The organism is Pseudacidovorax sp. 1753 (assembly GCF_040544975.1).
In the GTDB taxonomy this organism is placed as follows: domain Bacteria; phylum Pseudomonadota; class Gammaproteobacteria; order Burkholderiales; family Burkholderiaceae_C; genus Xenophilus.
Window position 1 is genome coordinate 1 of sequence record NZ_JBEPKY010000026.1, and the last position, 53,488, is coordinate 53,488.

64 protein-coding genes (1 of these 64 cut by a window edge) are annotated in these 53,488 nt (G+C 69.2%); 42 read left to right on the forward strand and 22 right to left on the reverse strand.

Annotated elements, in window-relative coordinates:
• From ABIC63_RS25480 to ABIC63_RS25550, 15 genes are all read left to right on the forward strand, one after another.
• Window positions 1-432, forward strand: a 432-nt coding sequence (locus tag ABIC63_RS25480) for an EF-Tu C-terminal domain-related protein (protein ID WP_354321836.1), incomplete at its 5' end; no start/stop codon positions are given.
• A gap of 14 nt (window positions 433-446) precedes the next feature.
• Window positions 447-764: a 30S ribosomal protein S10 gene (gene rpsJ, locus ABIC63_RS25485; RefSeq protein WP_017759508.1), complete on the forward strand. Its 318-nt coding sequence runs from the start codon at window positions 447-449 to the stop codon at window positions 762-764.
• 415 nt (window positions 765-1,179) lie between these two features.
• The gene (locus ABIC63_RS25490; RefSeq protein ID WP_354321837.1) at window positions 1,180-2,514 is read left to right on the forward strand and encodes a hypothetical protein; all 1,335 of its coding nucleotides are present in this window, start codon (window positions 1,180-1,182) and stop codon (window positions 2,512-2,514) included.
• 11 nt (window positions 2,515-2,525) lie between these two features.
• Window positions 2,526-3,029, forward strand: a complete 504-nt coding sequence (locus ABIC63_RS25495) for a hypothetical protein (protein WP_354321838.1) — start codon at window positions 2,526-2,528, stop codon at window positions 3,027-3,029.
• Between the two features lie 201 nt (window positions 3,030-3,230).
• A complete protein-coding gene (gene rplC / locus ABIC63_RS25500) occupies window positions 3,231-3,908 on the forward strand; it encodes a 50S ribosomal protein L3 (RefSeq protein WP_043118345.1) in 678 nt (225 codons plus the stop codon).
• Entirely contained in the window at window positions 3,908-4,528 is a 621-nt protein-coding gene (rplD, locus tag ABIC63_RS25505) for a 50S ribosomal protein L4 (RefSeq protein ID WP_017759512.1), read from the forward strand. Before rplC ends, rplD begins: the two co-directional genes overlap by 1 nt.
• Before the next feature lie 5 nt (window positions 4,529-4,533).
• Complete coding sequence (gene rplW / locus ABIC63_RS25510) at window positions 4,534-4,860, forward strand: 50S ribosomal protein L23 (protein ID WP_193758146.1); 327 nt, start codon at window positions 4,534-4,536, stop codon at window positions 4,858-4,860.
• Between the two features lie 2 nt (window positions 4,861-4,862).
• Window positions 4,863-5,687, forward strand: coding sequence for a 50S ribosomal protein L2 (gene rplB / locus ABIC63_RS25515; protein ID WP_017758380.1), 825 nt, complete (start codon window positions 4,863-4,865; stop codon window positions 5,685-5,687).
• A gap of 9 nt (window positions 5,688-5,696) precedes the next feature.
• Complete coding sequence (rpsS, locus tag ABIC63_RS25520) at window positions 5,697-5,972, forward strand: 30S ribosomal protein S19 (RefSeq protein WP_017758381.1); 276 nt, start codon at window positions 5,697-5,699, stop codon at window positions 5,970-5,972.
• Between the two features lie 12 nt (window positions 5,973-5,984).
• Window positions 5,985-6,317, forward strand: coding sequence for a 50S ribosomal protein L22 (rplV, locus tag ABIC63_RS25525; RefSeq protein WP_017758382.1), 333 nt, complete (start codon window positions 5,985-5,987; stop codon window positions 6,315-6,317).
• Window positions 6,318-6,331: 14 nt separating this feature from the next.
• Window positions 6,332-7,228: a 30S ribosomal protein S3 gene (gene rpsC, locus ABIC63_RS25530; protein WP_017758383.1), complete on the forward strand. Its 897-nt coding sequence runs from the start codon at window positions 6,332-6,334 to the stop codon at window positions 7,226-7,228.
• Between the two features lie 30 nt (window positions 7,229-7,258).
• Window positions 7,259-7,675 carry a 50S ribosomal protein L16 gene (gene rplP / locus ABIC63_RS25535; protein WP_017758384.1) on the forward strand — a complete coding sequence of 139 codons (417 nt, stop codon included), beginning with the start codon at window positions 7,259-7,261 and terminating at the stop codon, window positions 7,673-7,675.
• A gap of 40 nt (window positions 7,676-7,715) precedes the next feature.
• The gene (rpmC, locus tag ABIC63_RS25540) at window positions 7,716-7,931 is read left to right on the forward strand and encodes a 50S ribosomal protein L29 (RefSeq protein WP_234197589.1); all 216 of its coding nucleotides are present in this window, start codon (window positions 7,716-7,718) and stop codon (window positions 7,929-7,931) included.
• 11 nt (window positions 7,932-7,942) lie between these two features.
• A complete protein-coding gene (rpsQ, locus tag ABIC63_RS25545) occupies window positions 7,943-8,212 on the forward strand; it encodes a 30S ribosomal protein S17 (RefSeq protein WP_017758386.1) in 270 nt (89 codons plus the stop codon).
• Between the two features lie 82 nt (window positions 8,213-8,294).
• Complete coding sequence (locus ABIC63_RS25550; protein ID WP_294377080.1) at window positions 8,295-8,801, forward strand: peroxiredoxin; 507 nt, start codon at window positions 8,295-8,297, stop codon at window positions 8,799-8,801.
• A gap of 161 nt (window positions 8,802-8,962) precedes the next feature.
• On the opposite strand, the gene ABIC63_RS25555 is transcribed toward ABIC63_RS25550, so the two are convergent.
• Together ABIC63_RS25555 and ABIC63_RS25560 are read right to left on the reverse strand one after the other, a co-directional pair.
• Window positions 8,963-9,436, reverse strand: a complete 474-nt coding sequence (locus ABIC63_RS25555; protein WP_476349127.1) for a GNAT family N-acetyltransferase — start codon at window positions 9,434-9,436, stop codon at window positions 8,963-8,965.
• A 57-nt stretch (window positions 9,437-9,493) separates the two neighbouring features.
• Window positions 9,494-10,186 carry a cytochrome b/b6 domain-containing protein gene (locus tag ABIC63_RS25560; protein WP_354321839.1) on the reverse strand — a complete coding sequence of 231 codons (693 nt, stop codon included), beginning with the start codon at window positions 10,184-10,186 and terminating at the stop codon, window positions 9,494-9,496.
• Window positions 10,187-10,373: 187 nt separating this feature from the next.
• On the opposite strand from ABIC63_RS25560, the gene ABIC63_RS25565 reads away from it, so the two are divergent.
• Entirely contained in the window at window positions 10,374-10,817 is a 444-nt protein-coding gene (locus ABIC63_RS25565; RefSeq protein WP_294377088.1) for a c-type cytochrome, read from the forward strand.
• A 121-nt stretch (window positions 10,818-10,938) separates the two neighbouring features.
• Here ABIC63_RS25565 and ABIC63_RS25570 read toward each other — a convergent pair whose 3' ends face one another.
• Complete coding sequence (locus ABIC63_RS25570; protein ID WP_354321840.1) at window positions 10,939-11,436, reverse strand: TlpA family protein disulfide reductase; 498 nt, start codon at window positions 11,434-11,436, stop codon at window positions 10,939-10,941.
• 127 nt (window positions 11,437-11,563) lie between these two features.
• On the opposite strand from ABIC63_RS25570, the gene ABIC63_RS25575 reads away from it, so the two are divergent.
• The 13 genes from ABIC63_RS25575 to ABIC63_RS25635 all read left to right on the forward strand — a co-directional run bounded on the left by ABIC63_RS25575 (window position 11,564) and on the right by ABIC63_RS25635 (window position 21,986).
• On the forward strand, window positions 11,564-12,076 hold the full coding sequence (locus tag ABIC63_RS25575; RefSeq protein WP_354321841.1) for a hypothetical protein: 513 nt from the start codon (window positions 11,564-11,566) through the stop codon (window positions 12,074-12,076).
• A gap of 97 nt (window positions 12,077-12,173) precedes the next feature.
• On the forward strand, window positions 12,174-12,635 hold the full coding sequence (locus tag ABIC63_RS25580; RefSeq protein WP_114802199.1) for a PTS sugar transporter subunit IIA: 462 nt from the start codon (window positions 12,174-12,176) through the stop codon (window positions 12,633-12,635).
• A complete protein-coding gene (locus tag ABIC63_RS25585; RefSeq protein WP_043116522.1) occupies window positions 12,604-12,873 on the forward strand; it encodes an HPr family phosphocarrier protein in 270 nt (89 codons plus the stop codon). The genes ABIC63_RS25580 and ABIC63_RS25585 overlap by 32 nt, the downstream gene beginning before the upstream one ends.
• 94 nt (window positions 12,874-12,967) lie before the next feature.
• Entirely contained in the window at window positions 12,968-14,749 is a 1,782-nt protein-coding gene (gene ptsP, locus ABIC63_RS25590; RefSeq protein ID WP_354321842.1) for a phosphoenolpyruvate--protein phosphotransferase, read from the forward strand.
• A 101-nt stretch (window positions 14,750-14,850) separates the two neighbouring features.
• Complete coding sequence (locus ABIC63_RS25595) at window positions 14,851-15,213, forward strand: DUF4148 domain-containing protein (RefSeq protein ID WP_354321843.1); 363 nt, start codon at window positions 14,851-14,853, stop codon at window positions 15,211-15,213.
• Between the two features lie 43 nt (window positions 15,214-15,256).
• Window positions 15,257-15,727: a Spy/CpxP family protein refolding chaperone gene (locus ABIC63_RS25600; RefSeq protein WP_114801969.1), complete on the forward strand. Its 471-nt coding sequence runs from the start codon at window positions 15,257-15,259 to the stop codon at window positions 15,725-15,727.
• Entirely contained in the window at window positions 15,720-16,289 is a 570-nt protein-coding gene (locus tag ABIC63_RS25605; protein ID WP_354321844.1) for a DUF4260 domain-containing protein, read from the forward strand. Before ABIC63_RS25600 ends, ABIC63_RS25605 begins: the two co-directional genes overlap by 8 nt.
• Before the next feature lie 61 nt (window positions 16,290-16,350).
• Window positions 16,351-17,157 carry a response regulator transcription factor gene (locus ABIC63_RS25610; RefSeq protein ID WP_354321845.1) on the forward strand — a complete coding sequence of 269 codons (807 nt, stop codon included), beginning with the start codon at window positions 16,351-16,353 and terminating at the stop codon, window positions 17,155-17,157.
• Window positions 17,154-18,557: a sensor histidine kinase gene (locus ABIC63_RS25615; protein ID WP_294377121.1), complete on the forward strand. Its 1,404-nt coding sequence runs from the start codon at window positions 17,154-17,156 to the stop codon at window positions 18,555-18,557. The genes ABIC63_RS25610 and ABIC63_RS25615 overlap by 4 nt, the downstream gene beginning before the upstream one ends.
• A gap of 215 nt (window positions 18,558-18,772) precedes the next feature.
• The gene (locus ABIC63_RS25620) at window positions 18,773-19,822 is read left to right on the forward strand and encodes an NADP-dependent oxidoreductase (RefSeq protein WP_294377125.1); all 1,050 of its coding nucleotides are present in this window, start codon (window positions 18,773-18,775) and stop codon (window positions 19,820-19,822) included.
• Window positions 19,823-19,893: 71 nt separating this feature from the next.
• On the forward strand, window positions 19,894-20,319 hold the full coding sequence (locus ABIC63_RS25625) for a hypothetical protein (RefSeq protein ID WP_294377128.1): 426 nt from the start codon (window positions 19,894-19,896) through the stop codon (window positions 20,317-20,319).
• A gap of 230 nt (window positions 20,320-20,549) precedes the next feature.
• Window positions 20,550-20,927, forward strand: a complete 378-nt coding sequence (locus ABIC63_RS25630; RefSeq protein WP_354321846.1) for a DUF2628 domain-containing protein — start codon at window positions 20,550-20,552, stop codon at window positions 20,925-20,927.
• Between the two features lie 213 nt (window positions 20,928-21,140).
• A complete protein-coding gene (locus ABIC63_RS25635; RefSeq protein WP_354321847.1) occupies window positions 21,141-21,986 on the forward strand; it encodes an undecaprenyl-diphosphate phosphatase in 846 nt (281 codons plus the stop codon).
• A gap of 39 nt (window positions 21,987-22,025) precedes the next feature.
• On the opposite strand, the gene zwf is transcribed toward ABIC63_RS25635, so the two are convergent.
• The 14 genes from zwf to ABIC63_RS25705 all read right to left on the reverse strand — a co-directional run bounded on the left by zwf (window position 22,026) and on the right by ABIC63_RS25705 (window position 37,610).
• Window positions 22,026-23,489, reverse strand: coding sequence for a glucose-6-phosphate dehydrogenase (gene zwf, locus ABIC63_RS25640; RefSeq protein ID WP_354321848.1), 1,464 nt, complete (start codon window positions 23,487-23,489; stop codon window positions 22,026-22,028).
• A gap of 252 nt (window positions 23,490-23,741) precedes the next feature.
• A complete protein-coding gene (locus ABIC63_RS25645) occupies window positions 23,742-24,593 on the reverse strand; it encodes a DMT family transporter (RefSeq protein WP_354321849.1) in 852 nt (283 codons plus the stop codon).
• A gap of 132 nt (window positions 24,594-24,725) precedes the next feature.
• Window positions 24,726-25,277: a cytochrome b gene (locus ABIC63_RS25650; protein ID WP_354321850.1), complete on the reverse strand. Its 552-nt coding sequence runs from the start codon at window positions 25,275-25,277 to the stop codon at window positions 24,726-24,728.
• 201 nt (window positions 25,278-25,478) lie between these two features.
• Window positions 25,479-26,204: an AraC family transcriptional regulator gene (locus ABIC63_RS25655; RefSeq protein ID WP_354321851.1), complete on the reverse strand. Its 726-nt coding sequence runs from the start codon at window positions 26,202-26,204 to the stop codon at window positions 25,479-25,481.
• Between the two features lie 5 nt (window positions 26,205-26,209).
• Window positions 26,210-26,506 (reverse strand): helix-turn-helix domain-containing protein, encoded by a 297-nt coding sequence (locus tag ABIC63_RS25660; protein ID WP_294377149.1) that lies wholly within the window; start codon window positions 26,504-26,506, stop codon window positions 26,210-26,212.
• Window positions 26,487-26,813 (reverse strand): transcriptional regulator, encoded by a 327-nt coding sequence (locus tag ABIC63_RS25665; RefSeq protein WP_294377150.1) that lies wholly within the window; start codon window positions 26,811-26,813, stop codon window positions 26,487-26,489. The genes ABIC63_RS25660 and ABIC63_RS25665 overlap by 20 nt, the downstream gene beginning before the upstream one ends.
• Window positions 26,814-26,852: 39 nt before the next feature.
• Window positions 26,853-28,412: a class I adenylate-forming enzyme family protein gene (locus ABIC63_RS25670; protein WP_354321852.1), complete on the reverse strand. Its 1,560-nt coding sequence runs from the start codon at window positions 28,410-28,412 to the stop codon at window positions 26,853-26,855.
• A gap of 97 nt (window positions 28,413-28,509) precedes the next feature.
• Entirely contained in the window at window positions 28,510-31,875 is a 3,366-nt protein-coding gene (locus ABIC63_RS25675) for an SNF2-related protein (RefSeq protein WP_354321853.1), read from the reverse strand.
• Between the two features lie 39 nt (window positions 31,876-31,914).
• Entirely contained in the window at window positions 31,915-32,163 is a 249-nt protein-coding gene (locus ABIC63_RS25680; protein WP_304307837.1) for a hypothetical protein, read from the reverse strand.
• 154 nt (window positions 32,164-32,317) lie between these two features.
• Entirely contained in the window at window positions 32,318-33,016 is a 699-nt protein-coding gene (locus tag ABIC63_RS25685; RefSeq protein WP_294377160.1) for a response regulator, read from the reverse strand.
• Window positions 33,013-34,566 carry an ATP-binding protein gene (locus ABIC63_RS25690; protein ID WP_354321854.1) on the reverse strand — a complete coding sequence of 518 codons (1,554 nt, stop codon included), beginning with the start codon at window positions 34,564-34,566 and terminating at the stop codon, window positions 33,013-33,015. Before ABIC63_RS25690 ends, ABIC63_RS25685 begins: the two co-directional genes overlap by 4 nt.
• Before the next feature lie 223 nt (window positions 34,567-34,789).
• Complete coding sequence (locus tag ABIC63_RS25695; RefSeq protein WP_294377165.1) at window positions 34,790-35,332, reverse strand: ATP-binding protein; 543 nt, start codon at window positions 35,330-35,332, stop codon at window positions 34,790-34,792.
• Window positions 35,333-35,345: 13 nt separating this feature from the next.
• Window positions 35,346-36,494: a porin gene (locus tag ABIC63_RS25700; RefSeq protein WP_354321855.1), complete on the reverse strand. Its 1,149-nt coding sequence runs from the start codon at window positions 36,492-36,494 to the stop codon at window positions 35,346-35,348.
• A 159-nt stretch (window positions 36,495-36,653) separates the two neighbouring features.
• The gene (locus tag ABIC63_RS25705) at window positions 36,654-37,610 is read right to left on the reverse strand and encodes an AEC family transporter (RefSeq protein WP_294377170.1); all 957 of its coding nucleotides are present in this window, start codon (window positions 37,608-37,610) and stop codon (window positions 36,654-36,656) included.
• Window positions 37,611-37,793: 183 nt separating this feature from the next.
• Between ABIC63_RS25705 and ABIC63_RS25710 the strand changes: the two genes are divergently transcribed.
• Genes ABIC63_RS25710 through ABIC63_RS25730 form a run of 5 tightly spaced genes read left to right on the forward strand, consistent with a single transcriptional unit; the run spans window position 37,794 to window position 42,683 of the window.
• On the forward strand, window positions 37,794-38,915 hold the full coding sequence (locus ABIC63_RS25710; protein ID WP_354321856.1) for an ABC transporter substrate-binding protein: 1,122 nt from the start codon (window positions 37,794-37,796) through the stop codon (window positions 38,913-38,915).
• A 1-nt stretch (window position 38,916) separates the two neighbouring features.
• On the forward strand, window positions 38,917-39,939 hold the full coding sequence (locus ABIC63_RS25715) for an adenosine deaminase (RefSeq protein ID WP_354321857.1): 1,023 nt from the start codon (window positions 38,917-38,919) through the stop codon (window positions 39,937-39,939).
• Between the two features lie 21 nt (window positions 39,940-39,960).
• Window positions 39,961-40,758, forward strand: a complete 798-nt coding sequence (locus tag ABIC63_RS25720) for an ABC transporter ATP-binding protein (protein ID WP_354321858.1) — start codon at window positions 39,961-39,963, stop codon at window positions 40,756-40,758.
• Window positions 40,758-41,621, forward strand: coding sequence for an ABC transporter permease (locus ABIC63_RS25725; protein WP_354321859.1), 864 nt, complete (start codon window positions 40,758-40,760; stop codon window positions 41,619-41,621). Before ABIC63_RS25720 ends, ABIC63_RS25725 begins: the two co-directional genes overlap by 1 nt.
• A 42-nt stretch (window positions 41,622-41,663) precedes the next feature.
• Complete coding sequence (locus tag ABIC63_RS25730) at window positions 41,664-42,683, forward strand: isopenicillin N synthase family dioxygenase (RefSeq protein ID WP_354321860.1); 1,020 nt, start codon at window positions 41,664-41,666, stop codon at window positions 42,681-42,683.
• A 67-nt stretch (window positions 42,684-42,750) separates the two neighbouring features.
• Here the strand turns inward: ABIC63_RS25730 and ABIC63_RS25735 are convergent, their stop codons facing one another.
• From ABIC63_RS25735 to ABIC63_RS25755, 5 genes are all read right to left on the reverse strand, one after another.
• Window positions 42,751-43,668, reverse strand: a complete 918-nt coding sequence (locus tag ABIC63_RS25735) for a LysR family transcriptional regulator (protein WP_354321861.1) — start codon at window positions 43,666-43,668, stop codon at window positions 42,751-42,753.
• A 66-nt stretch (window positions 43,669-43,734) separates the two neighbouring features.
• On the reverse strand, window positions 43,735-44,745 hold the full coding sequence (gene lipA / locus ABIC63_RS25740) for a lipoyl synthase (RefSeq protein WP_354321862.1): 1,011 nt from the start codon (window positions 44,743-44,745) through the stop codon (window positions 43,735-43,737).
• A 31-nt stretch (window positions 44,746-44,776) separates the two neighbouring features.
• Window positions 44,777-45,394: a lipoyl(octanoyl) transferase LipB gene (lipB, locus tag ABIC63_RS25745; protein WP_502935914.1), complete on the reverse strand. Its 618-nt coding sequence runs from the start codon at window positions 45,392-45,394 to the stop codon at window positions 44,777-44,779.
• A gap of 104 nt (window positions 45,395-45,498) precedes the next feature.
• The gene (locus tag ABIC63_RS25750) at window positions 45,499-45,798 is read right to left on the reverse strand and encodes a YbeD family protein (RefSeq protein ID WP_294377191.1); all 300 of its coding nucleotides are present in this window, start codon (window positions 45,796-45,798) and stop codon (window positions 45,499-45,501) included.
• A complete protein-coding gene (locus tag ABIC63_RS25755; RefSeq protein WP_354321863.1) occupies window positions 45,795-46,670 on the reverse strand; it encodes an aminotransferase class IV in 876 nt (291 codons plus the stop codon). Before ABIC63_RS25755 ends, ABIC63_RS25750 begins: the two co-directional genes overlap by 4 nt.
• A 117-nt stretch (window positions 46,671-46,787) precedes the next feature.
• Here ABIC63_RS25755 and ABIC63_RS25760 point away from each other — a divergent pair, with 117 nt between their 5' ends.
• From ABIC63_RS25760 to atpD, 8 genes are all read left to right on the forward strand, one after another.
• The gene (locus ABIC63_RS25760) at window positions 46,788-47,276 is read left to right on the forward strand and encodes an ATP synthase subunit I (RefSeq protein WP_354321864.1); all 489 of its coding nucleotides are present in this window, start codon (window positions 46,788-46,790) and stop codon (window positions 47,274-47,276) included.
• A 26-nt stretch (window positions 47,277-47,302) separates the two neighbouring features.
• The gene (atpB, locus tag ABIC63_RS25765; RefSeq protein WP_017762126.1) at window positions 47,303-48,181 is read left to right on the forward strand and encodes a F0F1 ATP synthase subunit A; all 879 of its coding nucleotides are present in this window, start codon (window positions 47,303-47,305) and stop codon (window positions 48,179-48,181) included.
• A gap of 83 nt (window positions 48,182-48,264) precedes the next feature.
• Window positions 48,265-48,519 carry a F0F1 ATP synthase subunit C gene (gene atpE, locus ABIC63_RS25770; RefSeq protein WP_038200332.1) on the forward strand — a complete coding sequence of 85 codons (255 nt, stop codon included), beginning with the start codon at window positions 48,265-48,267 and terminating at the stop codon, window positions 48,517-48,519.
• 37 nt (window positions 48,520-48,556) lie between these two features.
• The gene (locus tag ABIC63_RS25775; protein ID WP_017762128.1) at window positions 48,557-49,027 is read left to right on the forward strand and encodes a F0F1 ATP synthase subunit B; all 471 of its coding nucleotides are present in this window, start codon (window positions 48,557-48,559) and stop codon (window positions 49,025-49,027) included.
• 10 nt (window positions 49,028-49,037) lie between these two features.
• Window positions 49,038-49,568 carry a F0F1 ATP synthase subunit delta gene (locus ABIC63_RS25780; RefSeq protein WP_294377211.1) on the forward strand — a complete coding sequence of 177 codons (531 nt, stop codon included), beginning with the start codon at window positions 49,038-49,040 and terminating at the stop codon, window positions 49,566-49,568.
• 50 nt (window positions 49,569-49,618) lie between these two features.
• Window positions 49,619-51,172 (forward strand): F0F1 ATP synthase subunit alpha, encoded by a 1,554-nt coding sequence (gene atpA, locus ABIC63_RS25785; protein WP_354321865.1) that lies wholly within the window; start codon window positions 49,619-49,621, stop codon window positions 51,170-51,172.
• A gap of 20 nt (window positions 51,173-51,192) precedes the next feature.
• Complete coding sequence (gene atpG / locus ABIC63_RS25790) at window positions 51,193-52,077, forward strand: F0F1 ATP synthase subunit gamma (RefSeq protein ID WP_294377217.1); 885 nt, start codon at window positions 51,193-51,195, stop codon at window positions 52,075-52,077.
• Between the two features lie 52 nt (window positions 52,078-52,129).
• Window positions 52,130-53,488: the 5' portion of a F0F1 ATP synthase subunit beta gene (atpD, locus tag ABIC63_RS25795; protein WP_043117619.1), read on the forward strand. The gene runs 48 nt beyond the window's last position; only the first 1,359 of its 1,407 coding nucleotides appear in the window; it begins with the start codon at window positions 52,130-52,132; the stop codon falls past the right edge of the window.

Below are 53,488 nucleotides of genomic sequence, written 5' to 3' on the forward strand. Positions count from 1 at the left end.
ATCAAGACCACCTGCACCGGCGTGGAAATGTTCCGCAAGCTGCTGGACCAGGGCCAGGCTGGCGACAACGTGGGCATTCTGCTGCGCGGCACGAAACGTGAAGAAGTCGAGCGCGGCCAGGTGCTGTGCAAGCCCGGCTCGATCAAGCCGCACACGCACTTCACCGCTGAGGTGTATGTGCTGTCCAAGGACGAAGGTGGCCGTCACACGCCGTTCTTCAACAACTATCGCCCGCAGTTCTACTTCCGCACGACGGACGTGACCGGCGCGATCGAGCTGCCGAAGGACAAGGAAATGGTGATGCCTGGCGACAACGTGTCGATCACGGTGAAGCTGATCGCCCCGATCGCCATGGAAGAAGGCCTGCGCTTCGCCATCCGCGAAGGCGGCCGTACCGTCGGCGCCGGCGTCGTGGCCAAGATCATCGAGTAAGGATTGGACCCATCATGGCTACCAACAAGCAGAAGATCCGCATCCGCCTCAAGGCCTTCGACTACAAGCTGATCGACCAGTCGGCTGCCGAGATCGTCGATACCGCCAAGCGCACCGGCGCCATCGTCAAGGGCCCGGTGCCCCTGCCGACCCGGTTCAAGCGCTTCGACATCCTGCGTTCGCCGCACGTCAACAAGTCGAGCCGTGACCAGTTCGAGATCCGCACGCACCAGCGCCTGATGGACATCGTCGATCCCACGGACAAGACGGTGGACGCGCTGATGAAGCTCGACCTGCCGGCCGGCGTGGACGTCGAGATCAAGCTGCAGTAAGTTTTTCGGCAGCTTCGTGAAAAGAGCCCGCGTGCCTTCAGGCCGCGGGCTTTTGTGTTCTTTGGCTTGACGCCCTCGGCCTCTAAGCTTCTCGCCCTTTGCTGTCAGGGAGAGAAGTCAAATGACTCGTCGATGGTGGTCGGGCCCAGCGTTGCTGGCCTGTGCGGTATTGCTGGCCTCGTGCGGAGGTGGAGGCGGTGGCGGAGGGGGGGGCGCTGTGCTGCCCGTCACGAGTGGAGGCGAAGGGTCGTCAGGCACCGCGGCCCCGGCGACGGCAACCCTTTCCGGGCGCATTACCTTTGACTCGGTGCCCAGTCTCAATGGCGCGTTGAACTATGCAGCCACCGTGGCCAAGCCTGTTCGGGGTGCGCCACTCGACGTCGTGGATGCCACAGGCACTGTCAAGGCGTCGACCGTGACCGATGCCGACGGGCGCTACTCGGTCGTGATTCCGGCCGCGACGTCGCTCGCGGTGCGTGTCATGGCCCGGCTGCAGCACAGTGGGGCCGATGGCAGTTGGGATGTCGCGGTTCGGGATAACACCCAATCTGGCGGCCTTTATGGCATGCAAAGTGGATACTTCGCCGCCACCGGTAGCAACCAGGCAAAAGACCTTCACGCCCCCTCGGGTTGGTCCGGCTCGTCGTATGGGAGCGAGCGGGTGGCGGCGCCCTTCGCGCTGCTCGATGCAATCTACACGGCGCAAGCCAAGATCCTCGGCGTTGCGCCGGGTGCATCGTTTCCTATCTTGAATGTCTATTGGAGCCCCAGCAACAGGCCTGCATCGGGCTCCGTGACCCTCGGGCAGATCGGCACCTCGCATTTCAGCGACTACACCGCCAGTGGCGGGACGCGCGCCATCTTCGTCCTGGGCAGCGAGAACGTGGACACGGACGAGTACGACAGTGCTGTGGTCGTCCATGAGTGGGGGCATTACTACCAATCGGCCTTCTCCAGGGACGACTCTCCTGGCGGTACGCACAGCTTCGGTGACCTGCTCGATCGGCGGCTCGCCTTTTCAGAGGGGTGGGGCAATGCCTGGTCTGGCATCGCGCTGGACCGGAGCACCTATTCCGATTCGGCGGGGCAGCGGCAAGCGCAGGGTTTTGCCTTTGCACTGGATGCCGGGGCGGCCAGCTCGCCCGGCTGGTTCAATGAAATGTCCGTGCAGTCCATTCTGTGGAAGTTGAATGCCGCGGTCGGTCTGGCGCCGATTCACCAGGCCATGACGCAGGGATTGAAAAGCACGGCGGCGGTGACGTCGGTCCATGCGTTCGCGACCGCGTTCTATGCGGTGGCTACGCCCGGTCAGACCGCGTCGCTGAACGGCCTGCTTACTGCGCAGGGTGTGGTCCCGCCCGTGGATGCCTTTGGTCCCAACGAAACCAATGATGGTGGGTTGGGTGCCTTTGCTTTGCCCCTGTACACCGCCGTCAGTTTGGCGACGCCTCAGCAGGCATGCGTCACCAACCGGGCCGACCCCGGGGCGGATGGCAACAAACTCGGAAGCTATGCCTTCCTGGTTCTTCCGGTGGCGCAGGCGCGCAGTTACACGATCAGCATCCAGGGGCCGGCGGCTTCGGACCCCGACTTCCTCGTCTACCAGCGCGGAAAAGTGGGAGAGGCCGTCAACGCGAATTCCGGTACGGAGTCGGGGGCGGTCGGTCTGGCCGCCGGGCAGGCTGTGCTGGCCATCAATGATTACAACAACGCCTCCTCAAACACCTGTTTCACGGTGACGATCAACTGAAAGGGAAGAGCATGCGCAACACATTCAAGGCCTGCTGCTGTGCGGCCACGCTTCTCGCTCTTGCGTGGGGTGTCCAAGCTGGCGGGACCTCCGCGCCCACGGCGCTTGGCCCTCGATTGGTCACGGCCCCTGTCAAGATGAACGGCTCTGGCGTGATCCTGCAGCACAGCGTGGCTGCGGCGTCTCGAGCCGGCGAGACGGTGTCGCTTCTCCTCGTGTTTTCCGGCGTCGGCAGCCAGGGGGCGATCGTGAAACTGCAGCCCGAGGCCGGGGTGACGGTGGATTCGCCGTCTCCCGAGTGGTCGCTGCCCGCCGGGCGTTCTTCGTGGACCGTTCACGTGACGCCTCAGGCGACTGGGACAGCCTATCTCAACGTATTCATCACCCAGGGTGGCGCCACCACGGCGGCCTCGATTCCCATCCAGGTTGGTGCCCCGTCGAAGAGTCTGCCGCCGTCGGGTCGGCTCAAGGAAACCCCGGGCGGCGAGAAGATGATCTTGATGCCGGTGAAGTAGCGTCCTGCCGTCGATGGATGGGCCCCGCATTGCGCGACCTCCTGCTTCGTGCTACAGTGCGCAGTTCGCTCCGTTCCGGTTCCTCAGGCGCCGAACGGCACGAAAATTCATCAACCCTTCTCTCGTATCCGCCTGCATTCCGCGGGCGTTCAACGTTGTCGCCAATTGCAGTGGCAGCGGCGGGAGTTTTGGAGAAAAACCATGAGTCAAAGCAACTCCCTCGGGTTGCTGGGCCGCAAGGTGGGCATGATGCGCCTCTTCACGGACGACGGCGATGCAGTGCCCGTCACCGTGGTGGACGTGTCCAACAACCGCGTGACCCAGGTCAAGACCCAAGAGAACGACGGCTACGTCGCTCTGCAGGTGACGTTCGGTGCCCGTCGTGCCTCGCGCGTGACGAAGCCCCAGGCTGGCCATCTGGCCAAGGCTGGCGTCGAAGCCGGCGAAATCATCCGCGAATTCCGCGTGACCGCCGAAGCTGCTGCGCAGCACCAGGCCGGTGGCGTGATCGCCGCCAACGCCGTGTTCGCCGCAGGCCAGAAGGTCGATGTGCAGGGCACCTCGATCGGCAAGGGCTTCGCCGGCACCATCAAGCGCCACAACTTCGCGTCGCAGCGTGCGTCGCACGGTAACAGCCGTTCCCACAACGTCCCGGGCTCCATCTCGATGGCCCAGGATCCGGGTCGCGTGTTCCCGGGCAAGAAGATGACCGGCCACATGGGCGACGAGACCGTCACCACCCAGAACCTGGACATCGTGCGCATCGACGAAGCCCGGCAGCTGCTGCTGATCAAGGGTGCCATCCCCGGTGCCAAGGGCGGCTTCGTGACCGTGCGTCCCGCCGTCAAGGCCAAGCCCCAGGCAGAAGGAGCGAAGTAATGGAACTCGAACTCCTGAATGAGCAGGGCCAGGCCGCGTCGAAGTACGACGCGCCCGAGACCGTGTTCGGCCGTGCCTACAACGAAGACCTGATCCATCAGATCGTCGTCGCCTACCAGGCCAACGCGCGTCAGGGCACCCGTGCCCAGAAGGACCGCGAGCAGGTCAAGCACTCCACCAAGAAGCCGTTCAAGCAAAAGGGCACGGGCCGCGCCCGCGCCGGTATGACCTCTTCGCCGCTGTGGCGTGGAGGCGGCCGGATCTTCCCGAACCTGCCTGACGAAAACTTCTCGCAGAAGATCAACAAGAAGATGTACCGCGCCGGCATGGCGTCCATCTTCTCGCAGCTGGCCCGCGAAGGCCGCCTGGCCGTCGTCGAGTCCCTCAAGGTCGACTCGCCCAAGACCAAGCAGCTGGCTGCCAAGTTCAAGGCGATGAACCTCGAGTCCGTGCTCGTGATCGCCGAAGAAGTCGATGAGAACCTGTACCTCGCCTCGCGCAACCTGGCCAACGTGCTGGTGGTCGAGCCGCGCTACGCCGATCCCGTGTCGCTCGTGCACTACAAGAAGGTGCTGGTGACCAAGGCGGCCGTCGACAAGCTCAAGGAGATGTTCGCATGAGCCGCATGAATCCCACCCCCGCGGAGCGCGAGTTCGACGAAGGCCGCCTGATGGCCGTGCTGGTCGCACCGATCGTCTCCGAGAAGGCCACGATGGTCGGCGAGAAGTCGAATGCCATCACCTTCAAGGTTCTCCAGGACGCCACCAAGCCCGAGATCAAGGCCGCTGTCGAGCTGATGTTCAAGGTCGAGGTCAAGGGCGTGTCTGTCGCCAACATCAAGGGCAAGACCAAGCGCTTCGGCCGCTCGGTGGGCCGCCGCGACAACGTTCGCAAGGCCTACGTGACGCTCAAGCCCGGTCAGGAGCTCAACCTGGTTTCGGAGGCTGCGTAATCATGGCCGTCATCAAGCTCAAGCCGACTTCCCCGGGCCAACGCGGCGCGGTCAAGATCTCGCGCGACCACCTGCACAAGGGTGAAGGCTACGCGCCCCTGCTGGAGCCCCAGTTCCAGAAGGCCGGCCGCAACAACAACGGCCACATCACCACCCGTCACAAGGGCGGTGGCCATCGTCACCACTACCGTGTGGTCGACTTCAAGCGCAACAAGGACGGCATCCCGGCCAAGGTCGAACGCATCGAGTACGACCCGAACCGTTCCGCCCACATCGCGCTGGTGTGCTACGCCGATGGCGAGCGCCGCTACATCATCGCCCCGCGCGGTGTGGAAGCCGGTGCAACCCTGGTGAGCGGCTCGGAAGCCCCGATCCGCGCCGGCAACACCCTGCCGATCCGCAACATCCCCGTCGGTTCGACGATCCACTGCATCGAGCTGCAGCCGGGCAAGGGCGCGCAGATCGCGCGCTCCGCCGGTGCTTCGGCCACGCTGCTGGCCCGCGAAGGCATCTACGCCCAGGTGCGTATGCGTTCGGGCGAAGTGCGCCGGATCCACATCGAGTGCCGCGCCACCATCGGTGAAGTGGCCAACGAAGAACACAGCCTGCGCCAGTACGGCAAGGCTGGTGCGACCCGCCATCGTGGTATTCGCCCGACCGTCCGCGGTGTGGTGATGAACCCGGTCGACCACCCGCATGGTGGTGGTGAAGGCAAGACCGGCGAAGGCCGCCATCCGGTCGACCCGTGGGGCAACCTCACCAAGGGTTACCGTACCCGCAACAACAAGCGCACGCAGGTCTTCATCGTGTCGCGTCGCAAGAAGTAAGGGGCAGCCATGACTCGCTCTCTCAAAAAAGGTCCCTTCGTCGACCACCACCTGATCGCCAAGGTCGAGAAGGCCATCGCGACCAAGGACAAGAAGCCGATCAAGACCTGGTCGCGCCGCTCGATGGTGCTGCCCGAGTTCATCGGTCTGACCATTGCCGTGCACAACGGCAAGCAGCATGTGCCTGTCTACGTGACCGACCAGATGGTCGGCCACAAGCTGGGCGAGTTCGCACTGACCCGTACGTTCAAGGGTCACCCGGCGGACAAGAAAGCCAAGAAGTAAGGAGCAGAGAACATGTCTGAAACACGTGCAGTTCTCCGCGGCGTGCGCCTGTCTGTGGACAAGGGCCGCCTCGTCGCCGACCTGATCCGCGGCAAGAAGGTCGATCAAGCGCTGAACATTCTGGAATTCACCCAGAAGAAGGCCGCCGTGATCGTCAAGAAGGTGCTCGAGTCGGCCATCGCCAACGCCGAGCACAACGACGGAGCCGACATCGACGAGCTCCGCGTCAAGACGATCTACGTCGAGCAGGGCGCCACGCTCAAGCGCTTCACCGCGCGCGCCAAGGGCCGCGGCAACCGCATCAGCAAGCCCACGTGCCATGTGTACGTGACCGTCGGCAACTAAGGTCTGGAAGAAACATGGGACAGAAAATCCACCCGACCGGCTTCCGCCTTGCGGTCAGCCGCAACTGGGCCAGCCGCTGGTACGCCAACAACCGCGACTTCGCGGGCATGCTGGCCGAGGACATCAAGGTTCGCGAGTACCTGAAGAAGAAGCTCAAGAACGCGTCCGTTTCGCGCGTGCTGATCGAGCGCCCCGCCAAGAACGCACGCATCACCATCTTCTCGGCACGTCCGGGCGTGGTGATCGGCAAGAAGGGCGAGGACATCGAGAACCTGAAGCGCGATCTGGGCAAGCAGCTGGGCGTGCCGGTGGCTGTGAACATCGAGGAAGTGCGCAAGCCCGAAGTCGATGCTCAGCTGATCGCCGACAGCATCACGCAGCAGCTCGAGAAGCGCATCATGTTCCGTCGCGCCATGAAGCGCGCGATGCAGAACGCCATGCGTCTGGGCGCCCAGGGCATCAAGATCATGTCCGCCGGTCGCCTGAACGGCATCGAAATCGCTCGTACCGAGTGGTACCGCGAAGGCCGTGTGCCGCTGCACACCCTGCGCGCCGACATCGACTACGGCACCTCCGAAGCCAAGACCACCTACGGTGTGATCGGCGTGAAGGTCTGGGTCTACAAGGGCGATACCCTGGGCCGCAACGACGCGCCTTCGCTGGACAGCACGCCGCGCCCCGAGGGCGAAGAGCGCCGCGGTCCGCGTGGTCCGCGCCGTGATGGCCGTCCGGGCGGCAACGACCGCCGCGGTGGCCCGCGTGCCGGTGCCCGTGGTCCGATCGGTGGCAACACCGCCCCGGCCGACGGCAGCGACAAGCCCGCCGAAGCCGTGGACCCCAACAAGCCCGCCGTTAAGCGCGTCCGCAAAGCCGCGCCCGCTGCAGCAGCGGACGGCGCCAAGGCCGAATAAACCCGGCCCTGAGAAAGACGGAGAAATCTAATGCTGCAACCTGCACGCAGAAAGTTCCGCAAGGAACAAAAGGGCCGCAACACCGGCGTCGCCACCCGGGGCAACTCGGTGGCTTTCGGTGACTTCGGCCTGAAGTCTGTCGATCGCGGCCGCCTGACGGCGCGCCAGATCGAAGCCGCTCGCCGTGCCATCTCGCGCCATGTGAAGCGCGGTGGCCGTATCTGGATCCGCGTGTTCCCCGACAAGCCGATCTCGACCAAGCCCGCCGAAGTCCGGATGGGTAACGGCAAGGGCAACCCCGAGTACTACGTGGCCGAGATCCAGCCGGGCAAGGTCATCTACGAGATCGTCGGCGTGCCCGAAGAACTCGCTCGTGAAGCGTTCCGCCTGGCTGCAGCCAAGCTGCCGCTGCGCACGACCTTCGTTGCTCGCCAGCTTGGCGCCTGATAGGAGAACTCTCATGGCAACCAAGAAGAATGCAGCCAAGGTGTCCAAGGCCGCAACCCTGCGCGAGAAGGACGTCGCCGGCCTCCAGGCCGAAGTCAAGGATCTGCAGAAGGCCCATTTCGGCCTGCGCATGCAGAAGGCCACGCAACAGCTCGCCAATGTGGCCAGCCTGCGCGTGACCCGCCGCGACATCGCCCGTGCCAAGACCATCCTGGCGCAGAAGCAGGCTGCCTCCAGCCTCAACTCCGCCAAGTAAGGACTGTGAACATGACGGAAGCCAAGCAATCCCTCAAGCGCACCCTGGTCGGCAAGGTCGTCAGCGACAAGCGCGAAAAGACGGTGACGGTGCTCGTCGAGCGCCGCGTCAAGCACCCGATCTACAACAAGATCATGATCAAGTCGAGCAAGTACCACGCGCACGACGAAGACGGCCAGTTCCACCTGGGCGACGTGATCGAGATCACCGAGTCGCGTCCGATCTCCAAGTCCAAGAACTGGATCGCCACGCGTCTGGTCGAGAAGGCCGCCGCGGTCTGATCCCCACCACCCTCGCGGTGCAAGCAAAACGGCCCACAATGTGGGCCGTTTTTGTTTTCCATCAAACCCCAGAGGAGCTTCCATGATCAAGGTTGGCGACACGATTCCCGCGGTCACGTTGTACGAATATTCGGAAGTGGAGGGCGAAGGCTGCAGCATCGGCCCGAACCCGGTCGATGTGGCCAAGGCCAGCGCGGGTAAGACCATTGCCCTCTTCGCATTGCCGGGCGCCTTCACGCCCACCTGCTCGGCCAAGCACGTGCCCGGCTATGTCGAGGGTGCAGCCGCCTTCAAGGAAGCGGGTGTGGACGAGATCTGGTGCCTGAGCGTCAACGATGCCTTCGTGATGGGCGCCTGGGCGCGCGACCAGAAGACCAACGGCAAGGTGCGCATGCTGGCCGATGGCAGTGCCGACTTCGCCAAGGCCACCGGCCTGACGCTGGACCTCACCGCACGCGGCATGGGCGTTCGCAGCAACCGCTATTCGATGCTGGTCAAGGACGGCAAGGTGGCGGCGCTCAACGTCGAGGGTCCCGGCAAGTTCGAGGTGAGCGACGCGGGGACACTGCTGGCCCAGGCCAAGGGCTGATCGCCTCGCCGCCTCGCGCGCCATCAGCGGGCCGGACGATTCGTCCGGCCCTCTTTTTTGGAAAGCGGGCATCGCTGCCTCCCGGCCTGGAGGCGTCTGAACCAGCCGGGGACGGTGCGGGCACAGGCGAGCGCCGCTGTGCCGCGCCGTCGGCCCTGGGTTCAGAGATCGGCCTTGAGGTAATGCGCCCCTGCGATGGGGTTGTGGTAGTAGGGCGGGATGTCCTGGAAGCCGAGGTCCATGTAGAGCGCCCGCGCCGATTCCATGTCGTCCAGCGTGTCCAGCAGCACGCAGGAATAGCCCGCCTGGCGTGCCGCGTCCAGCGTGGCCTCCGCCAATTGCCGGCCCAACCCCAGGCCGCGGTACGTGGGGCGCACGTACAGCCGCTTCATCTCCGCGGCGTTGGGATAGTCCGCCGTGTCCAGCGGACGCAAGGCGCAGCATCCCGCCAACTCGGCGTCCTCGCCGGCGGCCTCAGGGGGCCCGCCGACCCAGGCCAGCAGCAACGTGCCGCGTGGCGCGGCATAGTCGCCCGGCAGCGCGGCCAGTTCCTCGTCGAACCCTTGGAAGCACAGGTCGATCGTCAGCGACGCGGCGTATTCCCGAAGCAATGCCTTGGCCGCGGCAAGCTGCATGTCGTCGCGAGGCTCGCTCAGATGGATGGAGCGCATGTCGGCTTCGTCCATGCTGCATCAGCCCTGCAGCGTGGACACCCAGGCGGCCACCGCTGCGCAAAGGGAGAACAACACCAGTCCCAGGGTGCGCCGTGGCAGGTCGTCGCGGCTTTGCGGCACGGCCGTCGCGACCTGCACGGTCCGATCGCCCGTCACCATCGCGGGCACCAGGCGTTCACGCTTGACGACGGCATGGAACGCCACGGCCAGCACATGCAGCACGACCAAGGCGATGACCAGCCACTGCCCGGCGTCCTTGTGCCAATCGGTGGCCCAGCTGGACCAGGCTCCAGGCACGAACGCCGCGAGCGGCCCGGTGAAGCTGATGGCGTCATCGGCCATGAGGCCGGTGGACACCTGCAGAAGCAGCACCGACAGCATGCCCAGCACCGACAGTGCACCGAGCGGGTTGTGGCCCAGCTGCGAATGGGGGTCTGCGCGGCCTCGCAGGTAGGCCATCACCGCGCCCGGTCCCCGCAGGAAGCTGCCGAAGCGGGACCAGTAGCCACCGGCGAAGCCCCACACGAGCCGGAAGAGCAGCAACGCCAGCGTGGTGTAGCCCAGCCGGAAGTGCCATTCCATCGCACCGGTCTTGGCTGTGACCACCAGCCCGATCACGCAGCCGGCCAGGGCCCAGTGAAACAGTCGCGTGGGCAGGTCCCAGACACGCACGCGCGCGGTCGGGACAGAGGATGCAGCGTTGGATGTCATGGGACGAGGGAAGCGGCGGCAAGGGCCGCACGAGCCAAAAAATGCCCCGCAGATTAACAAAAGCAGTACGGATGCCCGATAAGTCGCTGCCGCGCCCGACCATGCACCGGCATGTGGAGGCCGGCCCTAAACTCCCGCGGCCGTCCCCGTCGGTGTGGCGGGTCCACTTTCTACAAGGAATCCCTCGATGTTCCGTTCCCTCGTTTCTGCCGCCGCCGTGGCGATCCTTGCCACGAATGCCGTGGCCCAGCCGACCTTCGCGACGCCGCAGGACGCCATCAAGTACCGCCAGGCCACGCTGAAGGAAATGCAGCAGAACTTCAAACGCGTCGCCGACATGGCCAGCGGCCGGGCCGACTTCGATGCCAAGGTGGCCGAGTCCAGCGCGGCCCGCGCCGCCGAGCTGATCAAGCAGCCCTGGGCAGGCTTCGGTCCCGGCACCGAAGGCGGCAAGGCCAGCCCCGCCATCTGGAAGGAGCAGGACAAGTTCAAGGCCGCCGCCGGCAAGGCCGAAGGCGAAGTGGCCAAACTGGCCGCCGCCGCCAAGACGGGCAACCTGGACGCGATCAAGGCCGCCATCGGCCCGGCAGGCGCCTCGTGCAAGGCCTGCCACGATTCCTTCCGCGAGTGATGAGCGCGGCGGCCCGGCCTGGGCCCGCCCCGTTGTCTGCCGTCGTCGTGTGAGGCGACTTCGTGCAGGCAGCAAAAAGGCGTCCCGCGGGACGCCTTTGTCTTTGAGCGCGGGCCCTGGTTCAGGCCTGCGCCAGCAGCTTCTCGATCAGCTGGTGCAATTCAGCGAAGTCGGGCTCGCCCACATAGCGTTTCACGATCTCGCCGCGCTTGTTGACCAGATAGGTGGTGGGCGTGAGCTTGACGTCGCCCCAGGCCTGCGCGATGGCGCCGGTGTTGTCGATGGCCACCTTGAAGGGCAGGTTGCGCGTCTGCGCGAAGTTCACCACGTAGCTCGGCGGGTCGTAGTCCATGGCGACGGCGACGGTGTCGTAGCCCTGGCCCTTGTACTTCTCGTAGGTGCCGATCACGCGCGGCATCTCGGCCACGCAGGTGGTGCAGCTCGTGGCCCAGAAGTTGACCAGCGTCACCTTGCCCTTGAAATCGGCCGTCGACTTGGTGGAGCCGTCCAGCAGCACGAACTTGGAGCTGGGCGCCGGGCTGGTGCCGGCCTGTAGGTAGACCGTGGTGCCCACCGCCGCCACGGCCGCCAGCGCGAGCGCATACAGTGCTTTTTTCATGGTCAGGCTGCTCCCGGCATCGACAAGGCCCCGGAGCGGGTCACGGACCGCGCGCGGGAATGGACAGGGAGAGCGGTTTTCATGGAGGCATCCTTCGATGAGGCGTCGGAATTCTAGTTCCGTGTACATGGCTGTGCTGGCACTGCTGGCCGCCTGCAATCCGGTGTTCAACTGGCGCGACGTGCCGCTGGGCGATGGCCTGCTGGTGCTGCTGCCCTGCAAGCCCGACCGTGCCCAGCGCGAGGTCGACCTGTCGGGCCAGGCGGCGAGTCTGGACATGGCCGGTTGCACCGCGGGCGACGCCACCTTCGCCGTGGCGCGCATGGAGGGCGGCAACTCGCCCGCCGAGGCCCGGCGCCGCTTGGAGGCCTGGCGCATGGCTGCCCGCGCGCCGTGGCGCGCACGCGGCCAAGTGCAGGAGTCGCCGACCCGTGTGCCACGCGCCGCCGAGACCCCGCCGGCCATCGACCTCGTCGCCGAGGGGGAGACCGGCGCTGCCGGCCCGCAGCAGGCCCGCATGCGCTGGTTCGCCCAGGTGGATGCCGCCGGCCGCTACACGCTCTATCAGGCCACCGTGCTCGGCCATCCTCCGGACGCGCAGGCGCTGGAGACCTTCTGGGAAGGCCTGCGCCTGCGCTGACGCCCCGTCCTTTCCATGTCAGGGCCGCCGTGCAACCGCCATGCCAGTGCACCGGGCCCTCGGCCCATAATCGATGCCCTCGCCGCCTGCCGTCTGCATGAACAGCATCCTCATCGTCGCCCACGCGCCTCTGGCTCATGCCTTGCGCCAGTGCGCCCTGCATGTCTTTCCCGATTGCGAAGGCGCACTGGCCGCGCTCGACGTCCAGCCCAATGTCTCGCCCGAGGAGTCGCTGGGTGCGGCACGCATCCTGCTGGAGCAGCAGTTCCACCGGGGTGGTTCGCGCTCGAATGTGCTGGTGCTGGCCGACGTGTTCGGTGCCACGCCGTGCAACGTGGCGCAGCAGCTGGTGGACGGTGTGCGCTCGCGGCTGGTGGCGGGGGTGAACCTGCCCATGCTGCTGCGGGCCGTGACCTATCGCCACGAGCCGCTCGACGCGCAGGTGCAACGGGCCATCGCCGGCGGCACGGCTGGCGTCATGCAGGTGGCCGTGGCCGCCCCCCTCAATCAGGTGAGACGTAAATACAGTGATCAAGACATCCGTGACCATCAGCAATAAGCTGGGCCTTCATGCGCGCGCTTCCGCCAAGCTCACCAAGCTGGCGGGCAGCTTTCCGTGCGAGGTGTGGATCGCGCGCGGCGAGCGGCGCGTCAATGCCAAAAGCATCATGGGCGTGATGATGCTGGCCGCGGGGCTGGGGGCCACGGTGGAGCTGGAGACCGATGGGCCGCAGGAGCAGGAGGCGATGAACGCCATCGTCGCCCTGATGAACGACAAGTTCGGCGAGGGCGAGTGAGGATGTGGCCCCCAGGCTTATCACGCCGCTGCGCGGCGTGTAACGCCACCCCCCGAGGGGGCTGGCCGCACTTGGGGCGGCCCGGCGTGCGGCCATGACCATCTCTATCCACGGTCTCAACGTCGCCCGGGGCATTGCCATCGGGCGGGCGGTGCTGGTGGTGTCGAGCCGGCTGGATGTGGCGCACTACTTCATCCAGCCGCAGGAAATCGAGACGGAACTTGACCGCGTGCGCGCCGCGCGCGACGCGGTGGCCGAAGAGCTGGAGCGCCTGCGCGCCAGCGTCTCGCAGATGAAGCGCGATGAGGCGCCGCACGAACTGGCGGGCCTGCTCGAAGTGCACCTCATGCTGCTGCAGGACGAAGCCCTGTCCGACGGCGTGCGTCACTGGATCGTCGACCGGCTCTACAACGCCGAATGGGCGCTGACCAGCCAGCTCGAGGTGGTGGCGCGCCAGTTCGACGAGATGGAGGACGAGTACCTGCGCGAGCGCAAGGCCGACCTGGAGCAGGTGGTCGAGCGCATCCTGCGCCAGATGAAGGGCACGGCGGCCGTGTTGGCCCCGCCGCCCCCGCCGCCGCGCAAGACGCCGATCGCCGGCGACGACGAGGCCGACGGCTTCGACGCTCCCCTGGTGCTCATCGCGCACGACCTGTCGCCAGCCGACATGGTGCAGTTCAAGAAGAGCGTGTTCGCCGGCTTCGTCACCGACGTCGGCGGGCGCACCTCGCACACGGCCATCGTGGCGCGCAGCATGGACATCCCGGCCGTGGTGGGCGCACGCGTGGCCAGCCAGCTGGTGCGGCAGGACGACTGGGTCATCATCGACGGCGACGCCGGCGTGGTGATCGTGGACCCGTCGCCCATCATCCTGGCCGAATACGGCTTCAAGCAGCGCCAGGGCGAGCTGGAGCGCGAGCGCCTGTGGCGCCTGCGTCACCGTCCGGCCGTCACGCTCGACGGCGAGCGTGTCGAACTGCTGGCCAACATCGAGATGCCCGAGGACGCCGCCGCCGCCGTCAAGGCCGGCGCGCAGGGCGTGGGCCTGTTCCGCAGCGAGTTCCTCTTCATGGGCCGCGAGGCGCGCCACCTCAGCCGCCTGCCCGACGAGGACGAGCAGTACGAGGCCTACCGCCGCGCGGTCGAGGGCATGCAGGGCATGCCGGTCACCATCCGCACCGTCGACATCGGCGCCGACAAGCCGCTGGACGGCAAGGCCGCCCGGCAGGAATACCTCAACCCGGCGCTGGGCCTGCGTGCCATCCGCTGGAGCCTGTCGGAGCCGGCGATGTTCCTGGCCCAGCTGCGCGCCATCCTGCGTGCCGCGGCCCACGGGCCGGTGAACCTGCTGATCCCGATGCTGGCCCACGCCAGCGAGATCCGGCAGACGCTGGTCTTCATCGACAAGGCCCGCGCCGAGTTGAAGGCCCGCGGCGACGAGGCCGGCCCGGTGCGCCTGGGCGCCATGATCGAAGTGCCGGCCGCGGCGCTGTCGCTGTCGATCTTCCTGAAGCACTTCGACTTCCTGTCCATCGGCACCAACGACCTGATCCAGTACACGCTCGCCATCGACCGGGCCGACGAAAGCGTGGCGCATCTGTACGACGCGAGCCACCCGGCGGTGCTGCGGCTGGTGGCGCAGACCATCGCCGAGGCGCGCCGCCTGGGCAAGGGCGTGAGCGTGTGCGGCGAGATGGCGGGCGACGTGCAGTTCACCCGGCTACTGCTGGGTCTGGGCCTGCGCAGCTTCTCGATGCATCCCTCGCAGATCCTGACCGTCAAGCAGGAGGTGCTGCGCGCCGACGCCGGCAAGCTCGCCGACTGGGCGCGGCAGGTGGTCGACAGCGACGATCCCGCCGAGCTGCTGGGCCGCTGAAAGAAAAGAAACGAAACACGGCGCGACGGCCGTGAAAAGACCGGGCACGAGGCGGCCGGCACCATGAAGGCTCTTTCAACAACTTCCTCGAAAGACCTCTCATGACCAACGTCCGCGCTGCCTTCCTCGCCGTCTCTGCCCTGGCCCTGCTGGGCACGGCGGCCCATGCCGAAACCTACGAGGGCGTGACTGCGCCCGTCTCCGCGATGAGCCGCGACGGCGTGCGCGCCGAAGCGCGCGCCGCCGCCGCCGCACCCGACCAGAACGTGACCCGCGGCTCGCGCGGCCCCGAGACCGTGGCCGTGTCCCAACCGCGCGCCCGCGTGGTGGCCGACGCCATCCGCACCGCGGCGGCGCCGGACCAGAACGTGAGCTCGGGCTCGCGCGTGAACAGCACCGTGATCTCCACGCTGCCCAACCCGGTCGACGTGCGCGCCCAGTCGGCCGCCGGCTCGCGCCTCTGAGCGCCCTGCCGCACCTGTCCGAGCCACTCCAGGAGCCCTCATCATGAAGTTCCGTCCTCGCATCGCCCGTGGCCTGCTGGCCCTCTTCGGCGGCACGCTGCTGCTGGGTTCGCTCACCGCCTGCGCCGGCCGACACGGCTGGCACGAGGCCGGGGCCGACAGCGGCGCCATGCGCGCCCACATGGTCGAGCGCATCGGCCGCAAGCTGGACCTGGATGCCGACCAGCGCCAGCGTCTCGACACCCTCGCGGCCAAGCTGCAGAGCCAGCGCCAGGCCATGCGCGGCGACACCACCGATGCGCGTGCGCCGTGGCGGGCCCTGTTTGCCGGCCCCACCTTCGACCAGGCCGCCGCGACGCGCCTCGTCGAGGAGAAGACCGCCGCCGTGCGCAGCGGCAGCCCCGAGGTGATCGCCGCGCTGGCCGATTTCTACGACCACCTGCGCCCCGCGCAGCAGCAGCAGGTGCGCGACTTCATCGAGCAGCGCGGTGGCCGCTGGTCGCGCCATGGCTGAGGCCCTGCTGGGCCGGCAGGCGGACTGGGCGGCGGCGGAAGTGGGCCATGGCCCGGCCTCGGGCGAACACCCGGGCCCGGATCCGCGCGCCGAAGCCCGCGCCATGGGGGAGGCCGAATCGATGGCGGGTCGCCGCAACCCCTCGCATCGGGCGGTCCCCACGGTGGATGCCGGCGCCGTCCAAGGCGGTGTGCGCCTGCTGCTGCGCGCCGAGGGTGCCGCGCTGCTGGTCTTCGCCGTACTGGCCTATACCCAACTGGCGCCTGGCCAGTGGGGCCGTTTTGCCGCGCTCCTGCTGCTGCCCGACCTGGCGATGCTGGGCTACCTGACCGGCCCGGCCATCGGTGCGCGCGCCTACAACGCCGCCCACAGCGTGGTCGGCCCGGTGCTGCTGGCAGCGGCCGGCTTCGCCTTGCCCACGCAGGCGGCCATGCTCTGGCCGCTGGCGGCGATCTGGCTGGCGCACGTCGGCCTCGACCGCCTGCTCGGCTACGGCCTCAAGTACGGGCGCGGCTTCGGCCACACGCACCTGGGTCGCCTCGGCCCACGCGACCCATGGTGATGGCCGCCAGCGCAACGCACGCGACGGCGGTGCGCGCGACGCCCCTGGGCACAATTCCGCCATGTCCACCGACGCGCCCCGCATCCTGCTGATCGACGACGACGTGCATCTCGGGCCGCCGCTCGCGAGCTACTTCGCCCGCTTCGGCTGCACGCTCGACTGCGCGCTGCGGCCCAGCGAGGGGCTGGCCAGGCTGCGTGCGCACCCCTACGACGCCGCCATCCTCGACGTCATGCTGCCCGAGATGGACGGCTTCGCCCTGTGCCGGCAGATCCGCACGGACAGCGACATTCCCATCGTCATGCTCACCGCCCGCGGCGACGTGATGGACCGTGTGGTTGGCCTGGAGCTGGGCGCCGACGACTACCTGCCCAAGCCTTTCGAGCCGCGCGAGCTGGTGGCGCGCGTGCAGACCATCCTGCGCCGGCAGCGCGTGCGCCCCGCCGCGGCGCCGGCGTCTGCGCAGCGCCATGACTTCGACGGCCTGGCCATCGACCTCGATCGCCGCGAGGTCCTGCGCCATGGCGAGCGGCTTGAGCTGACCGGCACCGAATTCGAGCTGCTGGCGCTGCTCGCCTCCGAGCCCGGCAAGGTGTTCAGCCGCGACGACATCCTCAACCGGCTGCGCGGCCACGAGGCCGACCTGTTCACCCGCGCGGTGGACATCGTCGTCAGCCGCCTGCGCCGCAAGCTGGAGCCGCTGGACTGCATCAAGACGCTGCGCAACGCCGGCTATACCCTGGCCGTCGGCCGTGTGGTCGAGGAGGCGGGTTCGACCCCGGCCCGTCCCCCCGTCCGCCCTGAGCCTGGCGAAGGGCAGAACGGCGCGCAAGCCACCGCCGACCGGCCGCCCGGCGCTGGCTCATGACCTCCCACCGTCGCGCCCCGGCCGATCCCGCCTGCGACGGCCTCGTGCCGCGCCGCTTCCAGCGCCGCCGCCGCTGGCGCCAGCGCTGGAGCCATTCGCTGCGTCTGCGGCTGGTCACGCTCTTCGTGGTGCTGGCGTTGGCGATGACCATCGTCTTCCTGGGCGGCTTCCGCGCGGCCTTCGGCAGCACCGGCTGGCGCGCCGTGGCCCAGCCGCTGCTGAGCGACTACATGGGCCGCGTGGTCGACGAGATCGGCAGCCCGCCCAGCGTCGAGAAGGCGCGCGAGCTGGCCGCGCGGCTGCCCATCTCGCTGCGCATCAGCGGGCCGGTGGTCAACTGGGCGTCCGACCCCGACGACGAGCGCCATCGCCGACGCGACTGGCTCACCCCGCGCGTGCCCACCGCGCCCGGCGAAGACCCCTGGTACGTGCGCCGCACCGCCGACGGCCACCGCATCACCTTCGGCTGGAGCCCGCGGCTGATGCAGCAGGCCAACGACGGCTTCGACGGGGCGATGGTGGCGCTGGTCGTCGGCCTCATCCTGCTGGCCTACGGCGTGGTCCACAAGCTGCTGCGACCGCTGGAGGATATCCGCGCCGGTGCCGAGCGCTTCGGTCGGGGCGACTTCTCGCGGCCCATTCCGCTGCGCCGCCGCGACGAACTGGGCGAACTGGCGCAGCACATCAACACCGTGGCCGAGGACATCAAGCGCATGCTCGACGCCAAGCGTGCGCTGCTGCTGGCGGTGAGCCACGAGTTGCGCTCGCCGCTGACACGGGCCCGGCTCAATGCCGAACTGCTGCCCGAGACGCCCGACGGTGCGGCCGAACGCGCCGCACTGCTGCGCGACCTCAACGAGATGCGCGACCTCATCAGCGACCTGCTCGAAGGCGAGCGCCTGTCCAGCCCGCATGCGGCCCTGCAGCGTGAGCCGGTCGACCTGCCGGCCCTGGCCCGCGAGGTCATGCAGGAGCTGGTCGCGCGCGGCCTGCCCTTGGCCGAGGCCGTGCAGGTGGACGCCGCCTCCGACCTGCCGGCGCTGTCGCTGGACCGGGCGCGCGTGCGGCTGCTGCTGCGCAACCTGCTGGCCAATGCGCTGCACCACGGCGCCGGACCGCAGCCGCCCCGCCTGTCGCTGCACCGCGCACCCACGGCGCCGGATGAGCCCGACGGCGTCTGCATCGAGGTGCGCGATTTCGGCCCCGGTGTGCCCGAGGACCAGCTCGAACGCCTGGCCGAGCCCTTCTACCGCCCCGACAGCGCGAGGGCGCGCGGTGCCGGCGGCGGGGGCGTGGGGCTGGGCATGTACCTGTGCCGGCTGGTGGCGCAGGCCCACGGCGGCCGGCTCGACCTGCGGCTGGCGAAGCCGGGACTGGCGGTGACGGCGCTGCTGCGCTGATCCGCTGATGCCAGGGCGAGCGCACCCGCCGTTGCGCCGCCCGCGGCCCCGTCGCCGGCCGTGCGTGTTCTGCCGTTTGCCGCGTCGCGCATCGGCGAGTGGTGCGCAGGCCTGCCGGTGCTGTCGCCTGCGCAACCAGCCGCCGCCCGGCCCCTGGCTAGCATGCCCGCGACCGTCCGCTCGGCCCCGAAGACATCGCACCAGGAGACACCCGAATGACCGCCACCCCCGCTGCCACCGCCAACCGCCAGTTCCGCCTGGCCCGCCGCCCGCAGGGCGCCGCCACGCGCGAGGACTTCGACTTCGTCGCCGACGCTCCCATCCCCGCGGTGGAAGAAGGCGGCGTGCTGGTGCGCACCGAACTGCTGTCGCTCGACCCTGCCATGCGCGGCTGGATGAACGAGGGCCGCAGCTACATCCCGCCGGTGGGCATCGGCGAGGTGATGCGTGCCGGCGGCATCGGCCGCGTCGTGGCCTCGCGCAACCCCGGCTTCGCCGAGGGCGACGCGGTATCGGGGCTGCTCGGCATCCAGGACTTCGCCGCCTTCGGCCATGCGCAGATCCAGCGCGGCGACGTCCGCCGCATCGACCCTGCCGCCGGCACGCCCGGCCAGTGGCTCAACGTGCTGGGCATGCCGGGCATGACGGCCTACTTCGGCCTGCTGGACGTGGGCCTGGCCAAGGCGGGCGACACGGTCGTCGTCTCGGGCGCCGCAGGTGCCGTGGGCCAGACGGTCGGCCAGCTGGCGAAGATCAAGGGGTGCCGCACCGTCGGCATCGCCGGCGGCCCGGCCAAGTGCGATTGGGTGGTGAAGGAGCTGGGCTTCGACGCCTGCATCGACTACAAGGCCAGCCCGCAAGCCGTGCGTGAAGGCCTCAAGCAGCATGCGCCGCGCGGCGTGGACGTGTACTTCGACAACGTGGGCGGCGACATCCTCGACACCGTGCTCGCCAAGCTGGCACCCAAGGCCCGCATCGTCATCTGCGGCGCCATCAGCCAGTACAACAACGCCAACAGCGCGCCCACCGCCGGTCCGCGCAACTACCTCAGCCTGCTGGTCAACCGCGCCCGCATGGAAGGCATGGTGGTCTTCGACTACGCCGACCGCTACCCCGAGGCCATCGCCGAGCTTGCGGGCTACCTCAAGGACGGTCGCATGAAGAGCCGCGAGGACGTGGTCGACGGGCTGGAGAACTTCCCGGAGGCGCTGGCCAAGCTCTTCTCGGGCGGCAACTTCGGCAAGCTGGTGCTCAAGGTGGCCTGACACCGGCGGGCCGTGCGTCCGCGTTACGCTGCAGGCCCCATCCGTCCTTGCCCCAGGAGCATCTTTTGCCCATGAAGCCTGCGTCGCCCATCGCCGCCGTCCTGCTTGCCGCCTGCGCCGCCACCGCCCATGCGGCCCTGCAGGAGGACTTCCGCTGCCTGAGCTCCTCCGGGCCCAGGCCGATCTCGCTGGAGTTCCGGCAGGTCGTCGACACCAACGTCGAGTGGAGCGGTGGCTATGTGCTCTACAAGGGCTCGAAGAAGGCCATCCCCATCGTCGTCGCCAGCAGCCGCACCACCGACCGGCCCGAAGGCCGGCCCTGGGCCTTCGAGGACCGCTGGGTCGAGGTGCTCGAGGGCAGGATCAACGGCGTCTACACCGTGCGCCGCCAGGGCGCCAACATCACCGACTTCACCTACACCTCGGCCAAGGACGGACGGGTGTTCTCCTTCTCGCAGGACATCGCGCACACCGGGACGCAGTCCTGCAACTGGTGAGCGCCCCCTTCCTGCGCCGGCGCCTCTGCAGCGCCAGACCATGACCACCGCCAGCTTCGTCGCCACCCACGCCGACTGAGCGGCCGCGGTGCGGCAGCGACTGCTCGACACGCGGCGCTGCGCCCACCTCGGCCACGCTCGACCGCATGGGCGACCTGGCACAAGGCGAAGGGGCCTTTGCCGTTGTACCGTGTTCGCGTCACAGGGCGGCTGCGGCCGATGAGGGAATCATGAGGACCTACAACGTGTACACGCACCCGACACACGGCATGGAGGCCGTGAAGGTCGGCTTCTCCTGGCCGGCCTTCTTCTTCGGCCTCTTCTGGATGCTGTTCAAGAAGCTCTGGCGGCGCGCCGGCCTGTGGTTCGCGGTCTATCTCGTCCTGGCGCTGATCGAGAGCGCCACCGACCGCGCGCCCGAGAGCGGCGCCCAGGCGCTGGTCTACCTGCTGCTCAGCGCGGGGTACTTCGTGCTGTGGCTGCTGCCCGCCTTCAAGGGCAATGCCTGGCGCGACGCCGACCTGGTGCGCCGTGGCTACGACAGGCTGGCGACGCTGGAGGCCGACACGGCGGATGCGGCCCTGGCGCATGCGGCCCGGCCGGTGTGAACGAAGTGCCTCGCCGCGGCGTCCCCGGATGAAGGGGCCATCGGCTCGATCACGGCGAACCTCGTGATGGGCCGCTTCAGCTGCCGCGCAGTCGCGTGGCCGTCAGCTTGTCTGAAGAGAATCGACGGCTCACCGGACGAATGAAGGGTGGTCGCGCGGGCCATGCCATGCCGCCGGCGGTACTGAAATCACTTCGACATCCTGTCCGCGACCATGAACGCCCTCCAAGTCGCCATCCTGGCCCTCATCCAGGGTGCCGCCGAACTGCTCCCCGTTTCCAGCTCCGCGCACGTGATCGCTGCGGAGAAATTGATGGGGCTGGACCCGACCACGCCCGAGATGACGATGCTGCTCGTCATGCTCCACACCGGCACGATGTTCGCCGTCATCGCCTACTTCTGGCGCAGCTGGAAGAAGGCCTATTTCGGCTCATGGGCCTCCTTCAGGCAGAACGCGACGGCCGTGGCGCTGGCCACGGTCTGCACGGGCGTCGTCGGCCTCGGGCTGCAGTTCGCCATCAAGCATTGGGTGCTGGCGTCCGATCCCAACTTCGAGATCGAGCACCTGTTCGGCAATTCGCGCCTCATGGCCGCGGCGCTGGCCGCGGCGGGCGTGCTGATCATTGCGGCGTCCTTCATCCCCGAGCGGGCCGGCCGGCGCGTCGGCGGCCCCTCGGCGATGCTCATCGGCGCCGTGCAGGGGCTGTGCCTGCCTTTCCGCGGCTTCTCCCGCTCGGGGGCCACGATCTCCACCGCCATGGCGGCGGGCATCGAACGGCGAAAGGCCGAGGAATTCAGCTTCGCCCTGGCCGTCGTGCTGACGCCGGCCGTGATCGTCAAAGAGGCGCACCGGCTGCTCACGGCCTCGGGCACCGGCCATGCGGTGGCCGTGCACGACCTCGGCCGTGTGCTGGCGCCGAGCGCCTTCGGCATGGCGCTCAGCTTCCTCGCGGGCCTGGCGGCGCTGCGCTGGCTGTCGTCCTGGCTGGAGTCGGGCCGGTGGTACCTGTTCGGTGCCTATTGCCTGGTGGCCTCGGCCTTCGTGCTGTGGTTGGGGTGAGCTGAAAGCGCAAAAAGGCGCAGCGGACGGGTCAGGGGCTCAGCCCTGGCCCTGGCTCGTCGGCCGCCACGCCCGCTCGAAAGGGAGGCGCCACGCATGCGGCGCGATCAGCTGGTGCACCGGCTTCGGTCCCCATGAGCCGGGCTGGTACAGGCGCACCGGCGGCGGCGCCTCCAGCAGCGGCTGTGACACCTCCCACAGCCGCTCGATGCCCTCGGCGGTGGTGAACAGCGTGCGGTCGCCGCGCATGGCGTCGAGGATCAGCCGCTCATACGCTTCCAGCACCTCGTGCACGTAGCCGGTGTCGTTCATGGCGAACTGCAGGCTCAGCTTGTCCAGCCGCATGCCCGGCCCGGGTCGCTTGCCGTAGAAGGACAGCGACATCTTCGACGCGTCCGCCAGGTCGAAGGTCAGGTGGTCGGGCCCCTGCGAACCCACGCCGCTGCCGGCCGGGAACATGCTCTTGGGCGGCTCGCGAAAAGCGATGGAGATCACCCGCTGCCCCTCGGCCAGTCGCTTGCCGGTGCGCAGGTAGAAGGGCACGCCGGCCCAGCGCCAGTTGTCGATGTGGCACTTGAGGGCGACGAAGGTCTCGGTGTCGGAGTCCGGGTCCACGCCTTCCTCCTGCCGGTAGCCGGCGTACTGGCCGCGCACCACGTCCTGGGGCGGGATCGGCAGCATGCTGCGGAAGACCTTGTTCTTCTCCTCGCTGATGGGCACAGGCTCCAGCGACGTGGGCGGCTCCATGGCGACGAAGCCCAGGATCTGGAACAGGTGCGTGACCACCATGTCCTTGTAGGCGCCGGTCTGCTCGTAGAAGGCGCTGCGCTTGCCCAGGCCCAGCGTCTCGGGCACGTCGATCTGCACGTGGTTGATGAAGGTGCGGTTCCAGATCGGCTCGAACAGGCCGTTGGCGAAGCGGAAGGCCAGGATGTTCTGCGCCGCCTCCTTGCCCAGGAAGTGGTCGATGCGGAAGATCTGCTCCTCTTCGAACACCTCGTGCAGCTTCGCGTTCAGGTCGCGGGCGCTGGCCAGGTCGGTGCCGAAGGGCTTTTCCATGACGATGCGCGCGCGCTCGACCAGGCCGGCCTCGCCGAGGGTGCGCACCACGGGCAGCGCGGCCTTGGGCGGCACGCTGAGGTAGTGCAGGCGGCGGGACTCGGTGCCCAGTTCGGCTTCGGCCCGGGCCACGGCCTCGGCCAGCGCTGGCGCGCCGGCCGACAGCGGCACGTAGTCGAGCGTGGCGGCGAAGGCCTCCCAGGCCGCCTGGTCGACCTTGCGGCTGCCGAACTCGTCCAGCGCGGCGCGGGCGAAGCGGCGGAAGCCCTCGGCATCCAGGTCGTCCAGCGAGCAGCCGACGATGCGCCAGGCGGGGATGAAGCCGGCGCTGCACAGGTGGAAGAGGCCGGGCAGCAACTTGCGCCGGGCCAGGTCGCCGGTGGCGCCGACCAGCACCACCACCTGGGGAAAGCGTGGGCCCACGCCGGGTTGGATCTTGGCCATGAACGATGTCCTCTCTTCTGGAATGTGCGGGTGTGACAGCGGGGGATGGATGGATTGTTCTTCACGAAGGCATGCGCCGGACGCCTGCCTTGTGCCATCGACCATAGCGAATTCAGTGCCAACGAAGCGCTCTTCGTCGTCCCGCCGCGCGCCGGACACGCTGTTGCAGCGTCACACGCGACATTCTTCACGCAGAGGGCCCGCGCGTGCGCCGCGGGTGCTGCGGGTGCCGTGGGGCGGGGGCGACGCCGTTCAGCGCGCCCGCGAGCCCATCACCGCCGCCGACACGATCATTGCGGCCGCCACCGCGATGCCGCCGGTCAGCGGCCGGCCGGTCACCACCAGCAGCAGGGTCGTCGACAACAGCGGCGTCAGGTAGCTCAGGATGCCGATCTGTCGCGCATCACCCGTCTTGAGCGCCCGGTCCCAGAAGAAGAAGGCCGCGCCCAGCGGACCCAGCCCGCACAGCGCCACCAGCGCCCAGTCGCCCGCCGACAGGCTGGTTGCCGGCTCCAGCAGTGCATGGCAGGCCAGGGCCAGCAGCCCGGAGACCAGCCCAAAGGCGCCGATGGCCGAGGTGGGAAAGGCCGGCACGCGCTTCGTCCACAGCGAATAGCTGGCCCAGATGAAGGCCGAGCCCAGCGCCGGCACGAAGCCCCAGGCGAAACCGCCGACGCCCCCCGTGCTGCGGGCGCTCAGGATCGCCACCGCCGCGCCCGCAAAGCCCAGCAGCGCGGCCACCACATGCAAGGGCCTGAGCGCCGTGCCGGGCAGCAGCACCGGCGCCAGCACCACCATGCCCAGCGGCCAGAGGTAGTTGACCAGGTTGGCCTCCACCGGCGGCGCATGGCGCAGCGCGATGAACAGCAGGAAGTGGAAGCCGAAGAGCCCGTAGATGCCCAGCGCCAGCGTGCGCGGCGGCACCGCCCAGGCGCGGCGGTCGCGCAGCACCAGCGGCCAGCTCGGCAGGCTGCCGATGATCAGCGCGGCGCCCGTGAGCAGGAAGGGCGGCACATGCGCAAGCGCGGTGCCCAGCGAGGCCAGTGAGGCCCACAGCGCGATGGCGGCCAGGGCATGCAGGGTGGAGGCGGAGAGAAGGCGCATCCGCCGAGCTTAGGCGGGCGCATCGTCGCGCGCCGCCGGTCTCTCGTCGCGCGACTGCGATCTGGCAAGGAGGGAGAGGCCTCGGGCGGTGGGCCGCTCGGGGACGAAAGCGGCGCCAGCGTTCACACCTTGTCAGGCCCGCCCGGGCAGCATGCGGCGCAGGGTGTTGTCGCGCAGCACATGGTGGTGCACCAGGGCCGCGGCCGTGTGGGCGCCCACCAGTGCATAGCCCACGCTGGCGCCGGCCTCGTGCACTTCCTTGATCAGGTGGGCCAGGTTGGGCGCCGGCGGCAGCGGCGAAGGCAGCGGCATGCCGAAGAAGGCCACCGGCGTGCCCTTGGCCGCCAACGAGAGCCAGCCCAGCAGCGGCATCGCCAGCATCAGCCCGTAGAGCGCGAACTTCATCCAGCGCGCCAGCTGCTCCTGCCAGGCGGCCGGCGCCGGCACGATGGCGGGGCGGGGTTGCCGGGCCACCAGCGCGAGGCGCAGGCAGGCCAGCGGCAGCACCAGCAGGCCCAGGCTGTAGTGCAGCCCGCGCAGCAGGAGGTAGGTGTCGCTGCCGCGCGGGAAGTTGTCGGAGGCCAGCATGCAGCCGTAGACGGCGACGATGAGCAGGGCCATGCCCCAGTGCAGGGCGATGGCGGAGGGCGTGTAGCGTGGGTGGGAGCGTGTGGCGGTGGTCATGGCGGGCGCATCGTGGAATGAGGCCCTGGCGGGCCGGGCGGCCGGTGCGGCCCGCGGAAGGCGAGGCGGCATGGGCCGGAACGGGCGCCATGGTCCCTCCAGGGCATTTAGGCAGTCTTAAGACGGCGCGCGGCGTTTGGTGTGCGTCAAAGGCAGGCCGCCGCAGGCTGGCAGCGCGCCCGACCGGGAAGACGGTGCCCTTCAGGTGCGCCAGCCGCCGTCGCGCCGCAGCGCCGCCGTGAGCGCTGACGGCGAGCGGTAGCCCGTGCGGCGCGCCGTGTCGGCCACCGCCAGGCCCTGGGCGCGCAGGTGGCGCGCCTGCGCCAGGCGCAGGGCGCGCAGCCAGGCCAGCGGGCTCAGCCCCTGCTCATCGCGGCAGCGCTGGGCGAACTGGCTCGGGCTGAGGCAGGCGCGCGCGGCCAGGTCCTCCACGCCCAGGGGCCCCTGCCAGTGGGCCGCGGCCCAGGCCGACAGCGCCGCCCAGTCGATGGGCCGGCCGCGCGGCGGCCGCGAGGGCGGTGCGGTCCAGGCTTCGCACAGCAGCCAGGGAGCCTGGGCCAGCGCCAGCGCCGCCGGCTGCGGCTGGGCCAGACACAGTCCCAGGTAATGCGCCAGTGCCGCCGCCCGTGGGCCCTCGGCGGCGCGGCCCGCATGCGGCGTCCAGGCCGCGTCCCGGGTGTCCAGCACCAGGCAGCGGCTGGCGCCCGCCTCGGCCTCGAAGTCGTGGCGATCGCCCGGCGCCACGACGAAACCCTGGCCCGCGGCCAGGCGCCGTCCCCGGCCCTCCACCTCCAGCGCCAGCACGCCCTGCAGCGCCACCAGCACCTGGAAGTGGTCGTGCGCATGGCTGCCGCGCGACGGGCCGTAGTCGCGCAGCGAGAGGGCGGCGGGCGTCGGCCCGCTGCTGACGGCGGAGCGCCACGTCATCGGCGTCAGGGCGCGACGCTGCGCAGCACCTGCGGTGCCACGCGAGCCACACGGATGAGCGTCTGTGCCGCGCCGGAGGGCTGGGAGCGGCCCTGCTCCCAGTTCTGCAGAGTGCGCACCGACACACCCAGCAACTGTGCGAACTGCGTCTGCGACAAACCGACGCGGGCGCGTGCATCGGCAGCGTCGGGAATCTCCACGCGCGTGACGCGGGCGGCCCGACCGGCCTTCATGTCCTTCACGGCCTCCAGAAGATCGTTCTGGAAGGCCTGCATTTCCGCATCAGCGTTTCGGCGGGGCATCGTCGATCTCCTCTCGCAGTTGAACCAGGAATTCGGTGGGCAGCGTGTCGAAGCGCGCTTTGGTGTAGCCGATCAACAGCCAGACCTGGCCTTCGTCCAGCAAGGCATAGGTGATGACGCGCGCGCCGCCTCGCTTGCCCGCACCGGCGCGCGACCAGCGCACCTTGCGCAGCCCGCCAGAACCCACGATCAGGTCGCCGGCCAGCGGGTTGCGGGCGATCCAGTCGATGAAGGCCTCGCGCTCGCCCTCTGCCCAGATCGCCGCCATGCTGCGCACGAAAGCCCGCGTTTCGCTCACCGTGAACATCGGTCGATCATACGCGAGAAGCGTATAGCAACCCGAGAGTCAGTTTGAAGGGGCCGCGGCCCAGCGCTCCCGCAGCTCGCGCTTGAGCACCTTGCCGATGGCGCTGCGCGGCAGCTCGTCGATGAAGCGCAGGCCGGCCAGACGCTGGGTCTTGCCCAACTGCTCGTTGGCCCATTCGCGGATCGTCTCGGGTGCGGTGGTGTCGCCGGGCCGGTGGACCACGTAGGCCACGGGCGTCTCGCCCCATTGCTCCGAGGGAATGCCGATCACCGAGCAGTCGGCCACGGCCGGGTGGCGGCGCAGCACGGCTTCCAGGTCGCTGGGGTAGAGGTTGAAGCCGCCGCTGATGACCATGTCCTTCTTGCGGTCGAACAGCGTGAGGAAGCCGTCGGCGTCGAAGCGGCCCACGTCGCCGGTGCGGATGAAGCGCTTGCCGTCGGGCGCGAACCATTCGGCCTCGCGCGTCTTGGCGGGCTGCTTGTGGTAGCCGACCATCATGCCGGCCGAATGGCCCACGACCTCGCCGGCCTCGCCCGCGGGCACCTCGCGGCCCTCGTCGTCGATCAGGCGGATGTCGCTGCCGGGCGCGACGCAGCCCACGGTGTGCAGCTTGTCCGGGTGGGCATGCGCCTCCAGGATGCAGGTGCCGCCGCCTTCGGTCATGCCGTAGAACTCGATCAGCCCGCCCGGCCAGCGCGCCAGCACGTCGGCCTTGAGCTCGGCGCGGAAGGGCGCGCTGGTGCAGAACTTGGCCTGGAAGCGCGACAGGTCGTGGCGGTCGAAGTCCGGGTGCGCCATCAGCCGCTGGTACTGCACCGGCACCAGCATGGTGTGCGTCACGCCTTCGCGCTCGGCCAGCTGCAGGTACTGGCCCGCGTCGAACTTGGGCATCAGCCACACGCAGCCGCCGAAGGCCAGCGTGGGGAAGAACACCACCAGCGTGGTGTTGGAGTACAGCGGTGTGGACAGCAGCGTGACCGACTCGGGGCCGTAGCCGTAGACCGCACCGCGCTGGATGTGGGCCCAGCGCATGCCGTGGCCCTGCACGATGCCCTTGGGCTCGCCGGTGGTGCCCGACGAATAGATGATGTTGAAGGGCGTGGCGGGCTGCACCTCGGCTGGCTGCGGGGTGGCGCCTTCGGGCGCGAGCCAGTCCGCCAGCGGCCGGGCGCCGGCCACCTCGCCCTGCAGCGCGATGCGCGGCGCGGCGGACTCGCCCGCATCACCCATGGCCGCGTTGCCGACGGCATCGACGAACACCAGGCGGGCATCCGCATCGCGCACCATGCGCGCCAGGCTGTCCGGTGCGCTGCCGGGGGCGAGCGGCGCCACCGCCACGCCCGCGCGCAGGGCGCCGAGGAAGACGCAGACGTAGTCCACCGAGGCATTGGCGCAGACGGCGATGGCATCGCCCACGCCCAGCCCGTCGCGTTGCAGGGCGGCGGCGACGCGGTCCATGCGGGCGTCGAGCGCGGCGTAGTCGAGCCGGCCGTGCGCATCGGCCAGGGCGGGCCGTGATGGCTGTTCGCGCGCATGCAGGCGGATGAGGTCGGACACGGTGCCGAAGGACTGTTCGGCCACGAGTTGCTGGGCGGTCATGAAGCGGTCTCCTGAGGGTGCGGCCGGCTGCGGCCGTTCTGCCGGCCAGCATAGCGGCGCGGCCTCGCTCGGGCTGTCGCCTGCTTGCGCGCCAGGCTCAGCTGCCCAGGGGGCGCAGCAGCAGCGCCACGTCGTCCTCGGTGAACAGCAGCCGGTCGCCGCTGATGCCGCCTTCCAGCAGGCCCTGCGACAGGGCCGCCTTGCGCGCCTGCATGGCGAGGATGCGTTCCTCGATGGTGCCCTCGGCCACCAGCTTGTAGACCATCACCTGCCGCTGCTGGCCGATGCGGTGGGCGCGGGCGGTGGCCTGCGCTTCGACGGCGGGGTTCCACCACGGGTCGTAGTGGATGACGGTGTCGGCCTCGGGCAGGTTCAGGCCCGCGCCGCCGGCCTTCAGGCTGATGAGGAAGAGCGGCACGTCGCCGCGGGTGAAGCGGGCGATGGCGGCCTCGCGGTCGGTGGTCTGGCCGGTGAGCGTGGTCCAGCGCAGGCCGCGCTCGCGCAGCGCGGCCTCGATCAGCGCCAGCATGCTGGTGAACTGCGAGAACAGCAGCACGCGCCGGCCTTCGTCCAGCATCTCGGGCAGCACGTCCATCAGCCATTCGAGCTTGGCCGACTGGCGCACCTGCTGCGCCGCGGGCAACGACTTGACCAGCCGCGGATCGCAGCACACCTGGCGCAGCTTGAGCAGTGCGTCGAGCACCTGGATCTGCGAGCGCGCCAGCCCGCGTTCGGCCAGCGACTCGCGCACCTGGCGCTCGGTGGCCAGGCGGATGGTCTCGTACAGGTCGGCCTGCGGGCCTTCGAGCGTGACGGTGCTGAGGGTCTCGATCTTGTCGGGCAGCTCCTTGGCCACGTTCTGCTTGGTCCGCCGCAGCAGGAAGGGCGTGACGCGCCTGCGCAGCTGTTCGAGGCAGGCCGTGTCGCCATGCCGCTCGATGGGCGTGCGGAAGACCTCGCGGAAGCGCGCCTGGCTGCCCAGGAAGCCGGGCATGAGGAAGTGGAACAGGCTCCAGAGTTCGCCCAGGTGGTTCTCCAGCGGCGTGCCCGACAGGGCCACGCGCTGGCGCGCTTCCAGGCTGGCGGCGACCTGGGCCACCTGCGAGTCGGCGTTCTTGATCTGCTGCGCCTCGTCCAGCACCACCACGTGCCAGGCCTGCTTCTGCCAGAAGACACGGTCGCGCGGCAGCAGCGAATAGGGCGCGATGACCAGGTCGGTGCCGCCGAATCCGCCGCGGCCATGGCGCTGCGGGCCGTGCCACACGGCGGTGCGCAGCGCGGGCGCGAAGCGGGCGGCCTCGCGCCGCCAGTTGCCCAGCAGGCTGAGCGGTGCCAGCACCAAGCAGGGCCGGTCCAGCCGGCCGTCCTCCTTCTCGCGCAGCAGATGCGCCAGGGTCTGCAGCGTCTTGCCCAGGCCCATGTCGTCGGCCAGGATGCCGCCGAGCTGGTGGCGGCGCAGGAACTGCAGCCAGTCCATGCCCTGCTGCTGGTACGGACGCAGGGCGGCCTGCAGGCCGGCCGGTGCCGGCACCGTGGGCAGCGCGGCGTCGCCGCCCAGTTGGCGCAGCAACTCTCGAAGGCGGTCCGCGCCGTCCCACACCGCGCCGTCGTCCAGCGTGGCGCCGATGCGCAGGGCCTCCACCTGCGTCAGGCGCAGCGTCGCGGCCTGCTCCCAGTCGGGGGCGGGGCGCTCGGCCACGAGGTCGAGCAGGGCCTGCAGCCAGGGCTTGAGCGGGGCGGAGGGCAGGCGCAGCCAGCGCCCGTCGGGCTGCTCGCGCCACAGCCAGTCGGGCAGTTGGGGTCCGTCGGGGCCGTGTTCGATCTGCGCCAGCAGGCCCGGCAGCCAGGGCAGCACGTTGTGGCGCTCGCCGTCGATCTCGATGCCCAGCGACAGCTCGAACCAGGGCGAGGCGGAACGCTCGTCCGGGGCTTCGCCAGCGGGCGCCGCGTCCTCGGGCGTTCCTTCCACGATGCGCAGCGCCAGTGCATGGGGCGGCTCGGCCAGGCCGCGCAGGGCGGGGTCGGGCTCGACACGGAAGCCGGCATTCGTCAGTGCGGCCCAGCCGCTCACGGCCCAGTCCAGCCAGCGTGCCGCCGAGGCACCGTGCCAGCGGCCGAGCGCGTCGACCGACAGGTCCAGCGCCTGCAGGCGCTGGCGCGCCCACTGCTCGGCGGCCAGGTCGCGCTGCAGCAGCACGCGGCGCCCGTCGTGCTCGGCCAGCACCCGCGCTGGATGCTCCGGCCAGTGGCCGCGCAGGCCGCCGTAGTCGAAGTCCAGCAGTGCGACGAGCAGGCCGCGCGCGGCGCGCTCGGCCGGCGGCACCGGCCGCAGGCGCAGGCAGGGCTGCGGCAGGCTGACCGGCCAGGGTTCCGGATGGTCGGCGCGGGCGGGCAGTGGCATGCCCAGCTGTCGCGGCAGCAGCTCGGCCTGCGCATCGTCGAAGGCCGACTGCGGCAGCGGCCCCAGGGTGAGCAGCTGAGTCAGCTGCGCAGGCGACAGGCCGGAGGCCTGGGCGACGCCGCATTCGCCAGTGGTCCGGTCCAGGTACAGCGGCGGCAGCGAGGCATAGAGCGTGCGGCCTTCCCCCGGCTCGGCCAGCACCGCCAGCAGGGCCCAGGCCGGCGCATCGCCCAGCGTGGCCGGCGCCCAGTGCCAGCCGATGGCGCGCGGCGCCCCCCAGCGCAGCGGCGCACCCTGCGGCCGGCCCTCGGCATCGGCCAGGAAGAGCTTGCCGGTGCGGGCCGCGGCCTGCAGCGCGGCGGGTGCCTCGGCGCCGTGCAGCAGGCCGCTGGCGGTGTGCAGGTAGAAGGCACCGCCGAGCCGCCCGATGTGGGCCAGGCACTCGCGGTCGGCCTCGGACAGCCCGCCGCCGGGCAGGCCCAGCCGCACCATGGCATCGGCATCGGGCGAGCGCAGCCGGCCCCAGCCGCCACGCTTGAGCGGCCGGGCCAGCCGCCAGGCCAGCAGCGGCCGTGCCGGCTCGCGCGGGCTGCGGCGGCTTTCCTGCAGCAGGTAGATCGGTGGATCGCTCTCGGGCGCAGCGGGCGGTGGCGCCAGATCGTCGAACAGGCCCAGCGAGGGCGGCAGTCCCGCAGGTGCGGCCGGCGCTGGGGGCCGCGGCGGGGAGGGCGGCTCGGCGCCGCGCACGGTGCCGCTCTGGTAGGCGGCCTTGAGCGTCAGGGCCACCGCATGCCGGCAGCGGCTGCCGGCGGCGCAGCTGCAGTCGCTGCCGAAGCTGGCGATGCGGCCATCCGCGTCCAGCTCCAGCAGCACGCTGCATTCGTGCACCTGCCGGTCCTCGCCCTGCACTTCGCCCTCGATGCGCCATTCGCTGCGGCTGGCCGGTGCGAGCGAATGGCTGACGACCTGCTGGCGCCGATAGGCCTCCAGGCCCCGTTGGTAGGCGGCAACGGGCAGGTGCTGGGCGAGTGTGGCGGGGGCGATCAGGAAGGCGGCGCGCATCGGGGCCCGGAGTGTGCCCCAGATGCGTGGCGGCGCCGCTCAGGGCATGGGCATGCCACCGCGCGGCATGGCGCCTTCACCGAAGCCCATGCCCATGCCCGGGCCCGGACGTGGCGCGCCGCAGCCTGCCTCCGCGTCGGGGCGCGGCATCGGCGGGCCGCCGGCGGGGCGCATCATGCACTGGGCATGGGCCTGCGGTGGCGGGGGTGGCGGCAGCATGATGCAGCCGGAAAGTCCGGCGGCGAGCAGGGCGGCCCCTGCGGCGGCGAGTGGTCGGAATGAAGCCATGTCTTGCGTCCCTTCTGGGTGTGTCGAGGAAGACATCAGTGTTGGCGCCGACCTGGGAGGCATTGCGCAGCGGGGTGGCAAAGTGCACATCCCGCCGCAGACCGACGCGCGCCCGCCACACTCGCGGGCACGGGACGCGCGGCCGCTCAGCCGCTCAGCCGCGGGGTGCGGCCGGCGCCGGAGGCGCCTCGAAGGAGAAGCCCACGCCGTAGACCGAGCGGATCCACTCGTGCTCGGGCGCCGCCTGCGACAGCTTGCGCCGCAGGTTCTTCACATGGCTGTCGATGGCGCGTTCGGTGACGTCGACATCGTCTTCATAGGCCAGCTCCAGCAGCCGTGCGCGCGAGAAGATGCGTCCCGGCTGCCGGGCCAGCACGCGCAGCAGCGAGAACTCGCGCCGGGTGAGGTTGAGCGGCTGCCCGCCGAGCGAGGCATGCCAGCAGCTCTCGTCCAGCTCCATGCCGTGCGCGGCGGCGGCCACTTCCTGCGGTGCGCGCGTGCGGCGCAGCACGGCGGCCACGCGGGCCACCACCTCGCGCGGCGAGAAGGGCTTGCACACGTAGTCGTCCGCGCCGTGGGCCAGGCCCAGCAGGCGGTCGACCTCTTCGGTGCGGGCCGTGAGCATGATCACCGGGTGCTGCGTGTGCACCCGCGCCTGCTGCAGTACCGACAGGCCGTCCAGCCCGGGCAGCATCACGTCCAGCAGCGTGAGGTCGGGCGGGGTTTCCAGCATGTGGCGCAGCGCCTCGCGGCCGTCGGCCACATGGTCGGTCTGGTGGCCCTCGCGGCGCAGGTAGTCGCGCAGCACGTCGGCGATGTCGGTTTCGTCTTCGACGATGAGGATGCGGGTCATGAGGGTTCGGTGTCCGAAAGGGGAAGGAAGAGGGTGATGCGCAGGCCGCCGAGCGGCGATGCGCCGGCCTCGATGTCGCCGCCGTGGGCGTCGACGATGGCGCGGCAGATGGCCAGGCCCAGGCCCGAGCCACCCAGCGCGCGGTTGCGCGAGGCCTCGGCGCGGAACAGGCGGTCGAACAGGCGCGGCAGCTCGTCCTCGGTCACGCCGGGGGCGCTGTCGTCCAGCTGCACGACTAGCGCCGGCGCGCCGTCCACCCGGTCGATGCGGGCCTCGATGGCGAGGCGGCCGCCCGCATCGGTGTAGGCGAGCGTGTTCTCCAGGAGATTGATCCACACCTGGCTGAGCTTGCGGGCCTCGCCCAGCACGCGGGGCGCCCGCTCCTCGGCCAGTCTGCGCACGCCGCCGGCCTCGACCTTGATGCCGGCCTGCGCAAAGCGGTCGCGCGTGGCGGCCAATGCCTCCTGCAGCAACGTGAGTGGGTAGGTGGGCGCGTGCTCGCGCAGCGCGGTGCCATGGCTGTCCATGCTGTGGCGCAGGTCGTCCACCAGCTGGGTCAGGCGCATCACCTGCCGATGCAGCCGCAGGGCCGTGCGGTCGTCGAAGCTGCGCACGCCGTCTTGGATGGCCTCGATCTCGGCCCGCATGGCCGCCAGGGGGGTGCGCAGCTCGTGCGCCACGTCGGCCAGCCAGGCGCGCCGGCCGGCTTCGGCCTTGTCCAGGCGGTCGGCCATGGTGTTGAAGGTGCGGCCGAGCAGGGCCAGCTCGTCCTGCCCCTGCACACGCACCCGCGTGCCCAGCCGGCCGCGGGCCACGGCCCGGGCCGCGTGGGTGAGGTCGTCGATGGGCGCCAGCCAGCGCCGGCCGACCAGGCCTGCGATCAGCAGCGCGGCCACGAGGCCGACTGCGCCTGCCAGCGCGATGAAGCCCGAATGCCGCGCCAGGAAGGCGCGGTCGGCTTCGTGCTCCAGGCCCTGCATGGGCGCCAGCAGCAGCTGGCCGATGATGACCGTGCCGCTGCGGATGGGCAGGTGCGCCGCGGTGGTCGGGTCCACCTTGGCGCCCACGACCAGCTTGCCGGCCGTGTCGACCACCGCCAAGCGCTTGAAGATCAGGTCGGGCGGACCACCCTCGCCGCGGGGAAAGGGAAAGAACCAGGGCGGCGCGATCCGGCCGCCCGGCTCCAGCGGCGATGGGGGCTCGCGGTCCTCGCCGAAAGGCAGAGCCCAGCCGCCACCGCGCGAGGACCGGTCCCAGAGGCTGGGCGGGCGTTCGCGTGGCGCCAGCGAGGCCGGGTCCACCTCGCCGCGCTGGAGCCGGTTCCATGCCTCCTCATTGCCGCGCAGGCGCGACCAGTTGCCATTGGCCACGTAGTGCTGCTGCAGCCGCTCGGCCAGCCAGCTCAGCCGGCGGATCTCGATCTCGGCCACGTACGGCCCCAGGCCGCTGCGCAGCGAGAGCATCGATGAAACGGCAAAGGCCACCAGCAGCGTGAGCAGCAGGGTGGCCAGGGCCAGGAAGAGTTTGCGCGTGAGCGTCAGGCGGGGCATTGGGCTGCCGCCGGTCGCGCCGATGGCCGGAAGGGCCAGGGCAACTCGCCGGGCGGGGGGGCGTGCTGGACGATGGGCCCGAGGGTAAACAAATCCTGGTGACTCGGGTGCGGGTCGGCGGTGCACGGGCTCCAGCTGAGCCATACGCCGCTGAACACGCCGACGAGCGCGGTGACGGGGCCCAGGGCACGGTAGCCGCGGCCGGTTTGCTTCGAGGGGGACATCAGGCTTGCTCCTTCACGGATGGCACGAGGGGCAGTCGCAGCGTGGCCCCCATCGCGCCCCAGGCCGAGGGGGCGGCATAGAGGCGGCCGCGGTGGGCATCGATGGCCTGGGCGCATTCGGCCAGCGGCCGCAGCGCGGCGTCGCGCTCCGGATGCACGGCCTGCGAGAAGCCGTGCACGCGCCGGGCCAGCGCGGGCGGCTGCCGGTCTGCCGGCTCGTCCACCACCGAGACGGCGGCGGTGGCGCCTTCGGCGCGTGCGTGCACGCGCAGCACGCCGCCGGCGGGCGCCAGCAGTTCGGCGGCCAGCGCGAGCAGGCGGCCCAGCACCTGTGCCAGGCCGTTCGGCGCCATGGCGACCCACAGGGCATGGGCCGGCAATTGCCAGTCGACGGACACGCCCGGCGCCAGGCGCGGCCCGGCTGCCATGGCGGCCAGCACGGCGCGCAGGTCGGCCGTCGTGTCGGCCGGCTGTACGCCGGCAGGCAGGCTCGCGGGCGCGGTGCGCCAGGCGGTGGCGTCGGTGCGGGCTCCAGCTCTCACGGCGGCCTCCCGGTCAGAAGTTGTGGCGGATGCCGAAGTCGTACCCCGTGGACGACTTCGGCAGACCGCTGTAGCCCACGCCCACCGAGCCGTAGCCGGTGGTGGCCGCGGCCGACAGGCTGCCGGTGTAGGCGCTGTCGTTGCGGTTGCTGATGCGCGCCACGGTGGCATACAGCGACGTGCGCTTGGACAGGTTGTGCACATAGCCCAGCGCCAGCTTGCGCGAGCGCGGCGCTTCGCCGTAGAGCGGCGCGAGCGCGCCTTCGTCGTAGCGCACCTGGCCGTAGGAGGCGCGGATCAGGCCCGCGCCCACCGGCATGCTGGCGCCGATCAGGTAGCCGTCGTAGTTGTTGCTGAGCGAGGTCTGCAGCGTGTCGGAGCGGTCGCGCACGTTGGAGAGTTCGCCGAAGAGCTTGACCGGCCCGAAGTCGTAGGTGGCCCCCAGGTTGCTGCGGCGCACGGTGCGGGTGAGGCTGCCGCTGTCGGTCACGGTGGTCTGGCCGGAGGCCAGGGCGATGTCGAGCGGGCCGTTGGCATAGCCGAAGCGCGCGCCGGTGTAGCGGCCCGCATCGCTGGTGCCGGTGAGGCTGGTGCTGGTGTCCACGTTCTCGTGCGCTGCGTACTGCACCTGACCGTAGAAGCCACCCAGCGTGGCCGGCAGGAAGTAGCCCACCATGTTGCTGGCGCGCAGGTAGTTGGTCGCCAGGCCGGTGTCGGCCGCGCTCACCGCGCCGATGATGTTCGCGCCCGAGCCGTTGCCGCCGAAGGGGTCGAAGATCGTGTCGTTCAGGGAGTTGGCGGTGCGGTCGCGGCCCAGGCGCAGTTCACCGAAACGGCCCGACAGGCTCACCGTCGAGCGGCGCGTGAACGACAGGCTGCCGGCGCCATCGTCGGTGGACAGCGGCGCCTCCAGCCAGAAGCTGGCGGCCAGGCCACCGCCGAGGTCTTCCACGCCCCGCAGGCCCAGGCTGCTGTTGCCGTAGCCCGAGTTGCCCAGGCTGGTGCGGCTCTGGCGCGTGGTGAGGCCGGTGGTGGCATCGGTGGCCGTGGCCGACTGGTAGGTCACGCCCGTGTCGATGGTGCCGAAGAGGGTGACAGACGATTGGGCCGAGGCGGCCCCGGCGAGCGCGCCGCAGGCCAGGGCGACGAGGGTGTTCTTCATTCTTGCTCCGTTCCTTTCGAGCCACGGCCAGCCGTCGGCTGGAACCATGGGCGCCGGCAGGAGACCGGCGCGAGCGAATGGTCGGGGGCAAAGTCGGAGGAAATTTGAATGGGCCCACGCTGCCGTGTGAGGGCGCAGCGCGGGCCCGGCGTGCCGCGGCTACATGCCGAGCAGGTGTGGCAGTACCGCCAGCAGGGCGCTGATGGTGAAGAAGGACAGGGCGGTGGTGGCCAGCAGCGAGGCGGCCGCCAGCGAATCCTGGCCATGCGGCTGCGCCAGGATCGGATAGATGCTCAGCATGGGCGCAGCCGCCGACAGCACCAGCGCCAGGCGCAGCGCCGGCTCCATGGGCGGCATGCCCAGCGCCTCGGCGGCCAGCAGCACGGCCAGCATCAAAGCGGGGTGCAGCAGCAGCTTGCCGGCCGCGATGCGCAGCACCTGGCGGCGCATGCCCGCCAGGCCCAGGCCCACCAGCGAGCCGCCGATCACGAACAGTGACAGTGCGGTGCTGGCCTGCGCGAACAGACCGATGGTGCGCAGCAGCGGCGCCGGCAGGCGCAGGCCGGTCAGCGCCACCGCCACGCCCGCCGCCATGGCCCAGATCATGGGGTTGCGCGCCAGGCTGTGCGCCGTGCGCCGCAGCGTGAGGCGCCAATCGCCGCGGCCGTCGGCGGCATCAGCCAGCGCCATGGCCAGCGGCACCAGCAGCAGGTTCTCCACGATCATGTTCAGGCCCAGCACCAGGCCGGCGCTCTGCGCGATCACCATCGACAGGATGGGGTAGCCGACGAAGCCGCTGTTGGGGCAGCTCATGCCCATGGCCACGAGCGCCGGCACGGGGCTGCCGGCGGGTGCCTGTCGCGCCGCCCACCAGCGGCCCACGAAGAGCGTGAGCAGCGACCCCACCGCGTACAGCAGCATGTAGCGCAGGTTGAGCACATCGCCCGTCGGTCGCTGGACCAGCGCGCTGAACAGCAGGGCCGGCAGCGCCAGCCGGATGACGAACTGCCCCAGCACCCGCATGTCCGTCCGGGCAAACAGGCCCCTGCGGGTGACCAGCCAGCCGGCAGCGATGGCGAGATAGATGGGAACGGTGATCGAAAGGATGGCGAGCATGGCGGGTCCGGCGAGCCCGGCACTGTAGCCATGCGTCCCGATCCGCGTCGTTTGCGAATCGAACAGCCCCATGCCGCGCTGCGTCTGAATGTGCAAAAAATCAGTACATGAATTGCTGAAATCTGATCCCAAGGTGAACTTCACGGGTGCTATCTTTTCCTGCATCAAGACAGAGGACCCCGCATGCTCTCCCCCACGACAACCGCTCTGCGTATTGGTTTTGCCCGCCTGGCCCTGGGCTTTGCGGCCGCTCTCGCGGCGCTGGCGCCGGCCCATGGGCAGGCACCCGCCAAGCCGCTCAAGCCCGTCACCATCGCCCTGGGCACGCAGGTGGTCAACGTCACCTATCCCTGGCTCACGCTGCCCATCGCGCTGGGCTACTGGAAGGAGGAGGGCTACGACGTCAAGGTGGTCACCGTGGGTGGCTCGCTGCAGGGCATCCAGCAGATGGTGGCCGGCGGCGTGGAGTTCGCGCAGGTCAACTCCACCGGCCTGATCCAGGCCAACACCGACAACAACGTGGCCGTACGCGGGCTCATGGGCACCGGCGTCATCGACTGGGGCATCGGCGTGACGCAGGACGGCCCCATCAAGAGCGTGACGGACCTCAAGGGCAAGAAGATCGGCATCTTCAGCCTGGGCACCGGCGGCGTGCCGCTGCTCAAGGGCTACCTGCGCTCCAACGGCATCGATCCTGACAAGGACGTGCAGATCATCGCCACCGGCGCCGGCGCACCCGCGCTCGAAGCGCTCAAGAGCGACCGCGTGCAGGCGCTGATGTTCTGGGGCTCGGCGCTCACCGGCTTCCAGAACGCCGGCACGCCGCTGCGGGTGCTGTACGCGCCGGCCTGGCGCGCCCTGCCCGACTTCACCTTTGCCACCATGCAGAAGACCATCGACACCGACCCGGCGATGGTGGAGGCCATCTCGCGCGGCGCGGCCAAGGCCACGCTCTTCGCCTGGACCAACCCCGACTGCGCGCGCCGCATCCACTGGAAGAACTTCCCCTCCACCAAGCCCACCGGTGCCGACGAGGCCACGCTCGCCAAGTGGGACCTGGCCCTGCTCGACACGCAGCTGGACACCATGAAGGCAGCCCACGCCATGAACGGGGGCAAGCTGATCGGCGCCATGGACCCGGCGGCCTACGGCCGCATGCAGGACTTCATGCAGGGCGAGGGGCTGATCAAGCGCACGGTGCCGGTCGAGTCGATGCTCTACCTCAAGCCCGGCTTCGTGGAGGCGATCAACCGCTTCGACCAGAAGGCCGTCATCGATGCCGCCAAGGCCTGCAAGAACGTCTGACATGACGCCTGAACAGTTCATCGCCGGCCTGCCCAAGGCCGAGCTGCACATGCACATCGAGGGCTCCATCGAGCCCGAGCTGATGCTGGCTCTTGCCCGCCGCAACGGCGTGGCCATCCGCTGGCAGACCGAGGCCGAACTGCGCGCGGCGTACCGCTTCACCCGGCTGCAGGATTTCCTGGACCTGTACTACGACGGCTGCCGCGTGCTGCTGCAGGCGGCCGACTTCCGCGAGGTGACGCGCGACTACCTGCGCCGCGCCCATGCGGACGGCGTGCGGCATGCCGAGATGTTCCTGGGGCCGCAGGGCCACACCACGCGCGGCGTGCCGCTGGCGGTGGTGATGCAGGGCGTGCTCTCGGCCATGGAGGCCGCCGAGGCCGAGGACGGCATCACCAGCGGCCTGATCCTGGTGGCCCAGCGCCACCGCAGCGAAGAGGAGGCCATGGCGCTCCTGGCCGAGGCCGAGCCCTGGTTCGACCGCATCCTGGGCTTCGGCCTGGGCGGCGCGGAGCTGGGCCATCCGCCCTCGAAGTTCGAGCGCTTCTTCGCCCGCTGCCGCGAACTGGGCTTCAAGGTGACGGCCCATGCCGGGGAGGAAGGCCCGGCCGCCTATGTACGCGAGGCGGTGGAGCTGCTGCAGGTGGACCGGCTGGACCACGGCAATGCCTGCCTGGACGACCCGGCGCTGGTGCAGGAGTTGACGCGCCGCCGCATTCCGCTGACGGTGTGCCCGCTGTCCAACCTCAAGCTGCAGGTGGTGACGGACATGGCGGCGCATCCGCTCAAGACGCTGATGAACGCCGGCCTGTGCGTCACGGTCAATTCCGACGACCCCTCCTACTTCGGCGGCTACGTCAACGACAACTACCTCGCCTGCCAGCAGGCGCTGGGCCTGACGCAGGCGGAGCTGGCGCAACTGGCGCGCCAGAGCTTCGAGGCCGCGTTCATGCCCGAGGCGCAGCGCGCGCAGGCGCTGGCGGCCATCGACGACTGGGTGGCGCTGGCCGACGCCGCCGTCTGACCCTTCTCCCGAGGACCTCGCATGAGTTCGACCCTGGCGCCCGAAGCGCCGCCGGCCTTCCGCTTCGGCGGCCTGCACAAGACCTTCCGCTCCAAGGACGGCGGCGACGTCGTCGCCCTGCACGACGTGCATTTCAGCGTGCGGCGCGGCGAGTTCGTCACCGTGGTCGGCCCCAGCGGCTGCGGCAAGAGCACGCTGCTGCGCATCCTGGCCGGCCTGGAGCGCGCCAGCCGCGGCCAGGTGGAGCTGGGTGGCCGTCCGCATGCCGGCCCCAGCCGCGACGTGGGCGTGGTGTTCCAGTCGCCTGTGCTGCTGCCCTGGCGCAACATCCTCGACAACGTGCTGGTGCCGGCCGAGATCCAGGGCCGCGACCGCGCCGCCGCGCGAGAACGGGCCCGGCACTACCTCCAGCTGGTGGGCCTGTCCGGCTTCGAGACCAAGTACCCCAGCGAGCTGTCGGGCGGCATGCAGCAGCGCGTGGGCATCGCCCGCGCGCTGGTCAACGATCCGCTGCTGCTCCTCATGGACGAGCCCTTCGGCGCGCTCGACGCCATGACGCGGGAGACCATGAACACCGAGTTGCTCAAGCTGCGCGAGCGCACCGGCGCCACCATCATGCTGGTCACGCACAGCATTCCCGAGGCGGTCTTCCTGGGCGACCGGGTGATCGTCATGTCGCCGCGGCCCGGCCGCGTGACCCAGGTGGTGGAGGTGGACCTGCCCTCGCCGCGCACCCTGGACCTGATCAACACCGAGCGCTTCGGCACCTACGTGTCCGGCATCCGCGCGAACCTGCATGCCAGCGGAGGGCTGGACTGATGGCCGACACCCTGACCTCTTCCGTGCCGTCGGGCGCCGCCGTGGCCGACGCGGCCGAGACCGCGCCTGCGCGCGCCACCGGTCTCACACCGATGCGCCGGCGCGTGCTCATCGTTGCCGTGTTCGTGGCGGTGGTGGCCGCCTGGCAGCTGGCGGTCACGGCGCTCGACGTGTCGCACCTGATCTTCCCCGGCCCGCTGGCCGTGGTGCAGGCGCTCTACGACGGCATCGCCTCGGGCGACATTCCGTCGCACCTGTGGGTCACGCTCTACGAGATCCTGGCCGGCTTCGCGGCCGGGGCGCTGGCCGGCTTCGTGCTGGGTGCGCTGATCGGCCAGAGCGCGCTGCTGGAGGCGGTGCTCTACCCGTACGTGGTGGCCTTCCAGACCGTGCCCAAGGTGGCGGTGGCGCCGCTGTTCGTGCTGTGGTTCGGCTTCGGCACCACGTCGAAGGTGATCATCACGGCCACCATCGTGTTCTTTCCGGTGCTGGCCAACACCATCGTCGGCCTGCGCTCGGCACCGCGCGAGCAGATCGACCTGATGCGCGCCTTCACCGCCTCGGGCTGGCATGTGTTCCGCATGGTGCGGCTGCCGCATGCGCTGCCCTATGTGTTCGCGGGGCTGGACATCGGCATCGTGCTGTCGGTCATCGGCGCCATCGTGGGCGAGTTCGTCGGCGCCCAGGCGGGACTGGGCTACCTGATCCTGCAGCGCAACTTCTCGATGGACGCGGCGGGCATGTTCGCCATCCTCATCGTGCTCTCGCTCATCGGCATCGTGCTGCATGCGGCGGTGCGCTGGATCGCGCGGCGCGTGATCTTCTGGGCCGACGCCTTCACCGATCTCTCGCGCGGCAGCTAGTCTTTCCGAGCCGCGCGCACCCCCAAAACCAAGGAGCCTCCCATGACCGAATCGAACGACCACGCGGTGGTCGCGCCCCGCCGTGCCTCGGCGCAGGAAATGCCCGTCCTCGACCTGGGCGAATGGATCGCCGGCGGTCCCATCGAGCCGCTGGTCGCGCAGTTCCGCGAGGCCTGTACCCGCACCGGCTTCTTCTACGTGAAGAACCATGGCGTGCCGCAGGCCGTCATCGATGCCGTGTTCGACGCCACCCGCCGCTACATGTCGCTGCCCATGGAGGAGCGCCTGAAGGACAAGATCGATGAGCGCTTCCGCCGCGGCTTCATGCCCATCGGCGTGACGCAGCATCCGGGCCACAAGCCCGACCTGAAGGAAAGCTACGAACTGGGCCTGGACCTGCCGCTCACCGATGCCGACGTGCAGGCCGGGCGCCCGCTGCATGGCCCCAACCGCTGGCCGGCCGACAAGCCCTGGCTGGAAGAGGCCGCGATGGCCTACTTCAACCACACCATCGCGCTGGGCAAGCGCCTGCTGCGCGTGTTTGCGCTGGCGCTGGGTCAGCCGGAGGCGTTCTTCCTGCAGTACGCCCGCAAGCCGATGGTGCAGGCGCGGCTCTTCCACTATCCGCCGCAGGAGTCGCCGACGCAGCTGGAACTGGGCGCCGCCGCGCACACCGACTACGGCATGCTAACCCTGCTGGTGCAGGACCCGATCGGCGGCCTGGAACTGCGCACCAAGGCCGGTGAATGGGTGGCCGCGCCGTACATCGAGGGCACGCTGGTGGTGAACCTGGGCGACCTGGTGAAGGTATGGACCAACGACCGCTATGTGTCCAACCTGCACCGCGTGGCCAACCGCACCGGCCGCGAACGCTATTCGATCCCGACCTTCTTCAACCTGGACTACGACACGCCGGTGGCCTGCCTGCCCGGCTTCGTCGAGCCGGGCGAGGCGCCGCGGCATGCGCCGATCAAGTCGGGCGACTACCTGGTGAGCCGCTTCGCCTCGGTGCAGAAGTACAGGACGCCGGCCGAGCTGGCGGCCGAGGAAGCGGCGGGCTGAGCGCGCCCCACAGTGCACGGGCCCGTGCCGCGGCGGCCGGGCCGGGCGGCACCGAGGGCGGGCGCGTTCACACCTTCTCGGGCTCCAGCTGTTCCAGCGCCGAGGTCAGCTCCGCCGTGAAGGTGGTGACCGGCAGCGGCAGGTTGCGCCCACGATGCACGCACAGCGAAAAGCGCTGCGGCTTGGCGCGCGGGTCCTTCAGCAGGACGTAGCGGCCCCGGCCGGCCAGGTGCTGCGTGTCCTGCAGCGGCGGCGTCAGGATCGACAGCGCCATGCCCTCGGCCGAGACGTTGCGCAGCAGCTCGTAGGAGTTGGTCTCCAGCGCCACCTTGGGCCGGATCTTGGCCTTGGACAGCATCTCGTCGTATTGCTGCTTGGTCCACATGGTGGCGTCGGGCAGCGCCAGGCCGTATTCGGCGCAGTCCGACAGGCGCAGCGTCTCGCGCCCGTGCAGCGGATGGTCGGCGCTCACGTACACGTACAGCGGCAGCAGGCGCTGATAGGCGATGGTCACGTCCTGATGGGTGACGTTGCCGAAGGTCAGGCACAGGTCCAGCCGGTCGTCCACCAGCATCTCGATCAGCTGCGGGCTGTTGTAGACCTGCACGTTGAAGGTGAAGCCCGGAAAGCGCCGCGTGAAGCGGGCCATGAAGCCGGGCATGAAGTCGCGGATCAGCGATTCCGGAATGCCCAGGTTGACGTGGCCGCGGCGCAGGCCCTGGATGGCCTCGATCTCGGAGCGCAGGCGCCGCGATTCGCTGTCCACGCTCTTGGCATAGCGCATCAGCAGCTCGCCCGCGGCCGTCAGCTTGAGGGTCGAGCGGCCCCGGCTGCGCTCCAGCAGCGGCGCGCCCAGCGTCTCTTCGAGCAGGCCGATCTGGCGGCTGATGGCCGAGGGCGCGACGAAGAGGATCTCGGAGGCGGCGCGGATGGAGCCGCAGCGCACCGATTCGACGAAGTAGCGCAGGGCGGTGGTGGAGATCACGGCTTCACCACCCGTACGGGCAGGACGGTGCGCGCAGGCGCCGCCAGCTGCCTCATGGTGCGGTGATCAGGCAGCAGGCGCGGCTTCGGCGCCGGCGGCCAGCACATGGCCGGCCTGCTGGTCGGCGTGGTAGCTGGAGCGCACCATGGCGCCCACGGCGGCATGGCTGAAGCCCATCTTGTAGGCCTCTTCCTCGAACATCCTGAAGGTGTCGGGGTGCACGTAGCGGCGCACCGGCAGGTGGCTGTTGCTGGGCGCGAGGTACTGGCCGATGGTCAGCATGTCGATGTCGTGCGCGCGCATGTCGCGCATGGTCTGCAGGATCTCTTCGTCGGTCTCGCCCAGGCCGACCATGATGCCGCTCTTGGTCGGCACGTTGGGATGCAGCGCCTTGAACTTCTTGAGCAGGTTCAGGCTGAACTGGTAGTCGGAGCCCGGCCGCGCTTCCTTGTAGAGGCGCGGGATGGTCTCCAGGTTGTGGTTCATCACGTCCGGCGGCGCGGCCTTGAGGATCTCCAGCGCCCGGTCGTCGCGGCCGCGGAAGTCGGGCACCAGGATCTCGATCTGCGTCGTGGGCGAGAGCTCGCGCGTCTTCTGGATGCATTCCACGAAGTGGCCGCTGCCGCCGTCGCGCAGGTCGTCGCGGTCCACGCTGGTGATCACCACGTACTTCAGGCGCAGCCGGGCGATGGTCCTGGCCAGGTTGAGCGGCTCGTCCTTGTCCAGCGGGTCGGGCCGGCCGTGGCCCACGTCGCAGAAGGGGCAGCGGCGGGTGCACTTGTCGCCCATGATCATGAAGGTGGCCGTGCCCTTGCCGAAGCATTCGCCGATGTTGGGGCAGGAGGCCTCTTCGCAGACCGTGTGCAGGTTGGACTCGCGCAGGATCTGCTTGATCTCGTAGAAGCGCGTGGTGGGGCTGCCGGCCTTGACGCGGATCCATTCGGGCTTCTTGAGCACCTCGCCCGAATGCTCGACCTTGACGGGGATGCGCGAGAGCTTGGCAGCGGCCTTCTGCTTGGCCAGCGGGTTGTAGGTGTCGGCGCTCTGGGCGTCGCGGACGACTTCGGTGGAGCTCATTGGGAGGCTTTCTGGGAGGGGCCGGGCGGTGTCAGGGCAGGAGGTAGGCCTGCAGCTTCCGGCTCAGTACCTGGGCGGCATCGTCCCAGGCCACGGGGACGCCGATTGTAGAAAGGTCGACCGTGCGCAGCCCTGCGTAGCCGCAAGGGTTGATGCGCGAATAGGGTTCCAGGTCCATGGCCACGTTCAGCGCCACGCCGTGGTAGGTGCAGTGTCGGCTGACCTTGAGGCCCAGCGCGGCGATCTTGCCCAGGCCGCGGAAGGGGTCACCGCCGGGCATGGGGCCGGTCAGCGCCGCGTGCGAGAAAGGGTCGTCCAGCCGCACGTAGATGCCCGGCGCCGTGGGCACGCGGTGGCCGGTCACGCCGAAGTGGGCCAGCGTGCCGATCACCGACTCCTCGATGCGGTAGACGTATTCCTTGATGAAGTAGCCGGCGCGTCGGAGGTCGAGCAGCGGATAGGCCACCACCTGGCCCGGGCCGTGGTAGGTGACCTGGCCGCCGCGGTCGGTCTGGATGACGGGGATGTCGCCCGGCAGCAGCAGGTGGTCCTGCCGGCCGGCCAGGCCCTGCGTGAAGACCGGATCGTGCTCGCAGAGCCAGAGCCGGTCGGCGGTCTCGGGCGTGCGCTCGGCGGTGAAGCGCTGCATGGCGGCGAAGGTGGCGGCGTAGTCCACACGGCCCAGCCACTCGGGCGTGGGTGGGGGCGGGCGGACGGCTTCTGCCGCGGCCGGGGCTTCGCCGTCGGCCACGCTCACAGCACGACCTTGACCATCGGGTGCGAGGACAGCGTGCGGTAGAGCTCGTCCAGCTGCTCGCGGCTGGTGGCGGTGATGGTGATGGTCACGCCCAGGTAGTTGCCGGCGCGGCTGTCGCGCAGCTCGATGGTGCCGGCGTCGAACTCGGGGTCGAACTGCCTGGCGATGTGCGTCACGGCGCCGACGAAGCCGTCCACCTTCGCACCCATCACCTTGATGGGAAAGCGCGAGGGGTATTCGATCAGCGAATCCTTGCGCGGGTCGGTCGAACCGGGGGTGGCGGGGGTGTCGGTCATGGCTGGGGCTCCTGCTTGGCGTCCTGGTAGGCCGCATACAAGGCTTGGTAGATGGGGCCGGGCACGCCCTTTCCAACCGGGCGGCCGTCCAGGCGGGTGACGGGCACGATCTCCTTGGTGGCGGAGGAGATCAGCAGTTCGTCGGCGGCGAAGACTTCGTCGCGGGTGATGTCGCGCAGCGCGAAGGGAATGCCGCGCGATTCGCACAGCCGCTGCAGCAGGCTATAGCGGATGCCGCGCAGCACACGGTGGTCGGGCACCGGGCCGGCGACGGCACCGTCCTTGATCACCCACACGTTGCTCGACGAGGCCTCGCTCAGCAGCTCGCCGCGGAACATCAGCGTCTCGGCGGCGCCGGCTTCCACGCTGATCTGGCGCGCCAACACGGCGCCCAGCAGGCTGGTGCTCTTGATGTGGGCCTTCTGCCAGCGGAATTCCTCCGCCGTGACGCAGGCCACGCCCTCGGCGCGGGCCTTGTCGGCCACGGGCTTGAGCGGGTTGAGCATCACGAAGACCGTGGGGATGAGGCCCGCCGGCATCACATGGTCGCGGATGGCGACGCCGCGGGTGATCTGGATATAGAGCGACTGGGAGGGCGAGCGCTCCGAGGCCTCGATCAGCTGCTCCGCGATGGTGCGCCAGCCGCCGCGGTCGTGCGGGTTGGGAATGCGCAGTTCGTCGAGCGAGCGCTCCAGGCGGGCCATGTGCTCGTCGAAGCAGAACAGGCGGCCCTCGTACACCGGCACGACCTCGTAGATGCCGTCGCCGAAGATGAAGCCGCGGTCCAGGACGCTCACCTTGGCGTCGCGCAGCGGCAGGTACTCGCCATCGAGATGGCACAGGGATTCGGGCAGGGGCGTGGCAGCAGGCATGGGGCGATTATCGAAGGCGCACCACTCTGGGCTGGCCTCTACGTGTTTTTGCTACCTATAATGAGTGGCTTTGTAGATTTCTCCACTTGACCGTTTGGACCGACGGCTGCCATTCGAATGACAACCAAGGCCCCGATCCCCACGGTCGACACCGAGCCCGCGGAAGCTGACGAAGACAGCTTCACCCCGCTGACCGCCGAAGAGGCCCAGCGGCTTCGCGAGCGCCATCCCGAACTCTCCCCCTGGTGGGTGGTCGGGGCCCAGATCGCCTCGGGGTTGATCGTGGCAGCGGTGGCCTGGGGCTGGACGCAACGGCCGGTGGCGGCGGTGTCCGCGTTCTACGGAGCCATGGCGGTGGCTGTGCCCGCTGCGCTGTTCGCCCGTGCCATGGGTCGCATGCGTGGTGGCGTGTCGCAATCGGCTGCCATGCTGGGTTTTATGGTGTGGGAACTGATCAAGATCGCGCTGACCGTGGCTCTGCTGGCCGCGGCCCCGTGGCTGATCGAGGGAATTCACTGGCTGGCTCTGCTGGCCGGCGCGGTGGTCGCGCTCAAGATGTACTGGCTCGCGCTGGTCATGCGGCCCCGCAAACCGAACCGTATTTGACTGTTTAAGAGAAAAGACGCTGAAAGATGGCCGCCGAAGGACACGCCCCGACCGCGAGTGAGTACATCGTCCACCACCTGCAGCACTGGCAGGTGGACTGGAGCCTGAAGCCCGTGGTCCAGAAGGCCATCGTGGACTTCGGTGTCATCAATCTCGATTCCGTTCTCTATGCGCTGGTGATCGGCGCGCTCGGCTGCTTCGTGCTGTGGCTCGCCGCGCGCAAGGCCACGGCCGGCGTGCCGGGCCGCTTCCAGGCCGCCGTCGAGATGCTGGTCGAGATGGTCGACAACCAGGCCAAGGCCAACATCCACAATGCCAAGAGCCGCAAGTTCATCGCTCCGCTGGCGCTGACCGTGTTCGTGTGGATCTTCCTGCTCAACGCCATGGACATGCTGCCGGTCGACCTGCTGCCGGCGATCTGGTCCAAGGCCTACGCGGCCATGGGTCACGACCCGCACCATGCCTACATGCGCGTGGTGCCCACCGCCGACCTGTCCACCACGCTGGGCCTGTCGACCTCGGTGCTGCTGCTGTGCCTGATCTACAGCGTCAAGATCAAGGGCCTGGGCGGCTGGGGCCATGAGCTCATCTCTGCCCCCTTCGGTGCCCATCCCCTGCTGTGGCCCATCAACCTGCTGATGCAGATCATCGAATACCTGGCCAAGACCATCTCGCATGGCATGCGGCTGTTCGGCAACATGTACGCGGGCGAGCTGGTCTTCATGCTGATCGCCCTGATGGGCGGCGCCATGGCGGCCTCGCTGTCGGGCGTGCTGCTGCCCATCGGGCACATCATTGCCGGCACCATCTGGGCGATCTTTCACATCCTGGTGATCACGCTGCAGGCCTTCATCTTCATGATGCTGACGCTCATCTACCTGGGCCAGGCGCACGAAGCCCACTGAGTGGCCCTCGCGGCCCTCGTGCTCCCGCTTTTCCTCTCGTTTCGTTTTTCCCCTCTCTCTTGCCTTTCATCTAAGGAGTCATCATGGCAAACGTTCTCGGTCTCGTCGCTCTGGCTTGTGGTCTGATCGTCGGTCTCGGCGCTATCGGCGCGTCCATCGGCATCGCCCTCATGGGTGGCAAGTTCCTCGAGTCCTCGGCTCGCCAGCCTGAACTCATGAACGACCTGCAGACCAAGATGTTCATTCTGGCCGGCCTGATCGACGCCGCCTTCCTGATCGGTGTGGCCATCGCCCTGCTGTTCGCCTTCGCCAACCCCTTCGTCGTCGCCGGCGCCTGATCCTTTTCGTCCACACCGTCTGTAGAAAGGTGTTGTCGTGAGCATCAACGCAACCCTGTTCGTTCAGGCCGTCGTCTTTTTGCTGCTCGTGCTGTTCACGATGAAGTTCGTGTGGCCGCCGATCGCAAAGGCGCTGGATGAACGGGCTCAAAAGATCGCTGCGGGCCTGGCGGCCGCCGAGAAGGCCAAGGCCGAGCTCGCTTCCGCCAACCAACGCGTCGAGCAGGAGCTGCAGGCTTCGCGCACCGAGACCAGCAACCGCCTGGCCGATGCCGAGCGCCGCGCCCAGCAGATCATCGAAGAGGCCAAGGCCCGCGCCACCGAGGAGGCCAACAAGATCGTGGCCGCCGCGCGCGACGAGGCCGAGCAGCAGTCCGTACGTGCCCGTGAAGTCCTGCGCGAGCAGGTCGCCACGCTGGCCGTCAAGGGCGCCGAGCAGATCCTGCGCAAGGAAGTCGATGCCAACGTGCATGCCGACCTGCTCAATCGCCTGAAGACCGAGCTGTAAGGACGAACCGATGGCCGAACTCGCCACCATTGCCCGTCCTTACGCCGAGGCGCTGTACAAGGCGTCAGCCGGCAACGCGCAGGCTGCGGCCGAATGGCTTGAGCCGCTGGCCCAGGTGGCTGGCAGTGCGCAGCTGCAGCAATTCGCAGCCAGCCCCAAGGTGTCCTCGCAGCAGGTGTTCGACCTGATCGCCGGGATGGTGCCGGGCGGCCTGCCGCAAGCTGGCCAGAACTTCCTGCACGCCGTCATCGACAACGGCCGCCTGGCCGCGCTGCCGGAAGTGGCGACGCAGTACCGCGCCCTGCAGAACGCCGCCAGCGGCGCTGCCGATGCCGTGCTCTTCAGCGCCTTCCCCATCGAAGGCCCGGCTCTGGGCGAAGTCCAGGCCGCACTGGAGCGCCGCTTCGGCCGCAAGCTGACCACCCGCGTGGAGCTGGATCCGTCGCTCATCGGCGGCATCCGCGCCGTGGTCGGCGACGAAGTGCTCGACACCTCGGTCAAGGCCCGTCTCGAACAAATGAAGGCGGCGCTCACCGCCTGACCCGGCTGGTGGCGCGCGTCCTTACACCCGATTGAAAGAAGGAAAGAGTCATGCAACTCAATCCCGCAGAGATTTCCGAACTGATCAAGAGCCGCATCGAAGGGCTGGGCGTCAGCGCCAACATCCGTAACGAAGGCTCCGTGGTCTCGGTGACCGACGGCATCGTGCGCGTGCACGGCCTGTCCGACGCGATGCAGGGCGAAATGCTGGAGTTCCCGCCCACGCCCGGTGGCCAGCCCACCTACGGCCTGGCGCTGAACCTCGAGCGCGACTCCGTCGGCGCCGTGATCCTGGGCGAGTACGAGCACATCTCCGAAGGCGACACCGTCAAGTGCACGGGCCGCATCCTGGAAGTGCCCGTCGGCCCCGAGCTGATCGGCCGCGTGGTCAACGCCCTGGGCCAGCCCATCGACGGCAAGGGCCCGATCAACGCCAAGCTGACCGACGTGATCGAGAAGGTCGCGCCCGGCGTGATCGCCCGTCAGTCCGTGGACCAGCCGATGCAGACCGGCCTGAAGTCCATCGACGCGATGGTGCCCGTCGGCCGTGGTCAGCGCGAGCTCATCATCGGCGACCGCCAGACCGGCAAGACGGCCGTGGCCATCGACGCGATCATCAACCAGAAGGGTCAGAACATGACCTGCGTCTACGTTGCGATCGGCCAGAAGGCCTCGTCGATCAAGAACGTGGTGCGCGCCCTGGAGCAGGCTGGTGCTATGGAATACACCATCGTCGTCGCCGCTGCGGCTTCGGAATCGGCTGCCATGCAGTACGTGTCGGCCTACTCCGGCTGCACGATGGGCGAGTACTTCCGCGACCGCGGGCAGGACGCGCTGATCGTCTATGACGACCTGTCCAAGCAGGCCGTGGCCTACCGCCAGGTCTCGCTGCTGCTGCGCCGCCCGCCGGGCCGCGAAGCCTACCCCGGCGACGTGTTCTACCTGCACAGCCGCCTGCTGGAGCGCGCCGCCCGCGTGAGCGCCGACTACGTCGAAGCCTTCACCAAGGGTGAAGTCAAGGGCAAGACCGGCTCGCTGACCGCACTGCCGATCATCGAGACGCAGGCCGGCGACGTGTCCGCCTTCGTGCCGACCAACGTGATCTCGATCACCGACGGCCAGATCTTCCTGGAAACCAACCTGTTCAACGCCGGCATCCGTCCCGCCATCAACGCGGGTATCTCGGTGTCGCGCGTGGGTTCGGCAGCGCAGACCAAGGTCATCAAGGGCCTGTCCGGCGGTATCCGTACCGACCTGGCGCAGTACCGCGAACTGGCCGCCTTCGCGCAGTTCGCCTCGGACCTGGACGCTTCGACCAAGAAGCAGCTGGACCGCGGTGCCCGCGTGACCGAACTGCTCAAGCAGCCCCAGTACAGCCCGCTGCCCGTGTCGCTGATGGCCGCTTCGCTGTTCGCGGTGAACAAGGGCTTCATGGACGACCTGGACGTCAAGAAGGTGCTGCCCTTCGAGCACGGCCTGCACCAGTTCCTGAAGACAAGCCACGCCGCCCTGGTCGACAAGATCGAGCAGGCCCGGGCCCTGGACAAGGACGCGGAAGCCGAACTGACGGCCGCGATCACCTCGTTCAAGAAGTCCTTCGCCTGATCCGAGAGGCATAGAGCGCTATGGCAGCCGGCAAGGAAATCCGCGGCAAGATCAAATCGGTGGAGAACACCAAGAAGATCACCAAGGCCATGGAAATGGTGGCCGCGTCCAAGATGCGCAAGGCGCAGGAACGGATGCGCTCCGCGCGTCCGTACAGCGAAAAGATCCGCGCCATTGCGTCCAACCTCAGCCAGGCCAATCCGGAGTACACCCACGCCTTCATGAAGACCAGCGACGCCAAGGTCGCTGGCATGATCGTGGTGACGACGGACAAGGGCCTGTGCGGCGGCATGAACACCAACGTGCTTCGTGCCGTCACCAGCAAGCTGCGCGAGCTGCAGTCGGCCGGTGTGTCCACCGAGGCGGTGGCCATCGGCAACAAGGGCCTGGGCTTCCTGACGCGCGTGGGCGCCAAGGTGGTCTCGCAGGCGGTGCAGCTGGGCGACACGCCCCACCTAGAGAAGCTGATCGGCCCTGTCAAGGTGCTGCTGGACGCTTACGCCGAAGGCCGCCTTTCCGCCGTGTACCTGAGCTACACCAAGTTCGTGAACACGATGCGCCAGGAGTCGGTGGTCGAGCAGCTGCTGCCGCTGAAGGCCGAGAGCCTCAAGGGCGGCGAGGGCAGCGCCCCGCAGCATGCCTGGGACTATATCTACGAGCCCGACGCGCAGACCGTCATCGACGACCTGCTGGTGCGCTACGTGGAGTCGCTGGTCTACCAGGCTGTGGCCGAGAACATGGCCTCCGAGCAGTCGGCGCGCATGGTGGCCATGAAGGCCGCCACCGACAACGCGGGCAACCTGATCAACGAGCTGAAGCTGGTCTACAACAAGACCCGCCAGGCCGGCATCACCAAGGAACTGTCGGAAATCGTGTCCGGTGCGGCCGCGGCCACCGGCAACTGATTCCGCCCGATCCGGCATTCAGCAGATTCAAGACAAATTACTGGAGCACAACATGGCTCAGGCTCAAGGAACAATCGTTCAATGTATCGGCGCCGTGGTCGACGTGGAGTTTCCCCGTGACCAGATGCCCAAGGTGTACGACGCCCTCAAGTTCGAAGGCGGCGGACTGACGCTGGAAGTGCAGCAGCAGCTGGGTGACGGCGTGGTGCGCACCATCGCGCTGGGCAGCTCCGACGGCCTGCGCCGCGGCATCACCGTGGTCAACACCGGCGCGCCCATCACGGTGCCCGTCGGCAAGGCCACGCTCGGCCGCATCATGGACGTGCTGGGCAACCCCATCGACGAGCGCGGCCCGGTCTCGCAGGAGTTGACGGCTTCGATCCACCGCAAGGCCCCGGCCTATGACGAACTGTCGCCCTCCACCGAACTGCTCGAAACGGGCATCAAGGTGATCGACCTGGTCTGCCCGTTCGCCAAGGGCGGCAAGGTGGGCCTGTTCGGCGGCGCCGGCGTCGGCAAGACCGTGAACATGATGGAGCTCATCAACAACATCGCCAAGGCCCACAGCGGTCTGTCGGTGTTCGCCGGTGTGGGCGAGCGTACCCGCGAGGGCAACGACTTCTATCACGAGATGTCCGACTCCAAGGTCGTGGTTCAGGAGAACCTGTCCGAGTCGAAGGTGGCCATGGTCTACGGCCAGATGAACGAGCCCCCGGGCAACCGTCTGCGCGTGGCCCTGACCGGCCTGACCATCGCCGAATCCTTCCGCGACGAAGGCCGCGACGTGCTGTTCTTCGTGGACAACATCTACCGCTACACCCTGGCCGGCACCGAAGTGTCCGCCCTGCTGGGCCGCATGCCTTCCGCCGTGGGCTACCAGCCGACGCTGGCCGAGGAAATGGGCCGCCTGCAGGAGCGCATCACGTCGACCAAGGTCGGCTCGATCACCTCGATCCAGGCCGTGTACGTGCCGGCCGATGACTTGACCGACCCGTCGCCTGCCACGACCTTCGCCCACCTGGACTCCACCGTGGTGCTGTCGCGCGACATCGCATCGCTCGGCATCTACCCCGCCGTGGACCCGCTGGACTCGACCTCGCGCCAGCTCGACCCGAACGTCGTCGGCGAAGAGCACTACGGTGTGGCCCGCGCCGTGCAGGGCACGCTGCAGCGCTACAAGGAACTGCGCGACATCATCGCCATCCTGGGCATGGACGAACTGGCGCCCGAGGACAAGCTGGCCGTGGCCCGCGCCCGGAAGATCCAGCGTTTCCTGTCGCAGCCTTTCCACGTGGCCGAAGTGTTCACCGGCGCGCCCGGCAAGTACGTGCCGCTGTCGGAAACCATCCGTGGCTTCAAGATGATCGCCAACGGCGAGTGCGACCACCTGCCCGAGCAGGCCTTCTACATG

Coding starts and splice junctions, on each gene's coding strand:
- zwf (WP_354321848.1), bottom strand. CDS start 23,489: ATGGCCAAGATCCAACCCGGCGTGGGCCCACGCTTTCCCCAGGTGGTG.
- ABIC63_RS25715 (WP_354321857.1), top strand. CDS start 38,917: ATGACGCCTGAACAGTTCATCGCCGGCCTGCCCAAGGCCGAGCTGCAC.
- ABIC63_RS25605 (WP_354321844.1), top strand. CDS start 15,720: ATGGCTGAGGCCCTGCTGGGCCGGCAGGCGGACTGGGCGGCGGCGGAA.
- ABIC63_RS25700 (WP_354321855.1), bottom strand. CDS start 36,494: ATGAAGAACACCCTCGTCGCCCTGGCCTGCGGCGCGCTCGCCGGGGCC.
- rpsS (WP_017758381.1), top strand. CDS start 5,697: ATGACTCGCTCTCTCAAAAAAGGTCCCTTCGTCGACCACCACCTGATC.
- ABIC63_RS25555 (WP_476349127.1), bottom strand. CDS start 9,436: ATGCAGCTTGCCGCGGCCAAGGCATTGCTTCGGGAATACGCCGCGTCG.
- atpG (WP_294377217.1), top strand. CDS start 51,193: ATGGCAGCCGGCAAGGAAATCCGCGGCAAGATCAAATCGGTGGAGAAC.
- ABIC63_RS25630 (WP_354321846.1), top strand. CDS start 20,550: ATGAGGACCTACAACGTGTACACGCACCCGACACACGGCATGGAGGCC.
- rplB (WP_017758380.1), top strand. CDS start 4,863: ATGGCCGTCATCAAGCTCAAGCCGACTTCCCCGGGCCAACGCGGCGCG.
- ABIC63_RS25705 (WP_294377170.1), bottom strand. CDS start 37,610: ATGCTCGCCATCCTTTCGATCACCGTTCCCATCTATCTCGCCATCGCT.
- ABIC63_RS25645 (WP_354321849.1), bottom strand. CDS start 24,593: ATGCGCCTTCTCTCCGCCTCCACCCTGCATGCCCTGGCCGCCATCGCG.
- ABIC63_RS25690 (WP_354321854.1), bottom strand. CDS start 34,566: ATGCCCCGCCTGACGCTCACGCGCAAACTCTTCCTGGCCCTGGCCACC.
- ABIC63_RS25615 (WP_294377121.1), top strand. CDS start 17,154: ATGACCTCCCACCGTCGCGCCCCGGCCGATCCCGCCTGCGACGGCCTC.
- ABIC63_RS25575 (WP_354321841.1), top strand. CDS start 11,564: ATGGCTGTGCTGGCACTGCTGGCCGCCTGCAATCCGGTGTTCAACTGG.
- ABIC63_RS25720 (WP_354321858.1), top strand. CDS start 39,961: ATGAGTTCGACCCTGGCGCCCGAAGCGCCGCCGGCCTTCCGCTTCGGC.
- ABIC63_RS25660 (WP_294377149.1), bottom strand. CDS start 26,506: ATGCCCCGCCGAAACGCTGATGCGGAAATGCAGGCCTTCCAGAACGAT.
- ABIC63_RS25675 (WP_354321853.1), bottom strand. CDS start 31,875: ATGCGCGCCGCCTTCCTGATCGCCCCCGCCACACTCGCCCAGCACCTG.
- ABIC63_RS25600 (WP_114801969.1), top strand. CDS start 15,257: ATGAAGTTCCGTCCTCGCATCGCCCGTGGCCTGCTGGCCCTCTTCGGC.
- ABIC63_RS25565 (WP_294377088.1), top strand. CDS start 10,374: ATGTTCCGTTCCCTCGTTTCTGCCGCCGCCGTGGCGATCCTTGCCACG.
- rplP (WP_017758384.1), top strand. CDS start 7,259: ATGCTGCAACCTGCACGCAGAAAGTTCCGCAAGGAACAAAAGGGCCGC.
- rplV (WP_017758382.1), top strand. CDS start 5,985: ATGTCTGAAACACGTGCAGTTCTCCGCGGCGTGCGCCTGTCTGTGGAC.
- ABIC63_RS25680 (WP_304307837.1), bottom strand. CDS start 32,163: ATGGCTTCATTCCGACCACTCGCCGCCGCAGGGGCCGCCCTGCTCGCC.
- ptsP (WP_354321842.1), top strand. CDS start 12,968: ATGACCATCTCTATCCACGGTCTCAACGTCGCCCGGGGCATTGCCATC.
- ABIC63_RS25655 (WP_354321851.1), bottom strand. CDS start 26,204: ATGACGTGGCGCTCCGCCGTCAGCAGCGGGCCGACGCCCGCCGCCCTC.
- ABIC63_RS25495 (WP_354321838.1), top strand. CDS start 2,526: ATGCGCAACACATTCAAGGCCTGCTGCTGTGCGGCCACGCTTCTCGCT.
- ABIC63_RS25550 (WP_294377080.1), top strand. CDS start 8,295: ATGATCAAGGTTGGCGACACGATTCCCGCGGTCACGTTGTACGAATAT.
- ABIC63_RS25570 (WP_354321840.1), bottom strand. CDS start 11,436: ATGAAAAAAGCACTGTATGCGCTCGCGCTGGCGGCCGTGGCGGCGGTG.
- ABIC63_RS25730 (WP_354321860.1), top strand. CDS start 41,664: ATGACCGAATCGAACGACCACGCGGTGGTCGCGCCCCGCCGTGCCTCG.
- ABIC63_RS25595 (WP_354321843.1), top strand. CDS start 14,851: ATGACCAACGTCCGCGCTGCCTTCCTCGCCGTCTCTGCCCTGGCCCTG.
- ABIC63_RS25710 (WP_354321856.1), top strand. CDS start 37,794: ATGCTCTCCCCCACGACAACCGCTCTGCGTATTGGTTTTGCCCGCCTG.
- atpA (WP_354321865.1), top strand. CDS start 49,619: ATGCAACTCAATCCCGCAGAGATTTCCGAACTGATCAAGAGCCGCATC.
- ABIC63_RS25650 (WP_354321850.1), bottom strand. CDS start 25,277: ATGACCACCGCCACACGCTCCCACCCACGCTACACGCCCTCCGCCATC.
- ABIC63_RS25665 (WP_294377150.1), bottom strand. CDS start 26,813: ATGTTCACGGTGAGCGAAACGCGGGCTTTCGTGCGCAGCATGGCGGCG.
- rplW (WP_193758146.1), top strand. CDS start 4,534: ATGAATCCCACCCCCGCGGAGCGCGAGTTCGACGAAGGCCGCCTGATG.
- ABIC63_RS25750 (WP_294377191.1), bottom strand. CDS start 45,798: ATGACCGACACCCCCGCCACCCCCGGTTCGACCGACCCGCGCAAGGAT.
- ABIC63_RS25580 (WP_114802199.1), top strand. CDS start 12,174: ATGAACAGCATCCTCATCGTCGCCCACGCGCCTCTGGCTCATGCCTTG.
- ABIC63_RS25755 (WP_354321863.1), bottom strand. CDS start 46,670: ATGCCTGCTGCCACGCCCCTGCCCGAATCCCTGTGCCATCTCGATGGC.
- ABIC63_RS25760 (WP_354321864.1), top strand. CDS start 46,788: ATGACAACCAAGGCCCCGATCCCCACGGTCGACACCGAGCCCGCGGAA.
- ABIC63_RS25620 (WP_294377125.1), top strand. CDS start 18,773: ATGACCGCCACCCCCGCTGCCACCGCCAACCGCCAGTTCCGCCTGGCC.
- rpsJ (WP_017759508.1), top strand. CDS start 447: ATGGCTACCAACAAGCAGAAGATCCGCATCCGCCTCAAGGCCTTCGAC.
- ABIC63_RS25625 (WP_294377128.1), top strand. CDS start 19,894: ATGAAGCCTGCGTCGCCCATCGCCGCCGTCCTGCTTGCCGCCTGCGCC.
- ABIC63_RS25560 (WP_354321839.1), bottom strand. CDS start 10,186: ATGACATCCAACGCTGCATCCTCTGTCCCGACCGCGCGCGTGCGTGTC.
- rplD (WP_017759512.1), top strand. CDS start 3,908: ATGGAACTCGAACTCCTGAATGAGCAGGGCCAGGCCGCGTCGAAGTAC.
- atpB (WP_017762126.1), top strand. CDS start 47,303: ATGGCCGCCGAAGGACACGCCCCGACCGCGAGTGAGTACATCGTCCAC.
- rplC (WP_043118345.1), top strand. CDS start 3,231: ATGAGTCAAAGCAACTCCCTCGGGTTGCTGGGCCGCAAGGTGGGCATG.
- ABIC63_RS25635 (WP_354321847.1), top strand. CDS start 21,141: ATGAACGCCCTCCAAGTCGCCATCCTGGCCCTCATCCAGGGTGCCGCC.
- rpsC (WP_017758383.1), top strand. CDS start 6,332: ATGGGACAGAAAATCCACCCGACCGGCTTCCGCCTTGCGGTCAGCCGC.
- ABIC63_RS25685 (WP_294377160.1), bottom strand. CDS start 33,016: ATGACCCGCATCCTCATCGTCGAAGACGAAACCGACATCGCCGACGTG.
- rpsQ (WP_017758386.1), top strand. CDS start 7,943: ATGACGGAAGCCAAGCAATCCCTCAAGCGCACCCTGGTCGGCAAGGTC.
- ABIC63_RS25725 (WP_354321859.1), top strand. CDS start 40,758: ATGGCCGACACCCTGACCTCTTCCGTGCCGTCGGGCGCCGCCGTGGCC.
- atpE (WP_038200332.1), top strand. CDS start 48,265: ATGGCAAACGTTCTCGGTCTCGTCGCTCTGGCTTGTGGTCTGATCGTC.
- lipB (WP_502935914.1), bottom strand. CDS start 45,394: ATGCAGCGCTTCACCGCCGAGCGCACGCCCGAGACCGCCGACCGGCTC.
- lipA (WP_354321862.1), bottom strand. CDS start 44,745: ATGAGCTCCACCGAAGTCGTCCGCGACGCCCAGAGCGCCGACACCTAC.
- ABIC63_RS25610 (WP_354321845.1), top strand. CDS start 16,351: ATGTCCACCGACGCGCCCCGCATCCTGCTGATCGACGACGACGTGCAT.
- ABIC63_RS25780 (WP_294377211.1), top strand. CDS start 49,038: ATGGCCGAACTCGCCACCATTGCCCGTCCTTACGCCGAGGCGCTGTAC.
- ABIC63_RS25670 (WP_354321852.1), bottom strand. CDS start 28,412: ATGACCGCCCAGCAACTCGTGGCCGAACAGTCCTTCGGCACCGTGTCC.